41 protein-coding genes and 10 pseudogenes (1 of these 51 cut by a window edge) are annotated in these 45,504 nt (G+C 69.9%); 14 read left to right on the forward strand and 37 right to left on the reverse strand.

The window, feature by feature from the left end; genetic code table 11:
• On the forward strand, positions 1-113 hold the final stretch of the coding sequence (locus ACFY1J_RS39100) for a hypothetical protein (protein ID WP_390707703.1). The gene continues 988 nt to the left of window position 1, outside the view; only the last 113 of its 1,101 coding nucleotides appear in the window; the start codon falls outside the window, past its left edge; its stop codon occupies positions 111-113.
• A gap of 65 nt (positions 114-178) precedes the next feature.
• Positions 179-1,054 carry a universal stress protein gene (locus ACFY1J_RS39105; protein WP_390707704.1) on the forward strand — a complete coding sequence of 292 codons (876 nt, stop codon included), beginning with the start codon at positions 179-181 and terminating at the stop codon, positions 1,052-1,054.
• A gap of 463 nt (positions 1,055-1,517) precedes the next feature.
• On the opposite strand, the pseudogene ACFY1J_RS39110 reads toward ACFY1J_RS39105, so the two are convergent.
• Together ACFY1J_RS39110 and ACFY1J_RS39115 are read right to left on the reverse strand one after the other, a co-directional pair.
• Positions 1,518-1,686: pseudogene (locus tag ACFY1J_RS39110) on the reverse strand (helix-turn-helix domain-containing protein); the annotation flags it as partial.
• A 293-nt stretch (positions 1,687-1,979) separates the two neighbouring features.
• Positions 1,980-2,474, reverse strand: a complete 495-nt coding sequence (locus ACFY1J_RS39115) for an HPP family protein (protein ID WP_390707705.1) — start codon at positions 2,472-2,474, stop codon at positions 1,980-1,982.
• Between the two features lie 756 nt (positions 2,475-3,230).
• Here ACFY1J_RS39115 and ACFY1J_RS39120 point away from each other — a divergent pair.
• A complete protein-coding gene (locus ACFY1J_RS39120) occupies positions 3,231-3,686 on the forward strand; it encodes a Crp/Fnr family transcriptional regulator (protein WP_390707706.1) in 456 nt (151 codons plus the stop codon).
• Positions 3,687-3,712: 26 nt separating this feature from the next.
• Positions 3,713-4,363, forward strand: coding sequence for a CBS domain-containing protein (locus ACFY1J_RS39125; RefSeq protein WP_390707707.1), 651 nt, complete (start codon positions 3,713-3,715; stop codon positions 4,361-4,363).
• 200 nt (positions 4,364-4,563) lie between these two features.
• Here ACFY1J_RS39125 and ACFY1J_RS39130 read toward each other — a convergent pair whose 3' ends face one another.
• The gene (locus ACFY1J_RS39130) at positions 4,564-5,265 is read right to left on the reverse strand and encodes a CBS domain-containing protein (RefSeq protein WP_390707708.1); all 702 of its coding nucleotides are present in this window, start codon (positions 5,263-5,265) and stop codon (positions 4,564-4,566) included.
• A gap of 118 nt (positions 5,266-5,383) precedes the next feature.
• A complete protein-coding gene (locus ACFY1J_RS39135; RefSeq protein WP_390707709.1) occupies positions 5,384-7,132 on the reverse strand; it encodes a GAF domain-containing protein in 1,749 nt (582 codons plus the stop codon).
• Positions 7,133-8,114: 982 nt separating this feature from the next.
• Here ACFY1J_RS39135 and ACFY1J_RS39140 point away from each other — a divergent pair.
• Both ACFY1J_RS39140 and ACFY1J_RS39145 read left to right on the forward strand, forming a co-directional pair.
• Entirely contained in the window at positions 8,115-9,296 is a 1,182-nt protein-coding gene (locus ACFY1J_RS39140) for a site-2 protease family protein (protein ID WP_390707710.1), read from the forward strand.
• 36 nt (positions 9,297-9,332) lie between these two features.
• Positions 9,333-9,548: pseudogene (locus ACFY1J_RS39145) on the forward strand (OsmC family protein); the annotation flags it as partial.
• Positions 9,549-9,612: 64 nt separating this feature from the next.
• Here ACFY1J_RS39145 and ACFY1J_RS39150 read toward each other — a convergent pair.
• The 7 genes and pseudogenes from ACFY1J_RS39150 to ACFY1J_RS39180 all read right to left on the reverse strand — a co-directional run.
• Positions 9,613-10,257: pseudogene (locus ACFY1J_RS39150) on the reverse strand (universal stress protein); the annotation flags it as partial.
• A 118-nt stretch (positions 10,258-10,375) separates the two neighbouring features.
• Positions 10,376-11,866 (reverse strand): ATP-binding protein, encoded by a 1,491-nt coding sequence (locus ACFY1J_RS39155; protein WP_390707711.1) that lies wholly within the window; start codon positions 11,864-11,866, stop codon positions 10,376-10,378.
• 347 nt (positions 11,867-12,213) lie between these two features.
• Positions 12,214-12,879 carry a CBS domain-containing protein gene (locus ACFY1J_RS39160; protein WP_390707712.1) on the reverse strand — a complete coding sequence of 222 codons (666 nt, stop codon included), beginning with the start codon at positions 12,877-12,879 and terminating at the stop codon, positions 12,214-12,216.
• Positions 12,880-13,110: 231 nt separating this feature from the next.
• Positions 13,111-13,242, reverse strand: coding sequence for a hypothetical protein (locus tag ACFY1J_RS39165; protein ID WP_390707713.1), 132 nt, complete (start codon positions 13,240-13,242; stop codon positions 13,111-13,113).
• On the reverse strand, positions 13,209-13,538 hold the full coding sequence (locus ACFY1J_RS39170) for a CBS domain-containing protein (RefSeq protein WP_390708094.1): 330 nt from the start codon (positions 13,536-13,538) through the stop codon (positions 13,209-13,211). Before ACFY1J_RS39170 ends, ACFY1J_RS39165 begins: the two co-directional genes overlap by 34 nt.
• Before the next feature lie 108 nt (positions 13,539-13,646).
• Complete coding sequence (locus tag ACFY1J_RS39175; protein ID WP_390707714.1) at positions 13,647-14,066, reverse strand: CBS domain-containing protein; 420 nt, start codon at positions 14,064-14,066, stop codon at positions 13,647-13,649.
• 49 nt (positions 14,067-14,115) lie between these two features.
• Positions 14,116-14,761, reverse strand: a pseudogene (locus tag ACFY1J_RS39180) (CBS domain-containing protein).
• A gap of 615 nt (positions 14,762-15,376) precedes the next feature.
• Between ACFY1J_RS39180 and ACFY1J_RS39185 the strand changes: the two are divergent.
• A complete protein-coding gene (locus ACFY1J_RS39185) occupies positions 15,377-16,075 on the forward strand; it encodes a uridine monophosphate kinase (protein ID WP_390732892.1) in 699 nt (232 codons plus the stop codon).
• A gap of 186 nt (positions 16,076-16,261) precedes the next feature.
• A complete protein-coding gene (locus tag ACFY1J_RS39190; protein WP_390707716.1) occupies positions 16,262-17,062 on the forward strand; it encodes a sigma 54 modulation/S30EA ribosomal C-terminal domain-containing protein in 801 nt (266 codons plus the stop codon).
• A 67-nt stretch (positions 17,063-17,129) separates the two neighbouring features.
• Here ACFY1J_RS39190 and ACFY1J_RS39195 read toward each other — a convergent pair whose 3' ends face one another.
• Together ACFY1J_RS39195 and ACFY1J_RS39200 are read right to left on the reverse strand one after the other, a co-directional pair.
• Positions 17,130-18,464 (reverse strand): phosphoribosyltransferase family protein, encoded by a 1,335-nt coding sequence (locus tag ACFY1J_RS39195; RefSeq protein ID WP_390707717.1) that lies wholly within the window; start codon positions 18,462-18,464, stop codon positions 17,130-17,132.
• A gap of 706 nt (positions 18,465-19,170) precedes the next feature.
• Positions 19,171-19,398, reverse strand: a complete 228-nt coding sequence (locus ACFY1J_RS39200) for a DUF1918 domain-containing protein (protein WP_390707718.1) — start codon at positions 19,396-19,398, stop codon at positions 19,171-19,173.
• Positions 19,399-19,685: 287 nt separating this feature from the next.
• Here ACFY1J_RS39200 and ACFY1J_RS39205 point away from each other — a divergent pair, with 287 nt between their 5' ends.
• Entirely contained in the window at positions 19,686-20,789 is a 1,104-nt protein-coding gene (locus tag ACFY1J_RS39205; RefSeq protein WP_390707719.1) for a hypothetical protein, read from the forward strand.
• A gap of 46 nt (positions 20,790-20,835) precedes the next feature.
• Here ACFY1J_RS39205 and ACFY1J_RS39210 read toward each other — a convergent pair.
• The 3 genes and pseudogenes from ACFY1J_RS39210 to ACFY1J_RS39220 form a co-directional block, all read right to left on the reverse strand.
• Positions 20,836-21,133 (reverse strand): annotated as a pseudogene (locus ACFY1J_RS39210) (hypothetical protein).
• Positions 21,055-21,621 (reverse strand): hypothetical protein, encoded by a 567-nt coding sequence (locus ACFY1J_RS39215; RefSeq protein WP_390732893.1) that lies wholly within the window; start codon positions 21,619-21,621, stop codon positions 21,055-21,057. Before ACFY1J_RS39215 ends, ACFY1J_RS39210 begins: the two are co-directional and overlap by 79 nt.
• A gap of 127 nt (positions 21,622-21,748) precedes the next feature.
• Positions 21,749-21,910, reverse strand: a pseudogene (locus ACFY1J_RS39220) (hypothetical protein); the annotation flags it as partial.
• A gap of 163 nt (positions 21,911-22,073) precedes the next feature.
• On the opposite strand from ACFY1J_RS39220, the gene ACFY1J_RS39225 reads away from it, so the two are divergent.
• Positions 22,074-22,463 (forward strand): cation transporting ATPase C-terminal domain-containing protein, encoded by a 390-nt coding sequence (locus ACFY1J_RS39225; protein ID WP_390732894.1) that lies wholly within the window; start codon positions 22,074-22,076, stop codon positions 22,461-22,463.
• A gap of 310 nt (positions 22,464-22,773) precedes the next feature.
• On the opposite strand, the gene ACFY1J_RS39230 is transcribed toward ACFY1J_RS39225, so the two are convergent.
• From ACFY1J_RS39230 to ACFY1J_RS39265, 8 genes and pseudogenes are all read right to left on the reverse strand, one after another.
• The gene (locus ACFY1J_RS39230) at positions 22,774-23,238 is read right to left on the reverse strand and encodes an avidin/streptavidin family protein (protein ID WP_390707720.1); all 465 of its coding nucleotides are present in this window, start codon (positions 23,236-23,238) and stop codon (positions 22,774-22,776) included.
• Positions 23,239-23,356: 118 nt separating this feature from the next.
• Positions 23,357-24,199, reverse strand: coding sequence for a universal stress protein (locus tag ACFY1J_RS39235; RefSeq protein ID WP_390732895.1), 843 nt, complete (start codon positions 24,197-24,199; stop codon positions 23,357-23,359).
• Between the two features lie 164 nt (positions 24,200-24,363).
• Positions 24,364-25,131, reverse strand: a complete 768-nt coding sequence (locus tag ACFY1J_RS39240) for an STAS/SEC14 domain-containing protein (RefSeq protein WP_390707722.1) — start codon at positions 25,129-25,131, stop codon at positions 24,364-24,366.
• Positions 25,132-25,719: 588 nt separating this feature from the next.
• Entirely contained in the window at positions 25,720-26,175 is a 456-nt protein-coding gene (locus tag ACFY1J_RS39245; RefSeq protein ID WP_390732896.1) for an MBL fold metallo-hydrolase, read from the reverse strand.
• A 59-nt stretch (positions 26,176-26,234) separates the two neighbouring features.
• Positions 26,235-27,662: an RtcB family protein gene (locus ACFY1J_RS39250; protein ID WP_390732897.1), complete on the reverse strand. Its 1,428-nt coding sequence runs from the start codon at positions 27,660-27,662 to the stop codon at positions 26,235-26,237.
• A 53-nt stretch (positions 27,663-27,715) separates the two neighbouring features.
• Positions 27,716-28,153, reverse strand: coding sequence for an archease (locus ACFY1J_RS39255; RefSeq protein WP_390707725.1), 438 nt, complete (start codon positions 28,151-28,153; stop codon positions 27,716-27,718).
• A 216-nt stretch (positions 28,154-28,369) separates the two neighbouring features.
• On the reverse strand, positions 28,370-28,828 hold the full coding sequence (locus ACFY1J_RS39260) for an Hsp20/alpha crystallin family protein (protein WP_390732898.1): 459 nt from the start codon (positions 28,826-28,828) through the stop codon (positions 28,370-28,372).
• Between the two features lie 204 nt (positions 28,829-29,032).
• Positions 29,033-29,212: pseudogene (locus ACFY1J_RS39265) on the reverse strand (hypothetical protein); the annotation flags it as partial.
• Between the two features lie 43 nt (positions 29,213-29,255).
• Here ACFY1J_RS39265 and ACFY1J_RS39270 point away from each other — a divergent pair.
• A complete protein-coding gene (locus tag ACFY1J_RS39270; RefSeq protein ID WP_390732899.1) occupies positions 29,256-29,519 on the forward strand; it encodes a hypothetical protein in 264 nt (87 codons plus the stop codon).
• A gap of 369 nt (positions 29,520-29,888) precedes the next feature.
• Here ACFY1J_RS39270 and ACFY1J_RS39275 read toward each other — a convergent pair whose 3' ends face one another.
• From ACFY1J_RS39275 to ACFY1J_RS39325, 11 genes and pseudogenes are all read right to left on the reverse strand, one after another.
• Entirely contained in the window at positions 29,889-30,950 is a 1,062-nt protein-coding gene (locus ACFY1J_RS39275) for an LLM class F420-dependent oxidoreductase (protein WP_390707728.1), read from the reverse strand.
• Positions 30,947-31,912 carry an alpha/beta hydrolase gene (locus ACFY1J_RS39280; protein ID WP_390707729.1) on the reverse strand — a complete coding sequence of 322 codons (966 nt, stop codon included), beginning with the start codon at positions 31,910-31,912 and terminating at the stop codon, positions 30,947-30,949. Before ACFY1J_RS39280 ends, ACFY1J_RS39275 begins: the two co-directional genes overlap by 4 nt.
• Positions 31,913-31,920: 8 nt before the next feature.
• Positions 31,921-32,564: pseudogene (locus ACFY1J_RS39285) on the reverse strand (SDR family oxidoreductase).
• A gap of 105 nt (positions 32,565-32,669) precedes the next feature.
• A complete protein-coding gene (locus ACFY1J_RS39290) occupies positions 32,670-32,939 on the reverse strand; it encodes an acyl carrier protein (RefSeq protein ID WP_390707730.1) in 270 nt (89 codons plus the stop codon).
• Between the two features lie 247 nt (positions 32,940-33,186).
• On the reverse strand, positions 33,187-34,605 hold the full coding sequence (locus tag ACFY1J_RS39295; protein WP_390707731.1) for a cytochrome P450: 1,419 nt from the start codon (positions 34,603-34,605) through the stop codon (positions 33,187-33,189).
• 461 nt (positions 34,606-35,066) lie between these two features.
• Entirely contained in the window at positions 35,067-36,317 is a 1,251-nt protein-coding gene (gene fabF / locus ACFY1J_RS39300; RefSeq protein ID WP_390707732.1) for a beta-ketoacyl-ACP synthase II, read from the reverse strand.
• On the reverse strand, positions 36,314-36,793 hold the full coding sequence (locus tag ACFY1J_RS39305; RefSeq protein ID WP_390732900.1) for an SCP2 sterol-binding domain-containing protein: 480 nt from the start codon (positions 36,791-36,793) through the stop codon (positions 36,314-36,316). Before ACFY1J_RS39305 ends, fabF begins: the two co-directional genes overlap by 4 nt.
• The gene (locus ACFY1J_RS39310) at positions 36,790-38,484 is read right to left on the reverse strand and encodes an FAD-dependent oxidoreductase (RefSeq protein WP_390732901.1); all 1,695 of its coding nucleotides are present in this window, start codon (positions 38,482-38,484) and stop codon (positions 36,790-36,792) included. The genes ACFY1J_RS39305 and ACFY1J_RS39310 overlap by 4 nt, the downstream gene beginning before the upstream one ends.
• Positions 38,481-39,512 (reverse strand): hypothetical protein, encoded by a 1,032-nt coding sequence (locus tag ACFY1J_RS39315; protein ID WP_390707735.1) that lies wholly within the window; start codon positions 39,510-39,512, stop codon positions 38,481-38,483. Before ACFY1J_RS39315 ends, ACFY1J_RS39310 begins: the two co-directional genes overlap by 4 nt.
• Positions 39,513-39,516: 4 nt before the next feature.
• Positions 39,517-40,632 carry a 3-oxoacyl-[acyl-carrier-protein] synthase III C-terminal domain-containing protein gene (locus tag ACFY1J_RS39320; RefSeq protein WP_390707736.1) on the reverse strand — a complete coding sequence of 372 codons (1,116 nt, stop codon included), beginning with the start codon at positions 40,630-40,632 and terminating at the stop codon, positions 39,517-39,519.
• A 40-nt stretch (positions 40,633-40,672) separates the two neighbouring features.
• Positions 40,673-40,936: an acyl carrier protein gene (locus tag ACFY1J_RS39325; RefSeq protein ID WP_390707737.1), complete on the reverse strand. Its 264-nt coding sequence runs from the start codon at positions 40,934-40,936 to the stop codon at positions 40,673-40,675.
• Positions 40,937-41,603: 667 nt separating this feature from the next.
• Between ACFY1J_RS39325 and ACFY1J_RS39330 the strand changes: the two genes are divergently transcribed.
• Both ACFY1J_RS39330 and ACFY1J_RS39335 read left to right on the forward strand, forming a co-directional pair.
• The gene (locus ACFY1J_RS39330) at positions 41,604-41,927 is read left to right on the forward strand and encodes a hypothetical protein (protein WP_390707738.1); all 324 of its coding nucleotides are present in this window, start codon (positions 41,604-41,606) and stop codon (positions 41,925-41,927) included.
• A 616-nt stretch (positions 41,928-42,543) separates the two neighbouring features.
• Positions 42,544-43,422: a universal stress protein gene (locus ACFY1J_RS39335; RefSeq protein WP_390707739.1), complete on the forward strand. Its 879-nt coding sequence runs from the start codon at positions 42,544-42,546 to the stop codon at positions 43,420-43,422.
• Positions 43,423-43,733: 311 nt separating this feature from the next.
• On the opposite strand, the pseudogene ACFY1J_RS39340 reads toward ACFY1J_RS39335, so the two are convergent.
• A pseudogene (locus ACFY1J_RS39340) lies at positions 43,734-44,024 on the reverse strand (CRISPR-associated helicase/endonuclease Cas3); the annotation flags it as partial.
• A gap of 59 nt (positions 44,025-44,083) precedes the next feature.
• On the opposite strand from ACFY1J_RS39340, the pseudogene ACFY1J_RS39345 reads away from it, so the two are divergent.
• A pseudogene (locus ACFY1J_RS39345) lies at positions 44,084-44,835 on the forward strand (IS5 family transposase).
• Between the two features lie 29 nt (positions 44,836-44,864).
• Here the strand turns inward: ACFY1J_RS39345 and ACFY1J_RS39350 are convergent.
• On the reverse strand, positions 44,865-45,260 hold the full coding sequence (locus ACFY1J_RS39350) for a hypothetical protein (protein WP_390707740.1): 396 nt from the start codon (positions 45,258-45,260) through the stop codon (positions 44,865-44,867).
• Positions 45,261-45,504: the final 244 nt, after the last annotated feature.

Consider the following 45,504-nt stretch of genomic DNA (forward strand, 5'->3'; position numbering starts at 1 on the left):
GCGCACTGATCCGCACCGGCGCCGACCTGGTGGTCGTGCCGCGGGAGGAACTGCCCCTGGAGGACGGAGTCGGGGCACTGCTGCGGTATACCGACCCGGGAGTGCCGTTGTGACCGCCCGTCGCCCGGCAGGGGCTTCTGTTGCGGGTTTTGCCGATGCTGGGAAGAACTGGCCAGGTATGTCTGAGGGACCAGTTGTGGTGGGCACGGACGGCTCGGCCGGAGCGGCGCGCGCGGTGCTATGGGCGGCACAGGAGGCCGCTCTCCGGCATCAGCCCCTGCACATCGTGTGCGCCGCCGACCTAGACCTGGCCGAGCGCCTGTCCGCCGAAACCGCCCGGCGGGTCCGCGAGGCCGCCCGGTCGCTGGCGGCCGAGGCGGCAGCCGCCGCCTCCGACAGCGCGCCCGGCCTAGCGGTCACCACGGAGGTCGATCGGCAACCCGCGGCAGACAGCCTGGTGCGGGCGGCCGCGTCGACGGTGCCGCAGGCCGGGGAAGCCGCGGCGACCATAGTCGTCGGTTCGAGGGGAGCAGGCGGCTTCTCCGCGCTTCTGCTGGGGTCCGTCGGGCTGACGGTGGCCGGGCAGGCGAGCTGTCCTGTGGTCGTCGTGCGGGGTACCGAGCGGCCGTCGAGCAGGGTGGTCGTCGTAGGCGTACGGGATGAAAAGGACCTCGGGGCGGTGCGCTTCGCCGGGGAGAGCGCCAAGCGGAGGAAGGCGTCCTTGCGTCTGCTGAGCGCGTGGTCCTACTTCCAGTACGTCGGGAGCATGGTGCCCCTCGCCGACGAGGCGCGCAGGGCCCTGGAGGCGGAGGCCGCGGCGAGCACCCGCATGCTCGACTCCGTGCGGGAGGAGTTTCCGGACATCAAGGTGACCGAAGAGGTCGCGAGGGCCCCGTCGCCAGCTGCTGAACTGGTCGCGGCGTCCTCGCACGCGGATCTCGTCGTCCTGGGCGCCCGCAGGCCCCTGCACCACGTGGGCCGTGCTCTCGGCCGCGTCACGCACGCCGTTCTGCAGCATGCGCAGTGCCCGGTGGCAGTCGTCCCACGCAGGTGACTCCCGCCGCTTGCCATGGTCGGGAAGCGTGCGTTTGGACTTGTCCCGCAGCCGGATCTGGGCGCCGCCCGCCATCCCGGGCCGGACCCCCTCGACCAGCCCTTCGCGCACCGGACAAGGCCGGATCGCTGCCCTGCCAGGGCCGTTCGGCCGTCCCGTCGAGGAGCACCGCAGGAGTTGCTCCAGCGCCATGTGGGCGCCCTCGCCGCTGTCGTGGCCAAACACATACGGCGAGCGAGTGTGCCACGTCGCTTCTGGTCGGCCCGGCCACGCGCAAACCTCCGCAGGCTGGATTGGCGGCCGCCTTGGCCCCGGAATGGCCGTCGCGGCCTGCCGCCGAGCCCGACTCCACGCAACTCGCCCAGTCCAGCTATGCAAGGAAGGCTGCTTGGCGTTCGGCGTCTGAGGTGTTGCCGCCGGTGCACGACCTGCTGTTGGACGGCGGCCGGGATCTTGCGTGGTGGGGGGCGGCCGGAGCGGTTGTACATGCCGACCCACCCGAGCAGGCGGTAGCGGTCGGCCCATCGCTCGGCGGCGGTGGGGTGGCTGACCTGGAAGCGCTCGGCCGCCCGCCGTAACGGCCAGCCGTCCTCGACCACACACCAGGCCAGACGCAGTCTGCCGGTCGGCACCGGTCGATGTCACCGATGGCGCGCGGGCCGATCGGGCAGCGGAGGGTCCGGACAGCCCCTGGGCGGTTCCTCGTGCCTGGAGAGAGGCTGGACGCTGCGCTGGCGGCCCACCGCAATGCCGCGTAGCTGCGGCCGGCGGCGACGGCGGTCTTCCTGCGGCAGCGGTGCGGCAAAATCCGGCCGACCCGCCGAGGTTCACACGGCGGTGCCTTGCATGCGGTTCCCGCTCAGGGTGCTGGTCGCGCCGGTTCAGATCGGGTCCGTGAAACCGAGCGTCTCCACCAAGGCGGCCGCTACGGAATGACGATCCCGCGTTCCCGCGCCGGGCGGCACGGCGGCAGCCCGGGCAGGGCGGCCCGAGCGGGACCCTGACTGATGGGCCTGGCTCGGCTGTGCAGGCCTGCGGCCGCGGCCACGTAGTCCCGAGCTGTGAGCAGGCCCACCAGTCGTCCGTGCGGATCCGTGACCGGTAGGGCGTCGAGGTGCTCCTCCGTCATCACGGCCGCCGCGTGCAGCACCGAATCCTCGGGGTGAACCGTGACGGTCCGCCGGGCATGCACGAGATCGTGTGCCGTGCGACGGGACAGCGTCGTGGCGGCGACCGCGCAGACCACGGCGAGTTCGGCGCGGTCCAGGAGTCCGGCGCAGCAGCCGTCCGCGCGAACCACGGGGAGTTGACGCTGCTCGGACCTCTCCATGACCTCCCAGGCCATCAGCACACTCTCGTCCTCGCTGATCGAGAAGGGGGCGGCATCCATCAGGCTCCGCACTGTGGGCTGCTCGTTCACGGTTGCCTCCTTGTGCTGGGGCTGTGCCGGCAATCCACGGATGCGCGCGTTCGGCAGCGCTGCGTAGTACGTCGCCCTCGGGCGGCGCCAGCGTTGCGCCGCGTGCTCCATTTCACACTCGCCTCGCCGGCCCCCTCTGTCATGGGGCCGCATGGCCTCGGCGCATGCCATTGGCCCCACCGCGGGCCCGGAGTGCGGGGCCATTCGGCCCGGGATAATACCAGATCGGCCCCTGTCTCCCCTGTCGCCCGGCTGGCCACTGAAAGCGGGCGGTCCGCAGGGTTCCGGTGGAAGTGGACGGCCCTTCCCGTCCGGCCTGCCGCGGCCGGGTGGACCGTCCGGCCCCAATCCCAGTGCCATGTGCGAGGAGCAAAGACCTTGACCACCACGACCCTGAGGCCTGCAGCCCGGCCACCCGACTCGTCCGGACACCGGCCCGCGCTGCCGCTGTACGACGACTCCGCTGTGGACCGCAACTGGTCGACCCGGTCGACTGTGGCACGTGATCACGAACACCGGACGATCTCGCTTTCGACTCGCTTGACAGGGAGGTGCACATCGGCGGCCACGGATGGGGACTGTCCGGGTCCGGGCGAGGTGTCCGCGCGCTCCCTCCACAGAGGGTGTTTCCAGCGTGCGGGTCGGCGGCTACCGAGCCCCATGGACCGAAGGGTCCTGGTCGGATCCGAGCGAACCGTGGCGGTGGGGCGCGGGCGCGCCCACGCTGGAAGCAGAAGCATGAAGGGAGCCGGTGCGATGACCTCCACCACCATGACCACGGCCCTGCCGGCCGAGCACCGCGAACAGCTGATGCGCCCCGCCCACGAGGTCTCCTTCGACGCCGGGACCCGCCTGTTCGAGGAGGGTCGGCGCGCCGACCGCTTCTGGACAGTCCGGACCGGGACCGTCACCCTCGACCTGCACGTGCCCGGCCGCCGGCCCGCCGTCATCGAGTCGCTCGGACACGACGAACTGGTCGGCTGGTCCTGGCACTTCCCGCCGTACAACTGGCACCTGGGCGCCGAGGCGACGAGCCCGGTGCGGGCCTGGGAGTTCGACGCCGAGGCCGTCCGGGCGAAGTGCGCCGAGGACCCCGGGTTCGGCCGGGCGATCGCGGTCCGGGTCGGGCGCGTGGTCGCCCAGCGGCTCCGCGCCTCCCGGGTCCGGCTGCTCGACCTGTACGCCCCTTACGGCAGCGGCGGCCTGGCCTGACCACCCGGCCCGGCAAGGAGCACAGCATGCACAGCAGCCCGCAACGAGTAAGTGACGTGATGACCCGTGCCGTCGTCACGGCGGAACGCAAGACGATGTTCAAGGACATCGTCGAGCGCATGGAACAGCGAAAGGTCAGTGCCCTTCCCGTGCTGGAGGGCGACGGCCGCGTGATCGGAGTGGTGTCCGAGGCCGACCTGCTGCCCAAGGAGGAGTTCCGGGACAGCGACCCGGACCGCTTTACCCAACGGCGCCGGCTGTCCGACCTGGCCAAGGCCGGGGCCGTGACCGCGGAGGAGCTGATGACCGCCCCGGCCGTCACCGTCCACCGGGACGCGACGCTCGCCGAGGCGGCCCGCATCATGGCCCTGCGCAACGTCAAGCGGCTGCCCGTGGTGACCACCGAAGGCGTCCTCGAAGGTGTCGTCAGCCGCGGCGACCTGCTCAAGGTCTTCCTGCGCCCGGACAACGACCTCGCCGACGAAATCCGGCGGGACGTGGTCGACGTCCTCTTCCCCGCCCCGGTAGAGCCCGTGCACGTCATGGTCACCGAGGGCGTCGCAACCCTGACCGGACGAGTCCCGGACGCCACCCGGATTCCTCTCGCCGTCCGCCTCGCGCGGGGCGTAGAGGGCGTGGTGGACGTGGACTGCCGACTCACAGCGGCCGATGGGTAGTGGCCGCCCTGTGCCCACCGTTGCGGTCCCCCTGCTGCCATTCCTGGCCCTGTTCGGCCAAGCGCCGCCGACCGACGGGGCGACAATCCTTCGGTCGAGGCCGCTTGAGGCGTCGCGGCGTTCCCTGTGACGGGTGCCGGCAACACCCGGTGGGCGGCATGGTCACCGCCCCGTCTCCGCTCGTAGACCGTCGGCCACCGTCACGGAGGGGCCGCCCGCTGTGGGTCCGGCAGATCAGGATCGAGGTTCGGGTGGCGGGGCAGACCCGTCAGCATGCACTTCACGTCCACCACGCCTTCCACAGCCCGCGCCAGCGCGGCGGCGAGCGGGATCAGCTCGGTGTCGTGCACCCGGCCCCTGAGGGTCACGACACCGTCATGCACCTCGATCCGGACCGCTTCGGCCTGTGTGCCGAAGAGCCGCAGCGCGACCTCGCGCCGGACCTCCTCGACGATGTCCACGTCGGCCCGCAGGAACACCTTCAGCAGGTCAACACGGCTGACGATGCCCTTGAGAGCGCCATCGTGATCGACGACCGGCAGCCGCTTGACCCTGTTGCGCGCCATGACACGTGCAGCGTGGGCGAGGGGGGCGTCGGGTGTCACGGTGATGGCCGGGGCGGTCATCAGGTCGCCGGCGGTCACCGCACCCGCCTTGTACACGTCGGCGGGATGCTGAACTTCCCCGTACCCGTCGAGGTCGCCTTGGTGGTACTCCTCCTTGGGCAGCATGTCGGCCTCGGAGACGACACCGACAACGTGTCCGACGTCATCCAGCACAGGGAGGGCGCTGACCCGCCACGCCCACATGGTCTTCACGATGTCCTTGTAGGCAGCTCCCCTGCGCAGAGCGACGACCCTGCGCGTCATCACCTCGTCAACGACAGTCGCGGCGCCGTCCATGGCGTCCTCCAAAGTGCTCGGATGCCGTCCCACGACACGTTCAGCCTGCGGCCGCGGACCCTCCGGACATGGGCCGAGTGGCCCGTCCCTGGGTCCCTGTGCCGGGACCGACCGGGAGTTACTGCCCGGCTTCTGCACTCCCGGCTCCAGGTCGGGGCAGTGGCACCCGCCAGGCCAACAGCGCGCCACCGCCGGCGGGCCTGCTCACCTCGAAGAGACCGCCCAGCTGTTCCGCTCGCTCGGCCATGTTGCGCAGTCCACTGCGGCGGCCGTCGGGCGGGATACCCATTCCGTTGTCCGATACCGTCAGCAACACCTCTTTGCCGTCGGTGGTCAGAGTCACCTGGGCCCGGTCGGCGTGAGCATGCCGGACGATGTTGGTGAGGGCCTCGGAGAGCACGGCCACGACGTGGTCGGCGATGTCATGCGGCACATCTGTGTCGACCAGGCCCTCCATGCGCACGCTGGGCGCGAAGCCCAGCAGCGGAGCCGCCTCGCCGACGGCGCGTGCGGCACGGGCGCGCAGTCCGCTGGCATAGGTGCCTTCGTGCACCCGCAGCCCGAAGATCGCCGATCTGATGATCTTGATGGTCTCGTCCAGTTCGTCGACGGCTCGCCGTACCCGGTCCGAGGCCTCCGGGTGCTCGATGAAGCGGCCCGCGCTCTGCAATGTCATACCGGTGGCGAACAGCCGCTGGATGGCCAGGTCGTGCAGGTCCCGGGCGATCCGGTCCCGGTCCTGCAGCAGCGCGATCTGCTCGGCGTCCGCGCGGCGCTCCGCCAGCTCCATCGCGATCGCGGCCTGGGCGGCAAAGGTCCGCAGCATCTCGGTCGCCTTCGCCGAGTACGGCGGCCGACCCATCTCGCGCGCCAGCAGGACCACGCCCCGGACACCGTCTTCGCCGTTGCCGATGGGGACGGCGACAGCGGGGCCGAGTCCGCCGAAACGCGGGGGTTCCGGGGAGATGCGTGCGTCGTGGGAGACATCAGCGCTGGCCACCGGGGCCGCAGTCGAGTACGCCATTCCCATCAGGGTCCTCTCCAGCGGCAACACCAGCCCTCGGTGTTCCTCAGCGTCCAGTCCTACAGCGATCTCCACGGAGAGCGACTTCGTGTCCTCCATCAACATCGCAACCGCGGCCAGTGCGGAGCACGAGATCTCCCGGGCACGTGCGGCGATCAGGTCCAGGACCTCGGCGCGCGCGCTGCCGGACATCAGGCTGTGGGTGATCTCCGCGTTCGCGCGCAGCCAGCGCGCACGCGATTGTGAGTCCTCGTACAGGCGGGCGTTGTCGATGGCCACACCGGCCGCCACGGCCAGCGTCGCCAATAGCGACTCGTCCTCCTCGTCGAACAGCGCCCCGCCACGCTTCTCGGTCAGGTACAGGTTCCCGAAGACCTGGTCGCGGACCCGGATCGGGACCCCGAGGAAGGTGCTCATCGGAGGGTGGTCGGCCGGGAATCCGTACGAGGCGGGGTGCTGTGAGATTTCTGCCAGCCGCAGCGGTTCCGGGTGGTTGATCAGCTCGCCGAGGATGCCGTGGCCCTCCGGACAGGGGCCGATCCTGACGATCTCTTCCTCGGTCACGCCAATGGTGTGGAACGCCGCCAGTGTGCTGCCATCGGCTCCAATGACCCCCAGGGCGGCGTACTCGGCGTCCACGAGCACGGCTGCCGCCTCCACGATGGAGTGCAGGGCCTGCTCCAGCTCCAACTCCCGGCCGACAGTGAGCACTGCCTCCAGCAGACTGTGCACGCGGTCCCGGGTGCCGCAGGCCGCGTCCACCCGCGCTTGCAGCTCCTCCAGCAGTTCGTCCAGCTTCAGCTGAGGCAGCGATACCCGGAGCTCTTGCGAACTGGCCACCATGCTCCTCCAGGTCCCTCGGTGCGCGGCGGGCCCATCGGATTATCCGTTTCTACCCTATCCGTCACCGGTGGAAGGCGACACGCAATCGCGCTGGGCCGCTCCTCCGACCAAGGCCCCGCCAACGCATCCGCGCGTCACGCTCAGGGGCGGCTGCTCGGCAGCATGTCCATCGGCAGGATCATTTTCACCCGGCGGGCCCCGCCCACGCTTCGTCCGGTCATGCGCGGCCCTGAACCCCCAGGCCCAACGGACCGGTAGCACTGGCGTTGAACGGTAGGTAGTCGGGCGCCGCTGGAACCCTGGGGAGTCCAGCCGGCAAGGACCATGGCGTACGGTCGGCGTGCGAGGGCCGACGCTCCTTGGCTGCGCCGATTGTCTTCAACGCGCTTGCGGTCGTAGAGGCGTCAGGGTTCGTCGCAGCAGCGGGTGCCGATCAACGCGGAGGCACAGAAGACGCGTTGGAGGTATCGGCCGAGGGGGTGGCCGGTGCAGGAGTCCGCTGATCCTCACGGAGTCGCGGGGGGCCGGGGCGACGCCGACGAGCCCGGATCCGGTCCACATTGGCGAAGGCGTCCATGTCTCCGCCCGTGGTGGCGAGGAACTCGGCCCCCGCCAGGCACCTTGGCATGGCGGTGCCGGCAAGACAGGCCCCACGCCGGGGGAGCAGTATGTTGGCATCGCCGGGCTGGACGGTCTTGGCTGCGAGCTGGTCGGGGCGGAGGGCCTTGCGCTCGCCGGCTGACCACGGCTGCTTCCGGTTCTCCGACCTCCCGTCGCAGCTGCAGGAGCGGCCCAGTCCCCTCTCTGGAAGCGAGCTGCGGCTGCTGGGCCGATTGTCCCCGCTGCGAGCCGATCGGCCCTTCCCCGCGGGACGACCGAAGCCGGACGATGAAGGTGTCAGGGGCCTGCTCCCAGCAGGGAGATCGGCGCCGCCCACCCGAACGACGCACGTGGAGCCGGTCGGAAGGTGAGGCGAGACTTCATGAACGAGACGCTGTCCCTCGGCCGGATCGCCGGCGTGCGGGTGGGACTGCACTGGAGTGTTCTGGTCATCGTCGCCCTGGTGACGGTCGCGCTGGCGCGCGGCCGCTTTCCCGGTGCCCATCCGGGCCACTCCCCCATCGTGTACTGGGCACTCGCCCTGCTGACCGCCGTCGTCTTCCTCGGCTCACTGCTGGCTCACGAGCTGGCGCACGCCGTGGTCGCCCGTCGCAACGGCGTCCAGGTGGACGGCATCACCCTGTGGATGCTGGGCGGCGCCGCCCGCCTGCACGACGAGGCTCCGACACCGGCCGCGGAGCTGCGCATCGCCGGCGTGGGGCCGCTCACGAGCCTTGTGGCCGGCGGCGTACTCGCGGGTGTCGCCGCGGGGCTGGAGGCGCTCCACGTGTCCGGGCTGGTGGTCGAAGCGTTCGTCTGGCTGGCCGCGATCAACGTTCTACTGGCCGTCTTCAACGTGCTGCCCGCCGCGCCCCTGGACGGAGGGCGGCTGCTGCGCGCGTACTTGTGGCACCGCACCGGCGACCGGCTGCGGGCCACTCGAGGTGCCTCGGCGGCGGGCCGGGCGCTGGGCTGGTTCATGGTGGTGACCGGATTCGTGACCGTGCTGTACGGGGGTGACCTGTCCGGTCTGTGGCCCGCGCTGATCGGCTGGTTCCTCATAGCCGCGGCCACTGCCGAGGCTCGTCAGTCCGAGATGCGCAGCCTGCTGGGTGGAGTCCCGGTCAGCCGCGTCATGACCCCGAACCCGATCACCGTCCCGGCCACGGCGACCCTCGCCGACTTTCTTGCCGAGGGGCCCTTCGGCCAGTACCGCCACTCCGCGTTCCCGGTGCTTGCAGCCGATGGCTCGGTGCGTGGTGTGCTGACCCTTCGGCGCGTCGACGCGACGCCTCCCCAGACCCGTACGACCACGACGGTCCACGAGGTGATGCGCCCCCTCAACGAGGTTGTCACGGCTTCCCCCGAGGAACCCGTGCTCGACCTGCTCCCCCGCCTGGAGGCGAGTCCCCTGCGCCGGGCGCTGATCACCGACGACGGCCGCCTCGTCGGCATTCTCACCATCGCCGACATCACCCGTGCGCTGGCATGGCCTGCCGCGTCCGACGCTCCTGGCTCCGCCCGGTCGCGCCACGACCGCCCCGAACAGCCGAAGGAGCCATGATGACAAGCAACGCCCGGCCCGGGCGGTGATGACCGTGGCCCGACGCCCGTCGAAGCGCTCGTCGTCTCGTTCGTCTCATGCGTTGCCTACTACGCGGGGCGCTTCCTCGAACGCCACCACCTCGATCTCGAACACCACCGCGTGCCGGCGTTCCCCATGGCCGACGACCGGCCGGCCCGTGTCGCCTCCGTGCGTTTGCGGGTTCTGGTGCCGCACGAGCTGAGCAGGGCCAGGCTCGTGGCACAGCCGTAGGTCTCCTTTCACTGTCCGCATGACAGCTCGTCATCCGTCGCCCGTCGCCCGTCGCCGTTCAAGTTCAGTCATGCTCCGGCACAACGACCACCGGGCAAGCGGCGTGATGCAGCACCCCGTGGGAGACGCGGCCGAGCTGGAGGCCGAAGTGGCCTTGGCGGCGCCGAGCGCCTACAACCAACAGATCGGCCTCGCGGGAAGCGGCCAGCAGGGCATCGCGGGCGCAGGCCTCGACCGTATGTCGACGTACCCGCAAGTCGGCAGGCACCAGGCGCAGCACCTCTTCCAGCGCTTCCGCGGCCTGCTGCTCCTGCAGGTGGGCCGGTTCCCCGACGATCAACGGATGGCCCATGGTGGCGTGTGCGGGCCGGTGCCAGGCCCGCACAACCTCCAGCTCCACGCCGCGCAGCAGTGCCTCTTCGGCAGCGAACCGCACAGCGGCCGAGCCCGCCGGCTTCTCACCGACACCCAGGACGATGCGCCCATGCGCCCCCGAACGTACCTGGTTGTCGTGGCTGCCACGCAGCACGATCACCGGGCAGTGCGCGCGACCCGCCACCATGACGCCGACAGAGCCCAGGAGCGTTTCGGCCATGCCGCTGCGGCCACGGCAGCCCAGGACCACTGCGAGGGCCATGTCAGACACCTCCGGCATCGTGGACCACGCCCTTTCCCGCGTCGTGGGCCGAACGGCCCCACGCCGCCGGCGTTCTGGCACCGGTCCCCCGGGAGCACCGGGAGGCACCTGCCCGAGCGGGCACGACAAGCGGGGTTCCGGCTGAACCGGATCACCGCCGAGTACCGCTCGCTTCGCAGCTACTGCCGGGCTACCTCCCCCGGTACAGCCGGTCGAGGTCGACGAGTACGACATGTCCGTTGGCTTCGGCCGCGCGGAGCGCGGAGGTGAAGCCGACTCCGCTGTAGCAGGCGGGTCGGGTGTGGGTGACGTCCTCACCGTGGGCGGCGAGGAGGTCGAGCAGGTGACGGAGCTGTTCCAGGTGGTGCAGGTCCATGACCTGGTCCCAGCGCGCCACCCCCACGGACAGCAGGGCCGAGGGACGTGTGTCGGTCGGGCCGCGTACGACTACCTCCGCTTGTGCATCGGGGCCGGCACTGCGCGCAGGGTCGGGGAGTGAGCCGTGGGCGGCCGTCGCGGGGTGCGCTCCGAAGACGGCCGGGTCGGCGAAGTCCATGACCCAGTCCCGGCAGATCTGGGCGAAATGGGGGCCGACCACCGCGGAGTCGAAGACGGGACGCATGCGCCGCCAGACCTCGTCGGCGTCCTGCTGCTCCAGCGCCGAGCGGTAGGACCAGACGACCGCATGTTCGAAGGCCAGCAGCGGCTCAGTGATGCGCAGCCGGATCAGGTTCGGGCGGAAGGCGTCGGGCTCGCCGTGCAGCAGACCGTTGTCCCGCAGCAGCGCCAGACAGCGAGCGGCATCGGTGAGCGGAGCGCCGAGGCGCTCTGCGATCTCGCCCTGTGTCGAGCAGCCCGAGGCGACGGCGGCGAGTGCGGAGTGGCACAGGGCACGGTCCCAGTGGTCGGTCTCCTCCTGCAGCAGGTGATGTGCCTCCAGGAACAAGGGAGTCCGGGGGTTGAGCACGCTTCTGCACACCCAGGTGTCGAAGTCACCCGGCCCGCCGGGCGCGCGCTCCCCGACGTAACCCCAGTAGGCAGGCGTTCCGCCCACGACGGCATGGATCAGCAGGGCGAGGCCGGGGTCGTCGATGTTCCACAGCCGCGCGGCCTGTCGGTAGTCCAGCGGACGTAGGGTGAGTTCCAGGTCGGTCAGCTCGCGCAGGGGTGAGGCCGCACTGAACAGTCGGTGCATCACCGGCAGGGCGCTGCCGCTCAGCACCAGGCGCGCATGGTTGTCGGGGCCAGTCTCGCGCAGACGCCGGTAGGCGCTGTGGATGACGGAGGGCAGCGGGGGACTCTGCCGTACGAGGTCGGGGAATTCGTCGATGACGATCGGGACAGGCCGACGGTCTCCCAGCGTGAGCAACGCGTCGACGGCGTCCTCCCAGCCACGCCAGGGGCTCGGCGGCCATGTGCCCGTGTACTGGGACAGTTCGTCGGCAAGCCGACGCAAGGACTCGGCCTGAGCCGCCGACTGCGCTCCGAAGTAGAAGCCGCCCAGGGCTGCGGTGAGTGCCTTCAGGAGGTACGTCTTGCCCTGCCGCAGCCGTCCCGACACCACACCGAGGCCGGGTCCGGGCCGGGTGTCACCGGCGAACGCGACCAGTGCGTCCCACTCGGCGTCGCGGTCGAAAACCGTCTTCGGCTTCGCGGGACGAGAGACGTCGGACGGCGACACGACTGCTCCCCTCGCTCGACGGCACTCCTGCCACCAGTACAACGTCGATTGCCGGACACCGCGACATGAGCGGCCACGCACGGACAGGCAGGTCAGGCCCTGATGGCGCCTCCTCCGCCGCCTGTGTCCTCCCAGCCCGTCAGTTCCTGTCCCGCTGTGCCAAAGCCAGACCTCGCTGCAGCGGCCTGTCACGTGGCAGACGTCCATGCGGGCGTCCATACGATCCGTGCACGAGCCGGACCTGATCTGCGATGACCGACTTGTCGCGTCCGTCGTCGGCTGCGTTCCCGGGCGCCGAACGAGCCTGCCGCCATTGACGTGCACCGGCCATGCGGTGGCGGCCGGTCCTACGCGACCATGTCGTCGACGGCGTAGTCGATCATCGGCCTGACGGTGACGACCCCGTCCACACCGTTGGCGAGTCGTTCGGCAATCTGGGCAGTGCTGCGGTTCTCGACCTCCCCGCGCAGGGTGACGACACCGTCGTGAACCTGGACCTGCACCTCCGTGCCGCCCAGCCGCAGCATCCCTTTCAGTACGTCGTCGCGGATCTCCTCGCGGATCTCATCGTCCGGGCGCAGGAAGACGCGCAGCAGGTCCGAGCGGCTGACGATGCCGATGATGCGGTCGGTCTCGTCCACGACCAGCAGCCGCCTGACCCGGTGGCGGTCCATCGTCCGGGCCGCCTGGGTGACCGGCCAGTCGGCGTGAGCGGTGACCACGGGGGTGGTCATCAGCCCGGCGGCGTTCTCCGCGCGCGCCTTGGCCCTCTCGTGCGGCCACCCGGGGGTTGCTTCCTGCTCGCCGTACTTCTCAGGTTGCTCGGCCTGCTTGCGGAGCAGGTCGGCTTCGGAGACCAGTCCCATGGGCGCACCACGTGTGTCGGCCACGGGCACGGCGCTGATGCCATGGGTGGTCAGGACGGAGGTGATCTCTTTGAACGGGGCGTCAGGGCCGACGGTGACGACATCGCGTGTCATCACTTCGCTGACGGTGCTGTGCTGTGCGGACATGGTGACAGCTCCTTCCTGCGTGCGAGCATCGCGCGGATGCCGGCTCGCGTCCCCCTGCCTTCCACTGTGCTCCTTGCGTGTCCGGCCGCTTCCCGGGCCGATAGTCCCGAATGTCGGCGACATTCAGACCCGCGTAACTGGAACCCGCCAGCAGCGGGTGATCCTCCTCCTCGTGTTTGTGTGCGCAGGCTCCTATGGGCAGCGGTGGACGGCACCGAAGCCATACCCGTCTCAGCCGTCCAGCAGCGGCACCTGTCTCATAGTGTGAAAGGTCTCGGGGATTTTCCGCGCGGCGTCGACCACGGCGGCCAGGTCTGCCAGTTCCTGGGTCAGCCGCCAGAACAGGTAGTCGAAGGAGACCATCCCGACGAGTCGCCCCCGGCCACCACGGGGAGGTGACGCACCTGAGCGGCACGCATTTTCATGACGGCGACCGCAACAGCTGTGTCGGCCTCCACGGTCGCAGGGGCCGGGGACATGATCGTTTCCACTAGGGTGTGCGGCGGCAGCCTGCGGGCCATCGCCCGTACCACGAGGTCTCGATCGGTCACTGCGTCGCCTTCCACCACAGGCAAGGCACCGACGCCGGCATCGGCCATGTGCCGCGCCGCGTCCTCGAGGGACTCGGTCGGAAGGGCAGTGGCCGGCGGCGCGTTCATCACGTGCTGGATCCGGTCCACCCCGCGCCCGGACCGGTCGCTGCCGCGGCCACCTGGAAACAGGCCGTGATGCGGTGATGACCTGGAGGTTGTGCACGTTGCCCGAATTCAGGTGGCCGCACAGACGACCTCGACGAAGTGGCCCACCTGTTCTTCCGGCAGGCGGCGTGCAAGGTCCGCCTCGCTGATCATGCCTACGAGGCGGTGGTTCTCGATGACCGGCAGCCGCCGGATCTTGTGCTGCTCCATGACCTGGAGGACACGGTCGCTGTCGGTGTCCGCGTCGATCGTGATCGGCTTGCCCTGTTCGAGCTGGCCCGCGGTCATGGACCGGGGGTCCTTGCCCTTGGCGAGGCACTTCAACACGATGTCTCGGTCGGTGATGATCCCGTGGAGGCGGTCGTCCTCCCCGCAGATCGGCAGGGCGCCGACGTCCAGTTCCAGCATCTTGCGCGCTGCGTCCTCCAGCGTCTGGCTTTCCTGGATGCAGGTGGCGCCGGTATGCATGATGTCCCGCGCAGTGGTCATGGCTTCTACCTTTCTGATGTGGGCTCACTCCCGGTACGGGTTCTCGGGGCTATGGCCGTGGTGTACTCCCGGTGTCATCGACGGCGTAGTTGAGGTGGTTGGTGACGTCGATGACGCCGTCGCCGCTTTCGCACAGACGTATCGCGATGGGGATGAGGCTGCTGTGCGACACGATGCCGCTGAGCGTCACCCGTCCGTCGGTGACCTGGACCGTGACCGAGGCGGGGTCCAGACCGAGGGTCCGGGTCAGGACCTCGGCCGTGATCTCCTCGCAGATCGTGAGGTCTCGCCGCAGGAAGACGCGCAGCAGGTCGGCGCGGCTGATGATGCCTACCAGCCGGTCGGCGTCGTCCACGACGGGCAGCCGTTTGACGTGGTGACGGTCCATGGTGCGGGCCGCCTCCACCACCGACCAGTCCGGCCGCGCTGTGACGGCCAGGGCTGGTCATCAGCCCCTCGACGGTCGGCGCATGCGCCTTGGCGCGTTCCGCGGGCGGCAGGTGGGCGCCTGCCAGATGTCCCCTCGGATCCGGCTGACGCTGCTGCTTGCGCAGCAGGTCCGCCTCCGGCACCACGCCGATCGGGTTCTCCTGGTCGTCGACGACCGGGACCGCCGTGATGTCGTGCTCCACGAGCGGCACGGCGACGTCCTTGAAGCCCGTTTCGCGCCGCACGCGCACCACGGCCGTCGTCATGAGCTCTCCGGCTCTCCGGCTCTCCGGTGCAGCATGTCCCCACTTCCCTCCTCAAGCGCCGATCGGGGCGGGTTCTCCTCACACCGTCCGCCGGTACGAAGCCGACGTAGCGTCCACTCGTCCTGAGCACGTCAGTCCTGACGGACGCACCGAGGCGCGGTCGAGCCACGGCAAAGTGATGCGCGCCTTCCCTTCCAGCCTGTCCGCGGAATTCGCCTGCTTCGCCGGATGCCGAGAGGCGTCATCTGCAGACGCGAAGGTCGACTTGTTGGGAACCGGTGGGGTTGCAGCACTGGCCCGGTGGCGTCCGCGCGGGCATCAACGGCGCCGCGGCGGCTTCTCTTTTTCCCGCTCAGGGCTCCATGCTAGGGCGGGCGGCGCCGGTTGGCAGCCTCACCACCGCACGGCACCACGAGACCGTGCGTTCAGGACCACTGGGGTCTTCCAGCGGGCGAGATGCGCCGACGCGGCAGCCACCCGACCCTGGTCTTGTGCCGGTCCGTATGGCCAGGCAATTCCACACCATGGCCCACACGTGGATCAGGACGCACGCGCTGGGTACTCACCGGCAGTGGCAGGAAGGCAGAGCGAGCGGTGAGCCGGTACACACGGGTCGTGGTCAAACTCAGCGGCGCGGCGTTCGCCGGGACGGCCGCAGCCGGCACCGATCCGGTCTGCCTGGGGCGGATGGCGGACGAGGTCGCCTCGGTACACGACCCAGGTGTGCAGATCGCCGTTTGTCGTTGGCGGGGCAACTACTTCCGGGGAACGCCGGCCAGCAGCTGGGGAATCGGGAGGGCCGAGGCGGACGAGATCGGCATGCTCGGGACGGTGATGAACGCCCTGATGCTGCGGGCCGCCTTGACCACGCGCGGTGAGCCCGACGTACGAGTGATGACGGCAGTAGCCATGCAAAGCGTCGCCGAGCCGTTCATCAGGTTGTGCGCGGACCGGCACTTGCGGCGCGGCCGGATCGTGCTGCTGGCCGGGGGCACCGGACAGCCCTGCGTGATCGCCGACTACGCCGCGGTGCAGCGGTCCCTGGAGCTGTCCGCCGATGCACTGCTGGTCGCCAAGCGGGGCGTCGACGGCGTCTACGACAGTGATGCGAAGACGCATCCGGACGCGAAACGGTACGCGCACCTCACCTACCAGAAAGGCGATCGAGCGAAGGGTGAATGTGATGGACACCTCCGGTTTCCGCCGGCCGAGGAGCAGAACCTGGTCATGCACGTCTTCGACGTGGCGGCAGCAGGCACCACGCCGGCGATCTGCGAGGGGCGTGACATCGGCACCCGGATCACCGCTGCGTGATGTCCGGCGGCGCCCGGCCGACTGCTCTCAGAACGAGCGTCCGGGGCCCGTCGCTGCATGGGCTGCTTCGGCGTGTCCCGCTCAGGGCAAGGAGGTTGATCAGCCAAGGACGGGCACGCTGGCCGTGCGTGCAGGCCCGATGAGCGCAAGTGTGGATAGTGCCACATACGGCGCAAGGAGGCTGCCATGAAGCGATCGGCACCCCAGCAGGCTCCCGAGATCCAGGTGGAGACCCAGGGGCAGATGCCGCCAGGAGCCATCGAGTACGCACAGGAGAAGGTACGGGCGCTCACCGGCCGGACACGCGAGCCGGTCCTGTTCGCCCGCGTCAAACTGACCCACATGGCCAACCCCGCCATGGAACGGCCGGCGATCGCCCAGGCCAATCTGGACGTCAACGGGCGTCCGGCCCGCGCGCACGTGGCCGCCACGACCGTGACCGAGGCCGTCGACCTGCTGCAGGACCGGCTCGTCGCACGGCTGGAACGCCTGGAACAGCACTGGGAGGCCCGGCGCGGGAAGACACCCGTGCCGGGCCCGCACGAGTGGCGGCACGGCAGTGAGCCAACCCACCGCCCCGACTACTTCCCGCGCCCGGCCGAGGAGCGGCAGGTCGTACGGCACAAGTCCTACTCACTGGCCTGGGAGTCGCCCGACGAGGCGGCCTTCGAACTGGAGACGATGGACTACGACTTCCACCTCTTCACCGACATCGGCACCGGAGAGGACAGCGTGCTGTACCGGTCGGGCCCGACGGGTTACCGCCTCGCCCAGGTGCGCCCACACCCCGAGCTGGTCGGCCCTGCGGCCGTGCCGCTGACCGTGAGCGAGCTTCCCGCTCACCGGATGAAGGTGGCCGAGGCGAAGGAGCGGCTGGATCTCACGGGGTTCCCGTTCGTGTTCTTCGCCGATGCCACCACCGGGCGGGGAAACGTCCTGTACCACCGTTACGACGGCCATTACGGCCTGATCTCGCCCGTCGAGTAGCGGCCCGTCACCTGTCCGCGCCCAGGCGGGAAGCCTCGCCCCGGGGCCAACGACGTGCCCCCTGCGTTCAGAATCGGGCCACCCCCTGGTGTGCCGGGGCCATGTGGTCGGTGAACCAGTCACGGGCGAGGCGGGTGACCTGCTCCAGGGTGCCAGGTTCCTCGAAAAGGTGGGTGGCTCCGGGGACGACTGCGAGCTCGCTCTCGCACCGCAGCCGGGCCTGTGCGTCACGGTTGAGACCGAGTACGAGTCGGTCGTGGCCGCCGACTATCAGCAGGGTGGGGGCGGTCACGGCCGGCAGCCGTGGCCCTGCGAGGTCGGGCCTGCCGCCGCGGGAGACGACCGCAGCGATCCGCGCGTCGGGCTCGGCGGCTGCCCAGAGCGCGGCGGCGGCGCCGGTGCTCGCGCCGAAGTAGCCGATGGCCAGCCCCTGCGCCTCGGGCTGCCCGCGCAGCCAGCCGGTGGCGTCCGTGAGTCGCCGGGCGAGGAGACCCGTGTCGAAGACATTGGCCCGGTCCATTTCCTCTGCCTCGGTGAGCAGGTCGAACAGCAGGGTGCCCAGCCCTGCGCTGTTCAGGCCGGCCGCGACGAACCGGTTGCGCGGGCTGTGCCGACTGCTGCCGCTGCCGTGCGCGAACACCACGATCCCGAGCGCGCCCTCGGGCACCGTCAGCTGTCCCCGCAGCACCAGCGGACCCGCGCGCACATCCGCCTCCCGGTCCTCGGGCGCGGCCTGCCACGGCGGAGCCCGGCGGGCGCTCACCGGGCGGGCGAGCGCCTCCTCCAGGCAGGCGACGACCTCGTCGTCGTCGGTCTGGGAGAAGTCGGCGTAGAACTGCCCGATCGCGTAGAAGTTCCACGGCGTGTGCGGGCACACCAGCTCGTCGGCGTCCGCACCCAGGCGCGCGGTCCAGTCGTGCGGGGCCACGGGAACTGCCAGCACGACCCGGGCGGCCCCGCGAGCGCGGGCGATCTGACAGGCCGCGCGTGCCGTCGAGCCGGTGGCAACCCCGTCGTCGACAACCAGTACCGTGCGGCCCGCCAGGGCTGCCGGTTCCCGTCTGCCCCGGTAGCGCCGTGCACGGCTTTCGAGTACCTCCCGCTCACGTGCCTCGACCTCGGCCAGCTCGTGCGGGGTGACACGCGCGGCGCGCACCACCTCGTCGTTGATCACGCGGACGCCGCCTTCGCCGATGGCCCCCATGCCCAGCTCCGGCTGGAACGGCACGCCCAGTTTGCGAACCAGGCAGACGTCCAGCGGCGCGCCCAACGCCTTCGCGACCTCTGCGGCGACCGGGACCCCTCCGCGGGGCAGTCCCAGCACCACGATGTCGGCACCCTTGAGATGCTTCAGCAGGGAAGCCAGCTGTCGGCCGGCATCCCGACGATCCAGGAAGAACACGATCCGGCCTCCTCGCCCCAGGGGACCACGGCGGACAACGCCGTGTGCATGTGCCCCGTACTTCCATCCTCACCCCAGCGGAGAACGAATGCGCACCGCTGTGGGAGGCGCTCCTGGATCTGGGAGGGCGCCCTCCCGCGTGCGGACGGTGCAGGGGATCACCGCGTCACCGCTGCGGGACGCGATCGCGGCGTCACGGGGAACCGCCTGATCACCAATGGACCGCTCGACAGAGCCCGAGGAGCCAACGCCCTTGTTTTCAATCAATGATGACAGTCCGTCATCGAATCAACGGGGCTGCCGGCTGGGCCTTTGCGGCCGGCTCGCCCAGGTGGACGGCGGGGTGAACCGGTGGCCGCCGAGTTCGACGAACTCTTGCAGTGCATGAAACGGCTGTCGGAGAGGTAAAACCCTCCGGCCTCAAGCGCGACGGCATCGACATCGAATCAGCGAGCGGGAACTGCGCATCACCGGGGAGCACAAGGAACTGGGCCGCAGTATCAGCCGAACAGACGGCGCACCCGGATCGTGTCGATGCGCCTCCAGCCGAGCTTGGGCAGTAGCAACCACCCAAGCTCGTCACTGCGGCCCCTGCTGCCGCCCGCCCCCGCGGCGGCCGTACCTCGCACCGCCCGGCGCCGTGGCAGCGTGGCGCCGCATACAGGCCGCCGCGCGGAGCTGTTCCCGCCCGCTGCGGCGTGCCTGGTCACTGCCTCTCCCGGTGCGGGTGCCCGAACGAGGACTCGTGTGCCGGACGGGTCTCGATCACGCATCCGGGGCCGGGAAAGATCTCTGTCTCGTGACCGTCTTCGTAGCGCACCCGATAGGGTGGCTCGCCGTTTTCGCCGAGCACCTGCACGACGGTGGCATGGTGTTCGGCGGCTCCTACGGTTCTGCCGGTGAATCGCAGCACGTCACCTTCATGCGCCTTCATCGTGGCTCACCTCGCTCCCTGCTGCCGTCTTTCCCTGTCTTCGTTCAGGATGACTCTGACGGGTGGCTCGCGCAGAAGGGCCGTTCGGGTACCTCCGGCGGGCTGTCGGGCCCGTGACCGGATCGGTGCCGGACGCCCCGCGGCTCGTGCGGTGGGCGAGCGCGGCTCGTGGGGCGGGCGCATCCTGGAGGTGGAACAGCCGCGGCACGCCAACCGGAACGTGTCCTGATACGGCGGCATCCCGGGCATGGTGGCACGTGGCGCCGGCAGTCCACTCGGGAGTGATCATGAGACTTTCCTTCCTGGAACCTCTCTACAAGCAGTCCGGCCCTTTCGCGTCCGTCTATCTGGACACGTCCCGTGACGCCGCAATCGAGGATCCCGATGCCGCCGTACAACTGCGGTGGCGGCATCTTCGGGACGCACTGATGTCCGAGGGAGCGGACCGGGACTCCATCACCGCGGTGGCGGGCAGCGTGGGCAGCGACGCGGACGTTCCCGGCACGCACGGTCAGGCCGTGTTCACCGCTCACGGGCACCTGGCCCTGCTGGACGAGTTGCCCGCACCGCCCGTCCGGGACAGCGCGCACTTCGGAACGCTGCCGGACACCATGCCGCTGATCGTCCAGCACGCGCCCGGGATCCCGTACCTGGCGGTCCACGTGCATTACAGCGGCCGTCACTCGACGGACGCCACCGGCACCGTACGGATCGAGGCCGAGACGGGCACATGGCCGCTGACCAAGGTCACGCCGGGACATCGGCTGGAGGAGGCGATCCCGGTGGCCGACTGGCCCCGGGCTGCCGGAGAGGTCGGCCGGGAGCTGGAGGGTCACGCACGGCGCATCGACGTCGAGACGGTGGTCGTCGCCGGAGACGTCTGGGCTCGTGGCATCCTCATCCACCGACTACCGGCCGCCCTGCGCGGGCACGTCACCACCGTGGAGGGCGTCGGCGAGTCCGAGCCCGGGCGGGCACTGCTGGAGCAGCGGCTTGAAGGCCTCTTCGCAGGGCGCATGGCCGCGCACGACCGGGCATTGCTGGACGCCTTCCTTACCGAGCGGGCCCGCGACGGAGCGTTCGCGGAAGGCTTTGCGCTCTCCGTGTCGGCGCTGCAACGCGGTAGGGTCAAGGCCCTTTTCCTCAACGACCACCCAGAGTCGCCGTTCCGCCTGTGGGTCGGCCCGAAGCCTGGCCAACTCGCCCTCGCGGAACAGGAACTGCGCTCCTATGGCATACGGGAGGTCAACGAGGAGCGAGCCGACACGGCCTTGGCTCGTGCTCTCGTCGGCACGAGGGCCGAACTGGTCGTGGTGCCTGAGCAGGAGCTGTGGTTGCGTGAGGGCGTGGGCGTACTGCTGCGTTACGCCGACCCCGCGTCCGGCGAGTGAGCACGCTTCCGGGATGCGGCTCAACACCAGTTCTCCGCAACGGTGTTCAAGGGCACATCCGCAGCTGGTCGTGCCGTGGAACGGTGGTGCCGCCGCCGACCCGCACCGCTTCCGCCACCGCTTGGTGCAGATCTCGGCTGCCCTGCTGAGAAGGACAGAGCACCGGGCTTCCGGTCAGCGTGAAACCACTGGGAGGTGCCGCTGTACTGGACCTTGACCACGGCCTGCTTGCCGTCCCAAGTGGTGTGCACAGTCAGGTCCCCGGTCACGATCCCGGCCTCGTCGGTACGGGCGCCTCCCTGCCCCGTGAACACGCCTGTCGTCGTCCATGATGTCTGGACCATGGCGCCTTCAACCTTCCTTCGTGAATGCAGGGACATCTTTTTCCGACAGCTCCCGCTTCCCACCAGTTCCCTGCGCGTCCGTAGTTCCGGCGCAGACGCCGCGCCCCGCCCCGTCCGGCTTCGCCTTCGACGAACCGGGTCAGTGCGCGGGCGCTTTCGAGGAACTGGGCCGGGAAGACGATGGTGGAGTTCTTCTCCGCGGCGATCTCGGCGAGGATCTGCAGGTTGCGCAGTTGCAGGGCGATCGGGTGGTCGCTGATGACGTCGGCGGCCTCGGCGAGGCAGTTGGCGCTCAGTGCCTCGCCCTCAGCAGCGATGATCTTGGCACGCTTCTCGCGCTCGGCTTCGGCTTGACGGGCCTTGGCCCGCTGCATGGCGGCCGGCAGTTCGATGTCCTTCAGCTCCACCAGCAGCGCGGAGGACAGGTCCTCGATCTCGACGATGGACTTCACCGGGTCGACGCGGCGGAAGCAGGCGACCGCGGCCACGCCGATAGAGACATTGTCCCGGGTGATGACCTGCTGGGACGGGATCGGCATGGTGATTGTTCGCAGGGTGGACCTTCCACATCCGGTCCGCCGGCGGGATCACGAACCGGATTCCCGGGTTCCGGATATTGCGCAGTTTTCCGAAGTGAAACACGACACCGCGCTGGTATTGCCGGACGATCGCGACTGCGAGGTTCGGCACGGAACCCACCTCCTCGAGGCTCTGGCCTTCATCGTGACCCGGGTGCGTGCGGCAGGGCCCGTGCGCACCATCGTCGCCGCGGTGCACGCGGGCCGCCGCGTCTACGACAACATCCGCAAGTTCGTCTGCTGGTCTACGCCCTGGCCGGCGGCGCCGTACCGCTGCCGCTCACCGTGCTCCAACTACTCGTCTTCGACGTCGGAACCGAGACCCTCCCCGCCCCCGCTCCGAAGACGTCATCCGCGGCTCCATGCTGCTGCGCGCCTGGCTCTTCCTCGGCATCATCTGCGCCGCCCTCCAGCTGACCGGCTTCTTCGCCGTTCTCTGGCACGCCGGCGCCCCCACCGGCCCCGGCAGCCCGCTGCACCACGCCCACCAACAGGCGACCACCATGACCTTCCTCGGCATGATCGCCGGCCAGATTGGCAGCGCGTTCGCCGCCCGCACCGACCGTGCCTCTCTACGCTCCATCGGCGTGTTCACCAACACCCTGCTGCTGTGGGGCATCGCCTTCGAACTCGCCCTCGCCGCCGTCTTCAGCGACACCCCGCCCCTGCAGACCCTGCGGGGCACCGCCGCCCTCACCCCACGCATGCTCGCCCTCGTCGTTGTCCCGACGAGGTGGCCCGCAGGCCGGTGACGAGAGCGCTGTTCAGCATGTCGGCCCGGACGACAGTGGGACCCGGGGAAGAGACACCGTGCTCGCTGAGAGCCGGACGCCCAGCCCTCGGTAGACAGCCGCCCAGCCCAGGATCGCCGGTATTTCCCGGACGCTCCTTCGCTACTTCCGAGCCGGGCAACCTCGCCGTCACGCCGTGACAAGGGATCCGCGCGCGGTGCCTGCGGACTTGACGAGACGCAACTCTGCTGGCCGAGCCTGTGTACCGCTCCCGACGTTCCCGGTGACCGGTCCGGACGTGGCTGCTGGACGTACTCGCGGGTATCGGCCTTCAGGACGGCATCGGGTGCGAGACCGGTCGGCCGCTGTGAAGAGCGCGATCGACGTCCTCGCTGGTCGGCTTCTGCCGAGTGAACACATCTTGCCCGACCACAGTGGACTCCCACGCCTCCGCCGTGGCGGAGCGGGTCAGCAGCCAGGTAGTGAAGATACGGTCTGGGTTGGCAAAGAATTGGCCGCTCCAACTCGTGACGGAGCCCACGTTGCCATGCTCGTTGCGCCAGGCGACCGTCCAACCGACAGCGATGCCGTTTCCCGGGCTCCCCAGCCCGTCATTGCGTCCAGTGAGGAGGTACCTCCCCGGCGTGTGTCCTACGGCGGTGATGTACATCCCGGTGACGGTACCCTCCGGGTCCGACTCGAGGTTCATTTGCGAACCGAACTCGTTGTACCACTCTCCGTCAATGGGCATGATCTTCTCCCTGCCAACTCGCGCCTGCGGCATCTCGACCGGCACCTGTCATTTCATACAGTGATGTGTGTCGGCTGGCGCGGTGACGCCAGCCTGTTGAAGCCGTCGACGCAGCCGCTCGGGGAAGGCGCGGCGACGGTATGCGGCCAGCGGGCAGCGATGCTCAGGCCCGTGGGCGAATGACTGCCAGAGGGCACTGGGAGAACTGCAGGAGGTGGTGGCTGACGGACCCGAGGGCCAGACCGTGGAAGCCGCCGAGTCCACGAGAGCCGACGACCAGGAGGTCGGCCCGGTCCGAGGCGCGGGCCAACGCGATGACCGGTGGCTCGTCGGGCAGATGTTCCACCACCTCGACGTCGGGATACTCCTCGCGCAGCGGAGCCAGCCACTCCTCCAGCGCCTGCCGCTGCTCCTTGGCCATAGCGTCCTGGGCCGCGCTGACATAGGCGTGGGGCCCTGGATGGCTCCAGGCGTGGATGGCCTGCAACTGGGCGCCGCGCAACGACGCCTGCTCGAAGGCATACGCCAGAGCGGCCCGGGCGTGCGCCGACCCGTCGGCGCCGACGACGATGCGACCATGGCCGGTGGTGGCGTGGTTGACGATGACCACCGGGCTGGCCGCGTGACCGACCACCTGCAAGGCGACCGAACCGAGCAACAGACTCCCGAAGCCGCCCATGCCTTTTGCCCCGAGTACCACCGTGTGGGCGTGCTCGGCTTCGGCCAGCAGTACCGCTGCCGGGGTGCCCGAGGGGAGAGCGGATGTGACCTCCAGGTCCGGATGGGCTTCCTGCACGATGGCGGTGGCCTCGTCCACGACGCCTTGGTCCCAGTTGCGCGCCTCCTGGGAGCGCCCCTCTTCGGTGGTCGCGTAGGAGTGGAACTGGGGCAGGGCGTGGATGATGCGCAAGGGGCACTGGCGCAGAGTCGCCTCATGGGCGGCCCACACCAGAGCTCGCAGACTTCGCCCGGAGCCGTCGACTCCGACCACGATCGGACCAGTCATTACCTCTCCCGGGTAGACGGACGTAGGTGTTCGCCGCCGCTGGATCTGCGGTTGTGTGGCCATGACCATCGGACTTGCCGCTCAAGAACGCCGGGATGCGGAATGCCTTACGGCTCGATGCGCGGCCCTTGGACGTAGAGCCTGGGCGGAGGGGGGCTGCCACCTCACCCCGCACCGGCGGGGTTACGGTCGGGCGGGGTCGAGGCCCAGGCGACGGCGTCGTCGAGTTCTCCGTATCCGAACTGCCGTACTTCAGCTTGGACGAAGTGCTTCGCGAGGTGAGGCACGAGGCCGGCGAGCTTGCTGTCGGCCGCCAGCGCGATCCTCCTGACCTTGCGATGATGGTCGCGGACGAAACGTACGTGCCGAAGCAGGCTTCCGATGTTCTCCCACCCCGGGAAGGCGCGAGCGTGCACCACGACACCGGCCAGTTCGTCGTGGGTTTCGAGCCAGCTGTCGGCTGTCTGTGCCAGCGCGTCGAAGTCTTGTGCGCGCAAGGGCTGTTCGACCTCGACCACGAGAACCTTGGACTCTGACAGGAGTCGGTGGGAGACGCCGGGTCCTTCGGGCAGTGAGACGAGCCAGCGCAGGGCCTCTTCGCGATCCTGGCCGCCGAAGACGCGTACCGGACAGGGCATCAGGAAGCTCGCGAGCCGGGTCGACTGCCGGATCCAGCCGATGTCGCTGACGACGGCGCACCCTTCGAACAGGCGCATGGCGCCGATCCCGACCTTGAGGTCCTCCCACCCGGCCGCCGGGGTGAACGTCCGGAATTCCGGGCCGAACTCGTACAGGAGCCGGATGCGGCGGCCTTCACTGCGTGCGTCGTCGACGAGCGGCTCGATCACCGCTTCGTAGTCGTCCTTCGACACTGTGCCGATTGCCTTGACGGCGTCGACCCCCGAGGGCACGTCCTGGACTCTGTCAAGCATGCCGTTCCTCTCAGCCGAGACCCATCCCTGTTGCCGGAATCGACTCATATCGCGACTTTCCCTGCCATTCCATCATGGCAAGATGCCAAGATCTCCGCGACCGCGTCATGGGCGTCCTTCATGGTCGCCCCGTCCCGGTGGCCGGCAGTCAAGAGCGGGCACGAGGGCGGGAGATATCTGGCCGCAGGTGGGGCGATCAAGCCTGCCACCAGCGGGGATGTCCCGAGGCCGCCAGCGGGGCGTCGTCCCGAGAGACCGTTGGCACTGGAGCTGCCCCGGGTGCTTCGGCAGGTCGTCGAGGCCCGCCCGGCCTCTTCCTCGTGGCGCCGGTTGCCGTACGTCGACTCCATGAGCAGCACGTCCGCTCCGGAGAACGGCTCCGGCGGGCGCAGCAGCGGATGTCCCGGGCGGCCGAGGTCGCCGCTGACGGCCAGGGTGTGGCCGTCCTCCAGGGTCAGGCGGGCCCAGGCCGATCCGAGGATGTGACCGGCGGGGTGCAGGTGAGCCGGGTTCCGGTGGCCAGGTCGGTCTCCGTTCCGATGGGCACCGGGTCCAGGAGTTCAGGGTGCGGTCGACGTCGGAGTCGTCTTACAGCGGCTGTGCGGGCCGGTGCTTGGACCAGCCATGTTCGTTGGCGTGTTGGGCAGCCTCCATCTGCAACTTGGCGCTGTCCCGCAGCACGATGTCCATGAGCCGGGCGGTGAACTCGGTGGTCACCACCCGCCCACGGAAGCCGTGGCGCACGAGCCGCGGCAGATATCCGCAGTGGTCGAGGTGCGCATGGGTGCCCGCCACGGCCTCGATGTCAGCAGCGTCGCAGGGCAGGCCCCGCCAGTTACGCCTGCGCAGTTCGGCGAGGCCCTGGAAGAGGCCGCAGTCTACGAGGACGCGGGCGTGGTCGCAAAGGATTGAGGGACCCGCGAGAAGCAGGCGGGCCTTCCCGCCATGCCGCAGCCTTGTCGGCCCCACGTCGCTGCGACTGGGTGCCGGACAAATTCGTCGTCGACCCGTCCGGCCAGGACTTCGTCCATCCCGGCCAACCACCTTGCTGATGCGCGCCCGAGTGTGCTGGCGGGGTCGGTTCAGGGCGGTTCCAGTCCGTTCTAGCCCTTGAGGACGCCAAGCGGCACCAGGCGGGCGACAAGGCGGCCCAGGTCGTTGTGTTCGCTCGCCCGGACAACGGCGTCGACGTCCTTGTACGCTTCGGGTGCTTCCTCGATCACGCTGTGCCAGGAGGTGGGGCGCACCGCGACCCCCGCGTCGGCCAGCTCGCGGCGCAGCTGCCGGGCGGGCATCTCACGGTGGGCGCGGTGTCGGCTCCAGACGCGGCCCGCGCCGTGGCAGCAGGAGTCGAAGGCCCGGTTGCCGGTGCTGCCGGTCATGACGTACGAGGCGGTGCCCATCGTGCCGGGCACGAACACCGGCTGGCCGAACGGGCGCAGGACGTCCGGCAGGTCCGGGTGCCCCGGGGGCAGGGCCCGGGTGGCGCCCTTGCGGTGGACGCACAGCAGCGGCCGGGCTGCGCCGTCGCTGGTGTGGCGTTCCAGTTTGGCGAGGTTGTGCGAGACGTCGTAGAGCAGGTCCAGCCCCGCGCCGGTGGCCTCGAGGAAGACGCCGCGGGCGGCATCGGCGAGCAGTTGTCGGTTGGCGCGGGCGAAGTTCGCGGCCGCGGCCATCGCGCCCAGGTAGGCGCGGCCCTCGGGCGAGTCGACGGGTGCGCAGGCGAGTTGTGGGTCGGGTACATCGATGCCATAGCGCCGCATCACGCTGTCCATGGCCCGCACGTGGTCAGAGCAGATCTGGTGGCCCAGGCCGCGCGAACCGCAGTGGATCATGACGCACACCAGGCCGGGGCGCAGGCCGAACGCCCGCGCGCACGTCTCGTCGTAGACCGCGTCGACCGCCTGGACCTCCAGGAAGTGATTGGCCGACCCCAGGCTGCCGACCTGCCCGGCGCCGCGGTCCAGTGCGCGTTCCCCGACCAGGGTGACATCGGCGTCGCCGACGGCTCCACCGTCCTCGCACCGCTCCAGGTCACGCGGCACCCCGTGGCCCTGCTCGACCGCGTACCGGGCGCCGCCGCGCAGGATCTCGTGCAACTGTGCCCGGCCCGCCAGGTGCCACAGGCCCCCGCGCCCGAGCCCGCGCGGGATCAGCCCGTCCAGCCGGTCCATCAGCACGGGCAGCTTCTGCAGCAGGGCGGTGCGGTCGACGTGCGCGGTGAGCAGGCGCACCCCGCAGGAGATGTCGAAGCCCACGCCGCCCGGCGAGATGACCCCGCCGCGGGCAACGTCGGTCGCGGCCACGCCGCCGATCGGGAAGCCATAGCCCCAGTGGATGTCGGGCATGGCGTACGAGGCGCGGACGATGCCCGGCAGCGTGGCCACGTTGGCCACCTGCTGAAGGGCCTGGTCGCCGGGCTCGTCCGGCAGCAGCTCCTGCGGGGCGAGGACGACCCCGGGCACGCGCATGGCGCCGGTCTGTTCGATGCGGAACCGCCAGGGCCCCTCCGCCACCAGCCGGATGTCCATTTCGATTCGGTCTCCCTGGTGTGCCGTTCCGCCGGGGGACGTCGCGACAGGCGTCACACGTCCAGCGTCACCCGGCAGGCCCACCCGTGTGCGTCCTGGGCCATTCGCAGGCCGTGCAGCGCGACGGCCTTGGGTACTGCCCCGGTCTGCGTGGCCGTCGAGCTGTCGGCCATCGTGAATTGCACGCGTGCGCCACCCGGCTCCGGCGTCACCGTGACGTCCACAGGGAGTTCGTCCGAGGTGTCCATGCGGTAGATGACTTCCTCAAGTACGGCGGCCAGGAGTCGGCCGTCGTCCTGGGCGGACACCACGCATTCCCGGGCGACGCCGGAGACGCACGATGGGAGTTCGGCGAAGCTGCCGACCATGCCTCGCACCGCCTCGGCGATGCACTCCTCACGTGTCGGCGCCCACGCCTCGACACGCAGATCACCGGTGTGCGGAAGGTTGCGATGGCCTCGCGGCAACTGCCCGGGCCTGGCATGGGTCATGGTCGTCCTGGGATTCCTGCCGGTCGGCCGAGTATGCGTTCCGCCACGGCTGATCAGGGCGGGTACGTTTGTCGTCGCATGGTGCAGGGGCGTGCGGCAGGTCTTGTAACCCATCCTCGTGCCCCCATTCCACTGGTCACCCCACGTGGTCGCGCGAGTGCGGATCGAGGGTCAGAGTCGTCCGCACCCGTCGATCGTGCCTTTAGGGGCGGCGGTTCAGCCCTCGATCTCGATGTGATGGGGCTTGGCCGCCTGAGCCTTGGGGACAGCGACGGTGAGGATGCCGTCGGCAAGGGTGGCGTGCACATCCTTGGCCTTCACCTCGGTGGGCAGCAGCGCCCGGTACTCGAATTGCCCGGTGCGGCGCGTGGTGCGGCGCAGGACGCCTTCGCGTTCGCGTTCCTTCAGCTCCCCGGTGATGCGCAGTTCCCGACCGCTGACCTCGACGTCGATGTCCTCGCGCTTGATGCCGGGCACTTCGCACTCGACCTTGTAGGCCTCGTCGGTCTCGCTCAGGTCGGCCAACGGCGCCCAGGCCATGGGCTCCGTCCAGGACGGGGCGGTGGACTCAAGGAACCGGTTCATCCGCTCGAAGAATTCGTCGAACTCGGCGGCTATCGGCGGGTAGGCCCGCTCCAGCATGCTGCCGTGCCGGTGTCGTGCGGGCAGAGTCATGAGGCTCACCTCCGCGGATCTGAACTCGAAAAGCCAGGTGACTCTCTCGCTCTCCATCATGAGCGGAGGCTGCCCGGTCTGCGACTCGCACCGGCACGGCACGGCTGCTGCGGGAGGGCGTGCTTCGATGGCCGACGATCAGTACGGCGACGCCCGGGGCGATCAGGGCCAGCAGGGCGGCGCCACTTTCCAGGAGCCTCGCGCTCAGGGGCACAGCGGGAGTAAGAGGTCCTGACAAAGGCGCCGAACGTGCCGGTGGGTGATCAGACATGTGGCGAAGCCGAGGAATGCTTCGTGGATGTCGTCGCGTCGCTCCCATCGGATCCGAAGCCGACGGAAACCGTGCAGCCAGCTGATCGTCCTCTCGCCCACCCAACGAAAGACGGAGGCTGCCGAGCGGGACCTTCAGGCAGCGCGGGTACGGCTGGTGCGCCTGCAGGCCGCGCGGGAGATCGCGACCCAGGCCGACGCGGTAGTGCGCGAGCATGCCGGTGGGGTGCCGGCGGGCACAACATCACCGGTGGGACCCGAGCAGGCGATGGTCCCCAAGTGGCGTTCGGAGGCAGACCTCTCGCAGTTGCCGCGGGACTACCCGCAGATCGCCCAGGTGGTGAAGGACGCCGGGTCGGCGGGGATCCGGGCCATCGAGGTGCACCGGCTGCTGGCGTCGATCATGATCCGGTGGCAATAGCCCTCCGGGCGGCCACCCCGGCCCCGCAGCCATGCCGGCGCCGGAAGCAGCTTCCGCACCACCCGCCACTGACGTCGGTGCAGGTCCGAGGAGTACGCGCGCTCCCGCCACGTGCCATCGGCCACGTTCCCCGCTCGATGCGCCATGCAGTCACAGCTGTGACCAGTCGACTTGCCCGACTCTACGGGCTCGGATGTACTGACACGCACCAACGGGACCTCGATTTCGGCGTGTTGAGGAAGCCGCGGTGCCGGCCTCCTGCCCCACGCGATGCCGGCCTCGCCGGCGCGCCCGCCGACACCAGACGGCGCACCACTGAACTCATCCCTTGAGCCGCGGATGTCGCGGTGAGGACGTCGTAGTCGAGCCTCAGTCTCCCACTCCGGCCTTGTCCATGGCCTGCGCCAGGGTGCGCAGGGTCGCGATGCCCTGTTCGACGTGTTCCGGAAAGATCATGGCCGAGAGGGTGGTGACTCCGGCATCGGCGTACGCCTGCAGCCGGTCCGCGATGCGGTCGGTGGAACCCAGCAGGGCGGTGCGGTCGAGGAATTCCTGGGGCATGGCCTCGGTGGCCGCACGCAACTCCCCGTCCAGGTAAAGTTTTTGCACCTGTTCGGCCTCGTCGGGGAAGCCGGTGCGGGCCATGAGCCGGTTGTAGAAGTTGTCCTGACGTGAGCCCATCCCGCCCACGTAGTGGGTGGTGAATGCGCGAACCCGGTCGGCGCAGTCGGCGAGATTGCCGCCGGTCGCGACCGGCACCATCGCCACCACGTCGAATCCCCGCAGATCCGCCCCCTTGCGCTCCCGTCCGGTACGCAGTTCCGCCAGGGACTCCTGCCCGAACTCGGGCTGAAAGAAGACGGAGAGCCAGCCGTCCGCGATCTCGCCCGCCAGGCGCATGTTGGCCGGGCCGACGGCCGCGAGGTAGACCGGTACGTGCTTGCGCCGAGGGCGCATGCCCAGCTGGATGGCCTTGCCGGGGCCGTCCGGGAGTGGCAAGCGGTAGTGCTCTCCGTCGTAGGCGACGGTCTTGCGCTGCAGGGCCATCCTGACGACGTCGACGTACTCGCGGGTGCGTGCCAGCGGCTGTTCGAACCGGACACCGTGCCAGCCCTCGGCGACCTGCGGCCCGGACACTCCGAGTCCGAGGCGGAAGCGGCCTTCGGAGAGCAGGTCGAGGGTGGCGGCGGTCATCGCCGTCATCGCGGGGGTGCGGGCGGGGATCTGCATCACCGCCGCGCCCAGATCGATGCGCGAGGTCTGCGCGGCGAGCCAGCCGAGCAGCGAGACCGTGTCCGAGCTGAACGCTTCGGCAGTCCAGGCCACCGAGAAGCCCAGGCGCTCGGCCTCGCGAACGTACTGAGCGGATTCCCGCGGCGGTGCTCCGGCGCCCAGGTTGCCGAGGTAGCGGAGATTGAGTCCGAGCCTCATCGGTCCGGGTGTCCTTCCTGTGTGGTCAAAGAGCGATCGAGGAATTCCAGGACGGTGCCGCGGTACAGCTCGCGGTCCATCGCCATCGTCTGGAGATGGCCCGCCTGCGGGATCACCAGCAGCTCGGCTCGTGCGTACGGCCGGGCCAGCCGCCTTACCTCCTCGGTCGGTACGATCGGGTCGGCGGCACCGGAGACGAACAGCATCGGGGTCCTGTCGCACACGGGGTGACCTGCGGGCGGCGGCCACTGCCCGGGTGTGCCCATGGTCACCCTGCCGATCTGCCCGAACAGCGCCTGAACCGCATCGCGTGTCGGCCTGCCGCGGGCGATCGCCGGCAGCGGCAGTGCGCCGGCGCTCAGCATCCGGCGTGCGGTCGCGGGTACGCTGAGCGCCGGCCCGCCGTCGAAGACCGCCGCGTCCACCGCGCCGCCCGGAAGCGTCATGGACTGCAGCATCGCGAAGGTGGCCAGCGAGAACCCGTAGAGCACAATCCGGCACCCCGCGTGCTCGGGCAGGCTCCGTACGTGGTCGACCACCGTGCGCACGTCCTCGACGTAACGGTTCAGGAACCGGGTCAGGCCGCGGTCCCTGGTGCTGCCGCCGTGGTTGCGGAAGTCGAACAACACCACGGTGAATCCGGCGCGGTGCAGCATGCGGGCGTGTGAGAGGGCATGAGACTTCTCCTGCCCCAGGCCGTGCCCGAGGATGACCACACGCCGCGGGTCCGCCTGGCACACCCAAGCGGCCAGTGAAAGCTGCCCGTTGCGGTGCGGGATCCGGATCTCCCGCGGGGAGAGCCGGAAACGAGCCGGGGTGTGGTGCGGTGCGGCGGAGGCTGGGTGGCAGACGCGGTGGGCCATGTGCAGGGCCACGACAGGCGCCAACGGCAGCGCCAGCACTCCGCGCCACCAGCCGCGCCGGGCGTGGTCGCGAACGGGCGAAGCAGGTGCGACAGACACGGTTTCTCTCATGGTCGATGGATCGGGGAAGGGTTTGCTCCGATCACCAGGCCGCCGTCCACGCCCAGGACCTGGCCGGAGATGTGGCGGGCGCGGTCGGAGACGCGGACGGAGACCAGGTCGGCAACGTCGTCGGGGGTGCCGAGGCGGCCGAGCGGAACGCCGTCGAGGATGTCTTCCTTGACCGCCTCGGTCAGGCCGGCGGTCATATCGGTCTCGACGAGGCCGACAACGTCACCACACAGCCGGCGCGGCGCTTCATGAACGAGAAGACGGCCGAGCGGCACATGTTGTAGGTGCCGTCGAGGTTGGTCGCCATGACATTGCCCCAGTCCTCGCCGGTCATCCTCACCAGGGGGCTGTCACGTACCGCTCCCGCGGAGGTCACCACGACGTCGATCGGGCCGAGCTCACTCTCCGCGGCGTCGGTGAACGCCCGGACCTCCTCCAAAGGCGCGACGTCGACGCGGTGGGGGACGACGCGGGCTCCGGTATCGGTAGCCGACTCGACGACCTCGTCGGCTGCGTCCGCGTCCGAGCGGTAGCAGAACGCGACATCGAATCCCTCGTGGGCCAGCCGGGACACGACGGCGCGGCCAATGCCGCGGGAGCCGCCCGAGACGAGCGCCACCGGTCGCTGGGTGTCTGGCATGTCTTTCTCCTGAAAAGCCCGGTCAAGCAGGGTCTGTGAGGGTGCGGCCGGCCGTGTGCCTCCGCTCTCGGAGGCGCACACCCGGCCGCATGAGCCGCGGGCAGGTCAGGATGCGGCCTGCGCGGCGCGCTTGTCCGTGATCAGCTGAAGGACTTCGATGAGCGACGAGACCTGCCTGAAGTCGCTCTCCTGCAGCTTGACGCCGTACTGCCTGTCCAGCCGGACGATGATCGCCAGCGCCATCAGGGAGTCGACCTCCAGGTCCTGCACGAGATCGGCGTCGTCCGTGACCTCCTCCACGTCGAGCTCAAGGACGTCGGCGACGAGGGAGCGCAGTTCTTCTTTGTCGAGTGCGATCTGGGTGTTGTTGGACATGTGCGGGTTTTCCCTTCGGATTCGTGTCAGTGATGCTGGCTGGTGATCACGGCGAGGGTCACGGTCGCTTTGAGCGCTGCGTCGGGAGCCAGTCGGCAATGCGCTTGCTGATGTTGTCTTTCTCAGTTGCTCCCCTTCGTGTTGATCGGGTCCGCCCGGACCGATCAGTCCGAGGAGGGGGTGATGAGGTGCTCGGCATGACTCCGCGAGATGCCCCAGGAAGCCGCCGGACTCATTCGTGGACGCATTACGCTCCGCGGCGCCTGGCGGACATCGGCAGACCGTGCCGCGGCCGGATTGTGATCCTTGCCAGCGGGTCGACCGTGAACCCGGGAACGGGCTCGAACTCCCAGTGCCGCCCCAGGGTGGCCAGCGCCATGACGCCCTCCATCCGCGAGAAGCTGGTACCTATGCACTGCCGCGGACCGCCGCCGAAGGGAAGATAGGCGAAGCGCGGGCGTCCGGGCCGTACCGCGTGACCGGTGAGCTCGTCCGCCGCGCCGGCGGACCGTGGGGGTTCGAGCCAGCGCTGCGGGGCGAAGAGTTCCGGCTGCGGCCACCACTGGGGATCGCGGTGGACGACCCACGGGATGATCCCGACGAAGCTGTTCTTGGGGACGCGGTGGCCGCAGACCTCGAAGTCCTCCAGGGGGCGGCGGGCGGCGCCCATGACCGGCGGGTAGAGGCGCATTGCCTCGGAGAGGACCGCGTCGGTCCAGACGAGGCGGGGCAGGTCCTCGACCGTGGGCAGCCGGTCGCCGAGCACCTCGTCGATCTCCTCGTGCATGCGCTCCCGTGCCTCGGGGTGGCTGCCGAGCAGGTGGTAAGCCCAGGTGAGAGCGCTGGCCGTGGTCTCGTGGCCGGCCGTGAGGAGGGTGATCGCCTCGTCCCGTACCTGGCGGTCCTCCATCGGCTCCCCGGTGTCGGCGTCGCGCGCCGCGAGCAGCAGGGAGAGCAGGTCGGCGCCCTGGCCGTCGCCCTGCCTGCGCTCCGCCATGAGCCGGTAGACGATGGCGTGGAGGTTGTCCCGGCTCTCGTAGAAACGCTTGTTGCCGGGCAGCGGCAGCTTCGCCAGATGGCGGGCGAAGGGCAGGGAATCCCAGCGCAGCGGACCCTCGTGGCGCGGGATGGCGGCGATGGTGCGGGCCACTTCGCTGTCGAGCGAGACGTCGAAGAGCGTGCGGGCCACGATGGCGAGGGTCAGCTCGGTCATCTCGACGTGCAGATCGAGCCGGTCCCCGTCCTTCCAGCCGGACTGGATGTCGTCGGAGAGCTCGGCAAAGGCACGGCCGTAGCCGGCGATGCGTTCGTGATGGAACATCGGCTGTATCAGCCTGCGCTGCTTACGGTGGAACTGGCCGTCGCTGGTGACCAGGCCGTTGCCGAGGATCACCTCGAGCGGGGCGGCCCACTTGCCGCGTCCGGCGCTCATGACGTCTTTCCTGAAGTTGCGGTGCGACGTGACCAGGACCTCGTGGACCGCCTCCGGGTCGCTGATCATGTACAACTCGCTCGAGGCGAGCGGGATGCGCACGACGGGGCCGTACTGGTCGCGCAGCCCGGTGAGGTAGTTCAGCGGATTGCCGGACATCGCGAGCAGGGCGCGCAGCCGGCCGGTGGGACCGGGGGCCGCGGTGGCCATGGGGGCGGTGGAGACCTGAGTCATCGAGGTGCCTTCCTGAGGTGCGGTCACGAGTGGCGCCGCGGGCTCGGCCGGAGGTCCAACGGGACATAGGTGCCTTGGTGGTTGAGGCCCGGCCCACCGGTGCGAGCAGGCCGAACACCAGGTCCTGGACCCACTTGGGGGGCTTCGCGAGGGCGAACTCGCCGAACTCGCGGGCGATGACCGCGGCCCGGAGCACATGGGGGTAGCCCTTGCGGTTGGTGTGGCCGGCGCCGGTCAGGCCCCAGAGCGTGTCCAGGAGTTCGTCGGCACGCAGGGCGGGCGTCAGTGTGCTGAACATGCCTGCCGCGACGTCCTGGTGGCGGTTGACGATGCGGTGCGAGACGCCCGGCGGTACGGCATGGACCTTGCCCGGCTCGGCGAGGATCTCCTTGCCGCCGGTCTCGATGCACACCGAGCCTTGCAGGCGGCTTCCGGCGTGAGCTCCATGGACACGGGTGGGGTCACTCCCTGACGAAGCGTTGGAGGGCGAGCGAGACGTTCTGCCCGCCGAAGGCGAAGGAATTGGAGAGGGCCGCCTGGACCTCGTACGGACGGGCGGTGTTCGGCACGTAGTCGAGGTCGCACTCGGGATCGGCCGCGTCCTGGTTGATGGTCGGCGGGATGACCCCGCGGTCGATGGCCAGGGCGCAGAACGCCGTCTCGGTCGCGCCGGACGCGCCCAGCAGATGGCCGGTCATCGACTTGGTGGAGCTGACGGCCAGGTTCCCGCTGTGCCTGCCGAAGGCGGACTTGATCGCCTTCGTCTCGGCGGCGTCGGAGAACGGGGTCGAGGTGCCATGGGCGTTGACGTGGTCGATCTCGCCGGGCTTGAGGTCGGCCTCGCGCAGCGCGGCGAGCATGGCGCGGGCGGCACCCTGCCCGGTGGGATCGGGGGCGGTGACGTGGTAGGCGTCGCTGGTCTGTCCGTAGCCGCAGATCTCGGCGTAGACGTGCGCGCCCCGCGCCTCGGCCGACTCCGCGGTCTCCAGGAGCAGCATGGTGGCGCCCTCCCCCATGACGAAACCGTCCCGGTCCGCGGTGAACGGGCGGGAGGCTCGGCGGGGTTCGTCGTTGCGGCGGGACAGCGCGCGCAGGTTGGCGAAGCCCGCGATCAGCGGCGAGGCGATGCATGCCTCGGAGCCGCCCGCCAGTGCGGCCCCGGCGTAGCCGTCGCGGACCATGCGGTAGGCCTGCCCGATCGCATCGGCCGAGGAGGCGCAGGCGGTGACCGGTGCGGCGCCGGGGCCGCGGAAGCCGAAGCGCTGGGCGACCGTGCCCGCGCCCATGTTGATGATGGAGCTGGGCACGAAGAACGGGGAGACCATCCGGGGTGCCTCCGCGTCCTTCAGCACCCCCTCTTTCATGGTGCCGGCGCCGCCGATGGCGCTGCCGATCACGGTGGCGGCGCCGTCCCGGTCGATGCCGTCGAGGCCCGCGCGCTCCACGGCGAGTTCGGCCGCGGCGATCGCGAAGTGGCAGAACCGGTCGAGGCGTCTGGCCTCCTTGGCGGTCAGCCAGTCGGTCGGGTCGAAGTCCGTCACCTCGGCGGCGATACGCACCGGCAGCCGGTCGGCGTCGAAGCCCTGGATCGGTCCCACGCCGGAGGTTCCGGCGAGCAGCCGCGTCCAGACCGTCTCGGTGCCGATGCCGAGCGGGTTGACCATGCCGATGCCCGTCACCACCACCCGGTGGCGCCCGGGGGCGGTGCTCATACGGGCTCACCCGGCTCGGCAAGCCCGAAGAGAGACTCCATCCGCATCGCGAGGCGCACATCACCCTGGATGTGCAGCCGGCCCTTGAGCAGCAGATCCATGCCCTGGGCCGCGGCGGAGGCCATCTCCACGAAGCTGACCGCGTCGAGGGCGAGGGTGACCGCGGGGGCGCCCGAGATCCCCGTCTCGCGCACGTCGCAGGTGTCCTCGGTCAGTACGAGGTCGTACGCGACGGTGTCGGCCGGCGGCCTTCCGACCTCCCAACGGGCGGTCTGCGGACCGTCCATGGGGCCTCCGGTGTAGCGCTCGGGCATCTGCTCGAAGACCGTGCGCAGCACGCCCTCGCCGTCGGGTGTGGCCAGCCAGGCCGCCAGGTCCTCGCGCGGCAGCCCGGCAAGGGCGGCGCGGACTTCGGAGAGTGTGCCGGAGCGCAGTCCCGCGAGTCGCTCCGGGGAGAAGGTGGGTCCGGCCGTCATGAGGGCCCTTCCGCTCGTGCGGGCACCGGCCCGCTGTTGACTGTTCCGTCGACGGCCTGCCGGAGTTCCTGCCGTGGTGCGACGCCGGGCAGCCGGGCGAGGACATGGCCGTCGGGCCGTACGAGAACCGCTTCCGCCCCATGCAGGGCGTAGCTGTCGGCGAAGGCTCCGCTGACATCGCGCAGTTGGGGCCCGTCCGCGGTGATCACGGCTGCTGTGAGGGGCAGGCCCAGGACGGTCGGGGTCTCCTGCGTCACTTGCTGCCAGACGGCTCCCTCTGCCCCGGTGAGCAGGGCGAAGCCGGTGCGGGCCAGGTCGGTCGTGGAGATCCGGTCGCCGGCCCGGTCGAGCCAGGCGTGCGGGGCCCGGTGGCCGGCCTGGGCGGTCGGCCGGTAGTTCACGATGTCCTGGACCACCGGCTCGCCGGGGCCTGGTGCGTAGGTGAAACCCAGCGTCTGCCCCTCGAAGTCGAAGTGTGGCCGATGCTGTTCGATGTTTCGCGCGAACTCCGCCGGGCCGGCGTCGGATTGGAGCAGCGCCCGCTTCTGGAGGGCGTTGCGCTCGCTGTACCGGGCGTTGAACTCCGCAACCGGGCGCCGCTCACGCTCGTACGAGTCGAGCAGCGCGTCGGGGGCACCGCCGCGCAGTACCGCGGCCAGCTTCCAGGCGAGGTTGTGGGCGTCCTGGATGCCGGTGTTCATGCCGAAGCCCCCGGTGGGCGGGAAGGTGTGGGCGGCGTCCCCTGCGGCGAGCACCCGGCCGTCGGCGCTGCGCCAGGAGGCGAGCCCGGTGGAGCCCATCACCCAGTTCCGTACGGAGTGGATGCGCAGCCCCCCGAGCGCTTCGCCCGACTCGCCGATGGCGGCCTCGATCAGCTTGTGGTGATCGACTTCGGCCTCGAAGTAGGTGTGTTCCTCGTCGGCGGTGAGGGCGGGGATCTCCAGGAGCCATTCGCCGCGCTTGGGGTCCACGGTGATGAGGACGCCCCGCACGGTGTCGTTGAGCACCCAGTACAGGGCGCTCTCCCGGCCGGCCGTCCAGGGCGAGAGGTCGGCGGTGAAATGGATGTCGAGGAGCCTGCCGAGCGGCGTGGCCGCGGTCCGCCGCAGGCCCACCGTCTCGCGCAGCGGGCCGTGCAGGCCCTCGGCCAGGACGGCGTAGCGGGCCTCGACGACGGTGGGGCGCTCGCCCGAGGCCGTCACCCTGACACCGGTCGGAGTCCGGGTCAGCTCCTCGGCCCTGACGCCGCGGATCACTCGTGCGTTCTCGGGGAGCCGTTCGACGAGCAGCGCTTCCACCCGGTTCTGCGAGCAGATGACGGGAAGTGCAGGGCTGTTGGCCACTCGCTTCATCAGGGCGTGCGCCGAATCGATGATGTCGAGTCCGGCGAGTTCGGTGCCGGCGAGCTCGGTGCACCAGGTGATGCGCGCCGTGTTCTCCAGGGACACGCCGGCACGGCGCACCTCGGCATCGACGCCCAGGTGCCTGAGCAGCTCCATGGTGCGCGAGTTGATCACCGTGGCGCGTGGGTGGCCGGACGGTGCGGGGCGCTGTTCCAGGACGACCGTGCGGACGCCGTGTCCGGCGAGGAAGTGGGCCGCGGCGAGGCCGGTGGGTCCGGCACCGACCACCACGACGTCGGCCTCCAGTTGCGTGGCCGCCTCCGGCGGATGCGGTACGGCTGCAGTCATCGGCGTACCTCCGCAAGACGGGCGACGACCGGCGCCAGGCGCCGGGCCACCGCGGCGTCGAAGCCGGCCTTGAACAGGACGCGGGCGACGACGACCGCGGGCAGCCCGGCCAGGATGGCGCCGAACAGCCAGAGCACGAACACCCCGGTGAGCACGGTGCGTTGGGCCTCGCCACGCCGACCGGCGGCGCGGATGACCGGGCCCCAAACCCGGAAGACCTTCCCGGCCAGGAGGTCGGCCGCGGCCAGCGGATAGTGCACGGGGGCCGCGTCATGGGCGGCGAGAACGGCGCGGACCCGGTCGGCCAAGGCCTCCTCGGTAGCGGTGCGGGACGCGGGTTCGGCCTGTTCCGGGGCGAGTTCGGGCTGCGCTGGGGCGAGTTCGGATTGCGCCGGGGCAAGTTCGGATTGCGCTGGGGCGAGTTCGGCGATGCGCTCGCCGAGGAGCGCGAGCCGATCCAGCTCGTCCGTGCCGACACCGGCGCGCGGGAACCCCCAGGACGCCTCCCGCTTGCCGGCGAGCAGCCAGCGCAGCGTGGTGACGAAGGTGACCCCGGCGGAGGCGGTGTCCACGGCGGCGATCGTGCCCAAGTAGCGGCCGCCCGCGGCCTGGAGCAGCCGCTGCACCTCGACGGCGGCCGAGTACCACATGTTCCGGCAGGCCACCAGGCCGACGACGGCACGCCCGTCGAACGCCTTCGGCTCGGCGCCGACGAGCGCCCGCATGGGCAGCGCCGGAGCCAAGTACCAGACGGGGAAGGCAAAGACGACCAGGTCCGCGTCGTCATCCTCGGCCACCGGAGGCCGGGCGGTGATCTCGGGTGCCCCCTCGGGGTCGACACAGGCGGGGAAGACACCGAAGAAGCGGCGTACGGGCCAGGGGAAGGGAAAGGGTTCCCGCGGCCTGATCTCGACCTTGCGTATCTCCCAACCCGCCTTTTCCAGCGGGTCGGTGACGGCGGAGACGGACTCCAGGAGCTGACCGGTCTGTGAGTACCAGTAGACCGTCACTCGGGGCTGCGCACCCACGGCCTCAGGCCTCCCCGGCGGAGACGGCCGTCAGATGCGCGAAGGACACCGCGAACCGGCCGGACTCGGGGACCATCACCAGGAGCTTGTCGCCTGAGGACACCAGGTTCTCACTCAGCATCTCCTCCAGGATCACGTAGATGCTGGCGGAGCCCATGTTCCCGACCCGGGTCAGATTGCTGTACCACTTCTCGAGGGAGGGTCCCCTGACCTTCTTGTGCTTGATCTCCTTGACCACCATGGACTTCATGCGCTCGCTGGAGTAGTGCGCGGGGAACCAGGCGAGCTCGTCCGGGTCGAATCGGCCCTCGTCGAGCAGCCGCTGGTACTCCTTCACCCCCATCCGCACGAGATGCGGCAGCAGGCCCAGGTTCTGGCGCAGCGCCAGCGCCCCGTCGGCGGCGGCCTCGGCCGCGGAGGGATAGTCCCACCAGGCCTGCTCCGCCGAGTTGTCGGCCGAGCCCAGGTACATGCAGGTCTGCTCGGTGTTGGCGTAGGAGGTGAGCGAGATCCAGTCGATCCGCAGGCTCACCCCGTCGGCCGCCGGGCGGTCCTGTACCACCGCGGCGCCGGCGCCGTCCGAGAGCATGTAGCGCAGGAACGCCATCTCCATGGCGATGGCACCGTCGTCCGAGACCGGCCGGACGTCGGCGAACCGGTCGCTCCTCAAGAAACGCGAGGCCAGTTCGGACGCGGAGGCGACCGCGTTCTTCTTCTCTCCGGCCGCCACCTGGAGGTAGGCGTTCTTGAGCGCCATCATCCCGGAGCTGCAGATGCCGTGGGTGGTGACGATCTCGCACGGCGGGCTGCCCAGTTCGCCGTGGATGCCGCTGGCGATGCCGGGCGCGATGAGATCCGGGACGGTGGTGGCAGCCGCGATGAGGTCGATGTCGTCGAGGGTGATGTCCGAGCGGTCCACCGCCTGGCGGATCGCCGCGACCGCCATGTCGGTGTTGGAGAACAGGGTCTTCTGTTGCTTGTCGATGGCGTAGTGCCGTGACTTGATCCCGCAGTTGGCGAGTGTCAGCTCGCGCAGCCCCGAACTCGCTTGGCCCACGCTGCCGATGTAGTCCTCGATCTCCTCGTTGGGCACCGGTTCGCCGGGCAGGAAACGTCCCATGGCGGTGATGTAGGCAGGCAATGCAGAGTCTCCCCGTGATCTAGGCGATTGCCGCGGTTTCGATCTTGGAGACGGCGAAGTCCAGGACGTCGCCGACGGTGCGGATCGAACCGAAGAAGCGCTCGTCGTCCATCGAGATGCCGTACGCACCCTGAAGGGTCTGCGCCATGGCGATGAGGTCGAGCGAGTCGATGCCGATGTCGTGGTACAGATCCGATTCCACGGAGAGTTCATCCGGGTCGGCATCGCACTTGGCCAGGAGGAATCCCGTGATATCTGCGTAGAGGTCGGTCCTCAAAGACATGTTCACCTCCCGTGCCCCACCCTCTGTGCGGCACGGGATGCACTCTGGTCCAAGCCGCTAGGCGCTCGCTCTCGGTGCCCTTGAGCGGACCGATCACGCAGGCTCCGGCGAGATGGTGGAGCCGCTGGAAGTGGTGCGCGTCAACGCCGCTCGTGTCGACCTGGACGGGGAACCTGGGGAAGCCGCGGACGGCACCCTCGCGGCCGTCCTCGCTCGGCGCATCGCAAGGCATGTTCGGTGCGGGGACCGCAATCGGCCCCATGGTCGGAGTCGCGCTGTGGCAGGGCATGCGAGGCGCGGTGTGGCTGACCTCGGCGCGGTCGCCCTGGTCGCGGCGGCCACCATCACGTCGGGCATGGCGGGGCAACCGGACTCAGACACCAGAGTCGGCCCCCTCCGGGGCGCCGACAGTCAAGGACGACCATGACAGAGCAGGAACTGAGGACGGCTCCGCCCCCACCACGTGATCAAGCAAGAGACACCCTGCTTCGGCGCCCCACCGCACGACAGCTCTCGATGCGCTCCGTCGGTGGCGCAATCGGCGCCTGGCTCTTCCTCAGCTCAGGCCCATCGCTTTCCCAGGCCTGGTCGACGGCCATCCTGGGGTACCTCGTCGGTGCGTTGCTCGCCCTCGCACCGGCATACGCACTGGCCGAGATGTGGCCCAATGGTGCTCGTGCTGCCGTTGGCCTCGACAGAGCTTCTCTTCGCCCTGCCGCTCCTCGCCGAGCGACACCGTCGGCAGCTCACCCAGCGGGACGTGACAGGCACGGTGTGCGCCGCCGGCGGCGTGGCCGCCTTTCTCGCCTGCTGCCCTACTACTCCGCAGGTGAAGGACGGCCCCGCCCCATGGGGCTGGCCGCCGCTCCTGGCGGTTGTCACGGCCTGCGTCACGGTGCTGGTGCCGACCGAGCTACGGGCCTCTGCCCGGTTCGCGCGGGTGTGTATGCGGCAGCTGCAGGGCTGCTCTTCGCCCTTCTGGACTCGCTGACGAAGGGCGCGGCAGGGCTTTTTCGGACCGGGGCCTGGCCGCGCTGGCGCACTGGGAGCCGTACATACTGCTCCTCGTCCGCGGAGCGGGGCTGCTGCTGGCTCAGAGCTCGTTCCCGGCCGGATCCCTGGCGGTCAGCCTCCCCCCTCATCGACACCATCGAGCCGACCGGCGCCGCAGTCTTCCACGAACGCCTGGCCACGTCCGGGTACCTCGCCGTCCAGATCCTTGGCGGGGCCCCGGCCGTGACCGGCTTCGTCATCCTGGCCAGGTCGCCGCTGGTGCGCACATGAACGTGGACGCATCAGCGGGTGACGCACTGCCGGCGCACGCTCTGGTCGTCTTGGCCCGTCCCGGACGCACGCCGCGCAACCGGGTGCGGCTGACCGCCCCGCACTGCCCGCCGCGAAGCCCAACGGTGCCCCGGCCGGTTCATTCGGCGCCATGGGAGAGCGCCCGGCAACGAGACCGCCTCGCGCCGACGCGCGAAACGCCGACCGCTTGGCCGACGAGCCGTGCGGCCGGATGCGCCGCGTGGCATGTTGGCAGTTGGCAGAGGCTGGGAGGGAATCCGGACAGGCAGGCAGCAACGGCCATTCGACAAGGAGGCGCAGCAATGACTGAACCGGTCGTGGTCGGAGTCGACGGCTCACCGTCCAGCCTGGACGCGGTCGGGACGGCGGCACACGAGGCCGCGCTGCGCGGGACCGGCCTGCGGCTGGTGCACGCCTTCGGGTGGCCCTCGATCCATCCGCCGCCCGGTGTGCCGCCCTGGACCCCTGCCGCGGCGGGGGTGCGTGAGCTGGTGGACGGCACGCTGGCCACCGCCGAACAGCGTGCCCGCGAAGTCGCGCCGCACCTGGACATCACCCGCGAGGTCACCGTCGGCGAGCCGCTGATGGTGCTGGAGATCGAGTCGCGCACCGCCTCGCTCATCGTGGTGGGCAGCCGCGGCCTGGGCGCATTCGGCAGCCTGCTGCTCGGCTCCACCGCCGTGCACCTGGCCGCCCATGGCCACTGTCCCGTGCTCGTGGTACGGGGCGGCCCGAACCCGACAGGTCCGGTGCTGCTGGCGGTGGACGGCTCACCGGCGGGCGAGAAAGCCGTCGAGTTCGCCTTCGCCGAGGCAGTCATGCGCGATGCGGACCTGCTGGCCCTGCACGTGTGGAACACCTGGAACGAACGGGCCTACGAAGGGCCCGGCGACCCGTTGAACATGGTGGTCGACATCGAGCGGCTGCGTGCCGAGGAACAGCACCTGCTGAACGAGAGCCTGTCCCCGTGGCAGAGCCGCTATCCCCAGGTCGCCGTGGAGCGGCGCCTGCTGCGCTCTCGGATCCGCACGGCCCTGATCGACGCAAGCCACAACGCCCAGTTGGTCGTGGCCGGCGCACGCGGACGCGGTGGCTTCACCGGCCTGCTGCTCGGCTCGGTCAGCCAGGCCCTGCTCCATCACGCACACTGCCCTGTCACCGTGGTCCGCGGTAACGAGTGAGCACGCTTTGCTGCCCGTGGTGGTTCGGCTGCCCGGCTTGGAAGACCTGGCACAGGCACCGAAAAACCCGGGCCCGGTTTCAGGCAGACGACGAGAAAGGCTTCGCCGGCGGAGGGCACGCTCGGAGCGGATTTGTAAGCCGGCGCAGCCGAGTGCGTCCTTGACCTGCTCGTAGCTGCGCTCAATCCACGGCCGCAGCGCGCAGAGACGAACGAATTCGGCGGCACGCCCATGCTGGCCGTGCTGCTCCCGGCCGGTTCAGCCACGGGCCACCTCCAGGCCATCGAAGGGGCTGTACCGGAACGCAAACCCTGCCAGGCAGGCACATACAGCTGCTCCAGCTCCGCGATCGCCCGGTCCATGGTCTGCGCGTAGGAGAACTGGATGGGCAGCCGCAGCCCGCAACTGGCCGCCGTACGCGCCACGAACGAGCTCGGCGTCTGGTCCTGCGGCAGCACGAGGCCACCGCGCTGCCGGCCTCTTCTGTCCGCCTCCAGCCACGGCAAGGTGGCAAGCGTGCCATCGGCACGCCGCTGCACGACGACGACCTCCAGGCTCTCCCGGCTGTCACGGACCTGCGCCCGCCCGGCCCGGGTGTCGTCGACTACTGGCTGGGCGGTGTGGGGTGGCTCGGCCGAAGCCGTGGCATGTCGAGGACGATCTGTGTGCGGTGATCGAGCCGTTGTTGTTGAAGGTGGAGCGCCGGTTGCGGCATCCAGGACGGAAGCGGCATCCGGGCCAGCTGGTGTTTCAGGGCATCTTGTTCGTGCTGCACGCCGGGATCGCCTGGGAGCACCTGCCGCAGGAGCTCGGCTTCGACTCCGGGATGACGTGCTGGCGCCGCCTGGCGGAGTGGACCGAGGCCGATGTGTGGCCCCGACTGCACGAGGTCTCCTCGCCAAGCCGTGCGGCGCGAACGCGCTGGACTTCTCCCATACAGCGGTCGACGGCTCCCACATCCGCGCATTGAAGGGGGCTCCAGGACGGGACGAAGTCCCGTCGACCCAGGCAGGACGGGCAGCAAGCATCACCTGATCACCGACGCCACCGGGGTCCCACTTGCTGCCACGCTGACGGGCGGTAACCGCAAACGACCTCACTCAGCCGATCCCCCTGCTTCAGGCTGTGCCGCCCGTGCGGCAAACGTGGCCGGCCCCGGCGCCGTCCGGACGTTGTCCTGGGCGACCGCGGCTACGACCACGACCAGTACCGCCGCTTGGTCTGGGGGCTCGGCGTGAAGCCGCTGATCGCCCGTCGCAGCACCGAGCACGGATCCGGCCTGGGCACCCAGCGCTGGGTCGTGGAGCGCACGTTCGCCCATCTGCACTGGTTCCGCCGCCTGCGCATCCGCTGAGAGATCCGTGAGACATCCACGAAGCATTCCTGAGGCTCGGATGCGCACTGATCCGCTAAAGACGGCTCACGTCAGCGCGTCGGTAGCCCTAGAAGGGGAGCCAGTTCGAATCGGGGGGAGGCGTGGGATGAATGCGTTTCCCGCCGCGCATCTCCAGCGGCCAGCGCTGGTCGATGGCGGCCGCGGCCTGCTTGCAGACTTGGCAGGCATTCTGTGCCTCCGGCGTCCACATCCCGTACGGGGAGGCGGACAGAGTGTCATGCCGCTTGCCGCACAGGGTGGCGCCGAAGTCGTCGTATGCATGGGCTTCGTCGTAGCAATGGGCCACGTTCTCGGGCAGATCCGGTGATTCTGCCCGTTCCCAGCGTAGGTGTATGGGCTGGTACTGCGGTCGTAAGACCTCTTGCGGCTGGTATCCCAGTTCGGTCCACGCGTAGCACCAGGAGCAGAACCATCGCTCCTTCACCGCCGGCTGCCATTTCATCTGGGGTTCCGCTACCGGCATCCGTCGCATTTCGTGTCCACACACGTCACAGGTCACACCCCGATCCTTCCACGTGGCACTGACCAAGAAGTGCAACAGCCACTACCGATAGAAAGCCCCTCGGCGCCGGCATTTTGTTAGAGGTTCTTAGTGCGTTGTGGCAAACCGGATCTTGTTCGGGCGGCAGCGGGTGATCGTCTGGACGGAGGTGCGGGCGCGGTCGCGGGCATGAGAGAACGGGCCC

It is taken from the genome of Streptomyces sp. NPDC001406 (genome assembly GCF_042895285.1).
GTDB lineage: Bacteria > Actinomycetota > Actinomycetes > Streptomycetales > Streptomycetaceae > Streptomyces.

Bases quoted from the DNA above. Each gene is read 5' to 3' on its own strand.
- ACFY1J_RS39105 (WP_390707704.1), top strand. From the start codon at position 179: ATGTCTGAGGGACCAGTTGTGGTGGGCACGGACGGCTCGGCCGGAGCG.
- ACFY1J_RS39120 (WP_390707706.1), top strand. From the start codon at position 3,231: ATGACCTCCACCACCATGACCACGGCCCTGCCGGCCGAGCACCGCGAA.
- ACFY1J_RS39125 (WP_390707707.1), top strand. From the start codon at position 3,713: ATGCACAGCAGCCCGCAACGAGTAAGTGACGTGATGACCCGTGCCGTC.
- ACFY1J_RS39130 (WP_390707708.1), bottom strand. From the start codon at position 5,265: ATGGACGGCGCCGCGACTGTCGTTGACGAGGTGATGACGCGCAGGGTC.
- ACFY1J_RS39135 (WP_390707709.1), bottom strand. From the start codon at position 7,132: ATGGTGGCCAGTTCGCAAGAGCTCCGGGTATCGCTGCCTCAGCTGAAG.
- ACFY1J_RS39140 (WP_390707710.1), top strand. From the start codon at position 8,115: ATGAACGAGACGCTGTCCCTCGGCCGGATCGCCGGCGTGCGGGTGGGA.
- ACFY1J_RS39160 (WP_390707712.1), bottom strand. From the start codon at position 12,879: ATGTCCGCACAGCACAGCACCGTCAGCGAAGTGATGACACGCGATGTC.
- ACFY1J_RS39165 (WP_390707713.1), bottom strand. From the start codon at position 13,242: ATGGTCTCCTTCGACTACCTGTTCTGGCGGCTGACCCAGGAACTGGCA.
- ACFY1J_RS39170 (WP_390708094.1), bottom strand. From the start codon at position 13,538: ATGAACGCGCCGCCGGCCACTGCCCTTCCGACCGAGTCCCTCGAGGAC.
- ACFY1J_RS39175 (WP_390707714.1), bottom strand. From the start codon at position 14,066: ATGACCACTGCGCGGGACATCATGCATACCGGCGCCACCTGCATCCAG.
- ACFY1J_RS39190 (WP_390707716.1), top strand. From the start codon at position 16,262: ATGAAGCGATCGGCACCCCAGCAGGCTCCCGAGATCCAGGTGGAGACC.
- ACFY1J_RS39200 (WP_390707718.1), bottom strand. From the start codon at position 19,398: ATGAAGGCGCATGAAGGTGACGTGCTGCGATTCACCGGCAGAACCGTA.
- ACFY1J_RS39205 (WP_390707719.1), top strand. From the start codon at position 19,686: ATGAGACTTTCCTTCCTGGAACCTCTCTACAAGCAGTCCGGCCCTTTC.
- ACFY1J_RS39225 (WP_390732894.1), top strand. From the start codon at position 22,074: ATGCTGCTGCGCGCCTGGCTCTTCCTCGGCATCATCTGCGCCGCCCTC.
- ACFY1J_RS39235 (WP_390732895.1), bottom strand. From the start codon at position 24,199: ATGACTGGTCCGATCGTGGTCGGAGTCGACGGCTCCGGGCGAAGTCTG.
- ACFY1J_RS39240 (WP_390707722.1), bottom strand. From the start codon at position 25,131: ATGCTTGACAGAGTCCAGGACGTGCCCTCGGGGGTCGACGCCGTCAAG.
- ACFY1J_RS39250 (WP_390732897.1), bottom strand. From the start codon at position 27,662: ATGGACATCCGGCTGGTGGCGGAGGGGCCCTGGCGGTTCCGCATCGAA.
- ACFY1J_RS39255 (WP_390707725.1), bottom strand. From the start codon at position 28,153: ATGACCCATGCCAGGCCCGGGCAGTTGCCGCGAGGCCATCGCAACCTT.
- ACFY1J_RS39260 (WP_390732898.1), bottom strand. From the start codon at position 28,828: ATGACTCTGCCCGCACGACACCGGCACGGCAGCATGCTGGAGCGGGCC.
- ACFY1J_RS39275 (WP_390707728.1), bottom strand. From the start codon at position 30,950: ATGAGGCTCGGACTCAATCTCCGCTACCTCGGCAACCTGGGCGCCGGA.
- ACFY1J_RS39290 (WP_390707730.1), bottom strand. From the start codon at position 32,939: ATGTCCAACAACACCCAGATCGCACTCGACAAAGAAGAACTGCGCTCC.
- ACFY1J_RS39295 (WP_390707731.1), bottom strand. From the start codon at position 34,605: ATGACTCAGGTCTCCACCGCCCCCATGGCCACCGCGGCCCCCGGTCCC.
- fabF (WP_390707732.1), bottom strand. From the start codon at position 36,317: ATGAGCACCGCCCCCGGGCGCCACCGGGTGGTGGTGACGGGCATCGGC.
- ACFY1J_RS39305 (WP_390732900.1), bottom strand. From the start codon at position 36,793: ATGACGGCCGGACCCACCTTCTCCCCGGAGCGACTCGCGGGACTGCGC.
- ACFY1J_RS39310 (WP_390732901.1), bottom strand. From the start codon at position 38,484: ATGACTGCAGCCGTACCGCATCCGCCGGAGGCGGCCACGCAACTGGAG.
- ACFY1J_RS39320 (WP_390707736.1), bottom strand. From the start codon at position 40,632: ATGGGACGTTTCCTGCCCGGCGAACCGGTGCCCAACGAGGAGATCGAG.
- ACFY1J_RS39325 (WP_390707737.1), bottom strand. From the start codon at position 40,936: ATGTCTTTGAGGACCGACCTCTACGCAGATATCACGGGATTCCTCCTG.
- ACFY1J_RS39330 (WP_390707738.1), top strand. From the start codon at position 41,604: ATGGTGCTCGTGCTGCCGTTGGCCTCGACAGAGCTTCTCTTCGCCCTG.
- ACFY1J_RS39335 (WP_390707739.1), top strand. From the start codon at position 42,544: ATGACTGAACCGGTCGTGGTCGGAGTCGACGGCTCACCGTCCAGCCTG.
- ACFY1J_RS39350 (WP_390707740.1), bottom strand. From the start codon at position 45,260: ATGAAATGGCAGCCGGCGGTGAAGGAGCGATGGTTCTGCTCCTGGTGC.